At 73.5% G+C, this 46,752-nt stretch carries 39 protein-coding genes; 24 read left to right on the top strand and 15 right to left on the bottom strand.

Annotated elements, in window-relative coordinates:
* The coding region (locus Q7T67_RS10365; RefSeq protein ID WP_304788763.1) for a hypothetical protein at positions 1–344 on the bottom strand (344 nt) is incomplete at its 3' end.
* Between the two features lie 357 nt (positions 345–701).
* Between Q7T67_RS10365 and Q7T67_RS10360 the strand changes: the two genes are divergently transcribed.
* The 5 genes from Q7T67_RS10360 (at position 702) to Q7T67_RS10340 (ending at position 6,658) form a co-directional block, all read left to right on the top strand.
* Positions 702–1,679 carry a Gfo/Idh/MocA family protein gene (locus tag Q7T67_RS10360; RefSeq protein ID WP_304788761.1) on the top strand — a complete coding sequence of 326 codons (978 nt, stop codon included), beginning with the start codon at positions 702–704 and terminating at the stop codon, positions 1,677–1,679.
* 63 nt (positions 1,680–1,742) lie between these two features.
* The gene (locus Q7T67_RS10355; RefSeq protein WP_304788759.1) at positions 1,743–3,365 is read left to right on the top strand and encodes an oligosaccharide flippase family protein; all 1,623 of its coding nucleotides are present in this window, start codon (positions 1,743–1,745) and stop codon (positions 3,363–3,365) included.
* 128 nt (positions 3,366–3,493) lie between these two features.
* On the top strand, positions 3,494–4,450 hold the full coding sequence (locus Q7T67_RS10350) for a hypothetical protein (RefSeq protein ID WP_304788757.1): 957 nt from the start codon (positions 3,494–3,496) through the stop codon (positions 4,448–4,450).
* Between the two features lie 8 nt (positions 4,451–4,458).
* Positions 4,459–5,304 carry a hypothetical protein gene (locus Q7T67_RS10345; protein WP_304788756.1) on the top strand — a complete coding sequence of 282 codons (846 nt, stop codon included), beginning with the start codon at positions 4,459–4,461 and terminating at the stop codon, positions 5,302–5,304.
* A 10-nt stretch (positions 5,305–5,314) separates the two neighbouring features.
* Positions 5,315–6,658 carry a hypothetical protein gene (locus tag Q7T67_RS10340; RefSeq protein ID WP_304788754.1) on the top strand — a complete coding sequence of 448 codons (1,344 nt, stop codon included), beginning with the start codon at positions 5,315–5,317 and terminating at the stop codon, positions 6,656–6,658.
* Positions 6,659–6,695: 37 nt separating this feature from the next.
* Here the strand turns inward: Q7T67_RS10340 and Q7T67_RS10335 are convergent, their stop codons facing one another.
* Both Q7T67_RS10335 and Q7T67_RS10330 read right to left on the bottom strand, forming a co-directional pair.
* Positions 6,696–7,562, bottom strand: coding sequence for a glycosyltransferase family A protein (locus Q7T67_RS10335; RefSeq protein ID WP_304788752.1), 867 nt, complete (start codon positions 7,560–7,562; stop codon positions 6,696–6,698).
* Complete coding sequence (locus tag Q7T67_RS10330) at positions 7,559–8,461, bottom strand: glycosyltransferase family A protein (protein WP_304788750.1); 903 nt, start codon at positions 8,459–8,461, stop codon at positions 7,559–7,561. Before Q7T67_RS10330 ends, Q7T67_RS10335 begins: the two co-directional genes overlap by 4 nt.
* 118 nt (positions 8,462–8,579) lie before the next feature.
* Here Q7T67_RS10330 and Q7T67_RS10325 point away from each other — a divergent pair, with 118 nt between their 5' ends.
* From Q7T67_RS10325 to Q7T67_RS10295, 7 genes are read left to right on the top strand one after another with little or no spacing between them, the layout of a single operon-like run.
* A complete protein-coding gene (locus Q7T67_RS10325) occupies positions 8,580–10,052 on the top strand; it encodes a bifunctional UDP-2,4-diacetamido-2,4,6-trideoxy-beta-L-altropyranose hydrolase/GNAT family N-acetyltransferase (RefSeq protein WP_304788749.1) in 1,473 nt (490 codons plus the stop codon).
* 51 nt (positions 10,053–10,103) lie between these two features.
* Positions 10,104–11,087 carry a UDP-N-acetylglucosamine 4,6-dehydratase (inverting) gene (gene pseB, locus Q7T67_RS10320; RefSeq protein ID WP_304788748.1) on the top strand — a complete coding sequence of 328 codons (984 nt, stop codon included), beginning with the start codon at positions 10,104–10,106 and terminating at the stop codon, positions 11,085–11,087.
* Positions 11,084–12,235 carry a UDP-4-amino-4,6-dideoxy-N-acetyl-beta-L-altrosamine transaminase gene (gene pseC / locus Q7T67_RS10315; protein ID WP_304788745.1) on the top strand — a complete coding sequence of 384 codons (1,152 nt, stop codon included), beginning with the start codon at positions 11,084–11,086 and terminating at the stop codon, positions 12,233–12,235. Before pseB ends, pseC begins: the two co-directional genes overlap by 4 nt.
* Positions 12,232–13,536 carry an aminotransferase class III-fold pyridoxal phosphate-dependent enzyme gene (locus Q7T67_RS10310; protein ID WP_304788742.1) on the top strand — a complete coding sequence of 435 codons (1,305 nt, stop codon included), beginning with the start codon at positions 12,232–12,234 and terminating at the stop codon, positions 13,534–13,536. The genes pseC and Q7T67_RS10310 overlap by 4 nt, the downstream gene beginning before the upstream one ends.
* Positions 13,537–13,588: 52 nt before the next feature.
* Positions 13,589–14,641, top strand: coding sequence for an N-acetylneuraminate synthase family protein (locus tag Q7T67_RS10305; protein ID WP_304788741.1), 1,053 nt, complete (start codon positions 13,589–13,591; stop codon positions 14,639–14,641).
* Positions 14,642–14,646: 5 nt separating this feature from the next.
* Positions 14,647–15,783 (top strand): acyltransferase, encoded by a 1,137-nt coding sequence (locus Q7T67_RS10300; RefSeq protein WP_304788738.1) that lies wholly within the window; start codon positions 14,647–14,649, stop codon positions 15,781–15,783.
* The gene (locus Q7T67_RS10295) at positions 15,780–17,015 is read left to right on the top strand and encodes an acyltransferase (protein WP_304788735.1); all 1,236 of its coding nucleotides are present in this window, start codon (positions 15,780–15,782) and stop codon (positions 17,013–17,015) included. Before Q7T67_RS10300 ends, Q7T67_RS10295 begins: the two co-directional genes overlap by 4 nt.
* A 19-nt stretch (positions 17,016–17,034) precedes the next feature.
* On the opposite strand, the gene Q7T67_RS10290 is transcribed toward Q7T67_RS10295, so the two are convergent.
* Positions 17,035–18,090, bottom strand: a complete 1,056-nt coding sequence (locus Q7T67_RS10290; RefSeq protein ID WP_304788733.1) for a glycosyltransferase family 2 protein — start codon at positions 18,088–18,090, stop codon at positions 17,035–17,037.
* A 58-nt stretch (positions 18,091–18,148) separates the two neighbouring features.
* Here Q7T67_RS10290 and Q7T67_RS10285 point away from each other — a divergent pair, with 58 nt between their 5' ends.
* Positions 18,149–19,792 carry a hypothetical protein gene (locus Q7T67_RS10285; RefSeq protein WP_304788731.1) on the top strand — a complete coding sequence of 548 codons (1,644 nt, stop codon included), beginning with the start codon at positions 18,149–18,151 and terminating at the stop codon, positions 19,790–19,792.
* Entirely contained in the window at positions 19,789–20,514 is a 726-nt protein-coding gene (locus Q7T67_RS10280) for a cytidylyltransferase domain-containing protein (RefSeq protein ID WP_304788729.1), read from the top strand. Before Q7T67_RS10285 ends, Q7T67_RS10280 begins: the two co-directional genes overlap by 4 nt.
* A gap of 100 nt (positions 20,515–20,614) precedes the next feature.
* Here the strand turns inward: Q7T67_RS10280 and Q7T67_RS10275 are convergent, their stop codons facing one another.
* From Q7T67_RS10275 to Q7T67_RS10255, 5 genes are all read right to left on the bottom strand, one after another.
* Complete coding sequence (locus Q7T67_RS10275) at positions 20,615–21,445, bottom strand: bifunctional 2-polyprenyl-6-hydroxyphenol methylase/3-demethylubiquinol 3-O-methyltransferase UbiG (RefSeq protein ID WP_304788727.1); 831 nt, start codon at positions 21,443–21,445, stop codon at positions 20,615–20,617.
* Between the two features lie 50 nt (positions 21,446–21,495).
* Positions 21,496–21,909, bottom strand: coding sequence for a DUF2304 domain-containing protein (locus Q7T67_RS10270; protein WP_304788725.1), 414 nt, complete (start codon positions 21,907–21,909; stop codon positions 21,496–21,498).
* Entirely contained in the window at positions 21,909–22,667 is a 759-nt protein-coding gene (locus Q7T67_RS10265) for a glycosyltransferase family 2 protein (RefSeq protein ID WP_304788723.1), read from the bottom strand. Before Q7T67_RS10265 ends, Q7T67_RS10270 begins: the two co-directional genes overlap by 1 nt.
* Positions 22,668–22,811: 144 nt before the next feature.
* Complete coding sequence (locus tag Q7T67_RS10260) at positions 22,812–23,642, bottom strand: hypothetical protein (protein WP_304788721.1); 831 nt, start codon at positions 23,640–23,642, stop codon at positions 22,812–22,814.
* Positions 23,635–25,203, bottom strand: coding sequence for a DUF2142 domain-containing protein (locus Q7T67_RS10255; protein ID WP_304788719.1), 1,569 nt, complete (start codon positions 25,201–25,203; stop codon positions 23,635–23,637). The genes Q7T67_RS10260 and Q7T67_RS10255 overlap by 8 nt, the downstream gene beginning before the upstream one ends.
* Before the next feature lie 113 nt (positions 25,204–25,316).
* Between Q7T67_RS10255 and Q7T67_RS10250 the strand changes: the two genes are divergently transcribed.
* The 5 genes from Q7T67_RS10250 to Q7T67_RS10230 all read left to right on the top strand — a co-directional run bounded on the left by Q7T67_RS10250 (position 25,317) and on the right by Q7T67_RS10230 (position 33,229).
* Positions 25,317–26,630 carry an ABC transporter ATP-binding protein gene (locus Q7T67_RS10250; RefSeq protein ID WP_304788717.1) on the top strand — a complete coding sequence of 438 codons (1,314 nt, stop codon included), beginning with the start codon at positions 25,317–25,319 and terminating at the stop codon, positions 26,628–26,630.
* Positions 26,627–27,547, top strand: coding sequence for an ABC transporter permease (locus Q7T67_RS10245; protein WP_304788715.1), 921 nt, complete (start codon positions 26,627–26,629; stop codon positions 27,545–27,547). The genes Q7T67_RS10250 and Q7T67_RS10245 overlap by 4 nt, the downstream gene beginning before the upstream one ends.
* A 103-nt stretch (positions 27,548–27,650) precedes the next feature.
* Positions 27,651–28,646, top strand: coding sequence for a class I SAM-dependent methyltransferase (locus Q7T67_RS10240; RefSeq protein ID WP_304788713.1), 996 nt, complete (start codon positions 27,651–27,653; stop codon positions 28,644–28,646).
* Positions 28,643–30,526, top strand: a complete 1,884-nt coding sequence (locus tag Q7T67_RS10235; protein ID WP_304788711.1) for a hypothetical protein — start codon at positions 28,643–28,645, stop codon at positions 30,524–30,526. Before Q7T67_RS10240 ends, Q7T67_RS10235 begins: the two co-directional genes overlap by 4 nt.
* A gap of 48 nt (positions 30,527–30,574) precedes the next feature.
* A complete protein-coding gene (locus tag Q7T67_RS10230; RefSeq protein WP_304788710.1) occupies positions 30,575–33,229 on the top strand; it encodes an HAD family hydrolase in 2,655 nt (884 codons plus the stop codon).
* Between the two features lie 59 nt (positions 33,230–33,288).
* Here Q7T67_RS10230 and Q7T67_RS10225 read toward each other — a convergent pair whose 3' ends face one another.
* The 3 genes from Q7T67_RS10225 to Q7T67_RS10215 all read right to left on the bottom strand — a co-directional run bounded on the left by Q7T67_RS10225 (position 33,289) and on the right by Q7T67_RS10215 (position 36,965).
* Positions 33,289–34,779 carry a DUF2142 domain-containing protein gene (locus Q7T67_RS10225; RefSeq protein ID WP_304788709.1) on the bottom strand — a complete coding sequence of 497 codons (1,491 nt, stop codon included), beginning with the start codon at positions 34,777–34,779 and terminating at the stop codon, positions 33,289–33,291.
* On the bottom strand, positions 34,773–35,585 hold the full coding sequence (locus Q7T67_RS10220) for a hypothetical protein (protein WP_304788708.1): 813 nt from the start codon (positions 35,583–35,585) through the stop codon (positions 34,773–34,775). Before Q7T67_RS10220 ends, Q7T67_RS10225 begins: the two co-directional genes overlap by 7 nt.
* Positions 35,586–35,663: 78 nt before the next feature.
* The gene (locus Q7T67_RS10215) at positions 35,664–36,965 is read right to left on the bottom strand and encodes a glycosyltransferase family 39 protein (RefSeq protein WP_304788706.1); all 1,302 of its coding nucleotides are present in this window, start codon (positions 36,963–36,965) and stop codon (positions 35,664–35,666) included.
* Positions 36,966–37,074: 109 nt separating this feature from the next.
* Between Q7T67_RS10215 and Q7T67_RS10210 the strand changes: the two genes are divergently transcribed.
* On the top strand, positions 37,075–38,049 hold the full coding sequence (locus tag Q7T67_RS10210; protein WP_304788704.1) for a glycosyltransferase family 2 protein: 975 nt from the start codon (positions 37,075–37,077) through the stop codon (positions 38,047–38,049).
* A 96-nt stretch (positions 38,050–38,145) separates the two neighbouring features.
* Positions 38,146–40,164, top strand: coding sequence for a glycosyltransferase (locus tag Q7T67_RS10205; protein ID WP_304788701.1), 2,019 nt, complete (start codon positions 38,146–38,148; stop codon positions 40,162–40,164).
* A gap of 40 nt (positions 40,165–40,204) precedes the next feature.
* On the opposite strand, the gene Q7T67_RS10200 is transcribed toward Q7T67_RS10205, so the two are convergent.
* Entirely contained in the window at positions 40,205–42,337 is a 2,133-nt protein-coding gene (locus tag Q7T67_RS10200; protein WP_304788699.1) for a DUF2142 domain-containing protein, read from the bottom strand.
* A gap of 19 nt (positions 42,338–42,356) precedes the next feature.
* The gene (locus Q7T67_RS10195) at positions 42,357–43,547 is read right to left on the bottom strand and encodes a glycosyltransferase family 2 protein (protein ID WP_304788697.1); all 1,191 of its coding nucleotides are present in this window, start codon (positions 43,545–43,547) and stop codon (positions 42,357–42,359) included.
* A gap of 165 nt (positions 43,548–43,712) precedes the next feature.
* Here Q7T67_RS10195 and Q7T67_RS10190 point away from each other — a divergent pair, with 165 nt between their 5' ends.
* Entirely contained in the window at positions 43,713–43,859 is a 147-nt protein-coding gene (locus Q7T67_RS10190; protein WP_304788695.1) for a hypothetical protein, read from the top strand.
* Here Q7T67_RS10190 and Q7T67_RS10185 read toward each other — a convergent pair.
* Positions 43,856–44,176, bottom strand: a complete 321-nt coding sequence (locus tag Q7T67_RS10185; protein WP_304788693.1) for a DUF192 domain-containing protein — start codon at positions 44,174–44,176, stop codon at positions 43,856–43,858. The two genes, Q7T67_RS10190 and Q7T67_RS10185, sit on opposite strands and share 4 nt — an antisense overlap.
* A 195-nt stretch (positions 44,177–44,371) precedes the next feature.
* Between Q7T67_RS10185 and Q7T67_RS10180 the strand changes: the two genes are divergently transcribed.
* A complete protein-coding gene (locus Q7T67_RS10180) occupies positions 44,372–44,653 on the top strand; it encodes a hypothetical protein (protein ID WP_304788691.1) in 282 nt (93 codons plus the stop codon).
* A 15-nt stretch (positions 44,654–44,668) separates the two neighbouring features.
* Positions 44,669–46,492 (top strand): glutamine--fructose-6-phosphate transaminase (isomerizing), encoded by a 1,824-nt coding sequence (gene glmS, locus Q7T67_RS10175; RefSeq protein WP_304788689.1) that lies wholly within the window; start codon positions 44,669–44,671, stop codon positions 46,490–46,492.
* Positions 46,493–46,752 lie beyond the last annotated feature (260 nt).

Below are 46,752 nucleotides of genomic sequence, written 5' to 3'. Positions count from 1 at the left end.
GCCGGGGCCGGCGAGCCGGTCGTCGGCGCCTGCAGCGAGGCCTGCGCCTGTGCACTGTCCGGCTTGAGGTCGACGTGCATGCGGCGCAGGGTCGTGAGCGACTCGACGACCTCGCTGCGGGTGGCGGAACGGGCCTCGCCGCCCTCGCGCACGCCGTCCTCAGCGATGTTGCGGCCGGGCTCGCCGCCGACCTTCACGACGCGGTCGTAGACCGTATCGTACGCGGTGACGAGTCCTGCGGAGAGGTCCTTCGCGCCGGTCGGCGCGGCGGAGGCCAGGCTGGGGAGCCCGGCGAAGGCGGCCGAGGCGGCCGCGACTGCGATGAGACGGTTCTTCGTGCCCATGTGATGATCACCTCGCGGTGGACGGATGCGTGGCGCGCCACGTCGCGCTCCGGAGCTCTCCGAAGCGGCGAGGACGCGGGCACCGCCGGTCGGGCGGTGCGCGGCAGGCGTCGGGGGCCGGAACCTCTCCGGCGGGCCGCGTGGCGTCCTGATCACCACACCCCTCGAGCGCCGTCGTTCACGCTAGGGCACGCCGGGCGGGGTCTTTTGTGGGGGTCCTCACGGGGCGGGTTGAGGCACCTCGGCCGTGTCCGGGGCCTTCGGCTGCGACGCTCCGGGGGTGTCGTCCGCACCACGCACCGACCTCTCCTCCCGCGGTCCTGGCCGTCCGCACCCCGCCCCGAGCGGCGGCGGGCGATGAGCACTTCGACCCCTCTCCGCGTCGCGGTCCTCGGTCAGGGCTCGATCGGGAGCCGCCACGCCGGCCTCGCCCTCGCCGAGGGATGCGAGGTCGTCGCCTGGGACCCGACGGGCCACCACGCGCCGGGCACGGAGAGCGCCGAGACCCCCGAGCTCGCGCTGCAGGGGGCCGACGCCTCGGTGATCGCGAGCCCGTCGATCGCGCACCCCGCCCAGGCGCGACTCGCGCTCGAGCACGGCTGCCACGTCCTCGTCGAGAAGCCCGTCGCCGTCGCCGCCGAGGAGGGGGAGGGCCTCGCGGAGCTCGCGGCCGACCGTGGTCTCGTCGCCGCGGTCGCGATGAACCTGCGCTTCCACGACGGTCCTCGCACGATCCGCGGGCTGCTCGACGCCGGCGAGATCGGCCGCCCCGTCACCGCGTCCGCCACCTGCGGATCCTGGCTTCCGGGGTGGCGCCCCGCGAGCGACTACCGGCGCTCCTACTCGGCGCGTCGCGAGCTCGGCGGCGGCGTGGCCCTCGACGCGATCCACGAGATCGACTACGTGACGTGGATCTTGGGGCCGGCGGCGGACGTCGACGCCCGGCTGGCCCGTCTCTCGGACCTCGAGCTCGACGTCGAGGACGTCGCGCTGTTCACGCTCGGGCACCGCAGCGGCGTGGTCAGCACGATCACCCTCGACTACGTGGACCGCGACTACCGCCGCGGGATGCGGGTCGTCGGGACCGAGGGCACGCTCTCGTGGGCCTGGGAGGCCGCCGAGGTCCGGGTGACGACCGACGCGGGCACCCGCGTGGTCCCCGCCCCCTCGCCGGCAGCGGAGACCTACGCCCGTCAGATGCGGCACTTCCTCGCCGCCGCGGCCGGCGGGCCGGTCGAGCCGCTGTGCGGTCTCGACGCGGGTCGCGACGCGGTCCGGGTGGTCGATGCCGCCCGCGTCGCGTCGACGGACGGACGGCGGGTGGCGGTGGGCTGAGCACCGCGGGGTCGCCGGCGGGGTCGGGCGGGCGACGGGACCCGGAGGGCTAAGGTGCCCGGCGTGGCTCGGACGACCTCCGCCAGCACCCTGGTGCGCAACACCCTGGCCAACGGTGCCGGCGCCTCGGTCGGGATGGCCATCGGCATCCTGATCACGCCGTTCACGATCACGCAGCTGGGCCTCAGCGCCTACGGGGTGTGGAGTCTCGCCCTGACGCTGTCCTTCGCGGGCGGGTACGCGGCGATGTCGGATCTCGGGATCGAAGCGGCGACGGTCCGCTACGTCGCCGAGGCCGAAGGAGACGACGATCTCGCCGGGATCAATCGCACCGTCGCGACGACGCTCGTGTTCTTCGCGATCGTCGGCGGCCTGCTCGCGATCGGGATGGTCGCACTGGCGTCCAGCCTGAGTTCGCTCTTCGACGCGCCGCCGGGCCTGGTCCACGCCTCGACGATCGCCTTCGCGCTCATCGGCGGCCAGCTCGTGATCGAGATGCCGTCGCGGGCGCTGACCGCCGTGCTCGAAGGAACGCAGAACTTCGTCGCGTATCAGGCGGTCGAGCTCTCGAAGGCCCTCTCCTTCGCGGTGCTGACCATCATCGTCCTCCTGACCGATCATGGGATCATCGGCCTCGGCGTCTCGTACGTGGCGACGTCGCTCGGGGCGTTCTTCGCGTACTGGTTCCTCGCCCACCGTGCTGTGACGGGGCTCCGAGTCTGGCCGGGGAACGCCTCGCGTTCGGAGCTCCGGCGGCTCCTTAGCTACGGCTCCAGCGTGTTCGTGTTTCGACTCACCGGGACCGCGTACCGACAGATGGACCGCCTGATCCTCGGTGTCGCGACCGAACCCCGACTCGTTGCGATCTACGAGATCGCCAACAAGGTCCATCTGGCGGCCGCGCTCGTCCAGTCGATGTCGGTGTCTGCGCTGGTGCCCGCAGTCGCGAAGGCTCGGAACGACCTGGCGCTGTTGCGAGACATGTTGCTCCGGGGGACCTCGTACTCCGTCGCGGCGTCCCTGCCGTTCACCACGGCTGCGATCGTCTTCGCCGGCCCACTCCTCCGCGACTGGATCGGTCCCGAGGCCAACGGCGCGATCACGTCGGCCCAACTGTTCCTCGTCTACCTCACGTTCGCCGTCTTCCACATGGTCTCTACGACGATGCTGGTCGCGCTGGGCAACGTCCGCCCGATCCTCCTGACGAACATCGGGATGCTGACCGTCAACGTCGCCGTGTCGCTCGTGCTGGTCGGCCCCCTCGAGGTCGAGGGCGTCCTGCTCGGCACGCTCGTCGCGACCATCGTCGGGTGGGTTCCGCTGCTCGTCATCGCACTCCGCCGGTTCGAAGTCGACGCGACCGACTGGGTGCGGCGGATCGTGGTTCCCCAGATCCTGCCCACCGGCTCGCAGGTGGCCGTCCTCTTCGTCGGGCTGTGGCTCCTCGACGACGTCGGCAGCCTCATCCTCGACGGCCTGTGGATCCTGCTCTCGGTGGGGACGTACCTCGCGATCTTCGTGCGCCTCAGCCTTCCCGAGCCTGAGCGCCGTGCGCTCGCCTCCACGCTTCGCCGAGCGATTCGTCGCGGAGCTCCCCACGATCCGCCGACGACGCCCCCTCCGGGCGACTCGGCAGCGCAGGCCAATCCCACGGCGGCGGCCGGACCGGACATCACCCCGCGCTGACCGGCTCCGACAGCCTCGCTGCGAGGGTGCCGGCCGGCCCGCAAGCCCGCCGCCCTGTCGCCCGCGGGTGCCGCGCTACGCTGCGTCGGTCCTTGCAGGCGACCCCCCGGGGGATCCCGGCACCACCCATGGCCCCACCGAAGAGCATCTCCGCGTTCGATCCCCGCTTCCTGCGGCCGTGCATCTTCCCGGTGATGCGGCGCATGGGCTACGGCACCGCGGTGTCGGTCAACAACGGCGTCGCGTCCGGTCCCCACGCTGCGGAGATGGTGCTCTCGCTCAGCGTCTTCGACGCGGCGGGCACGCTGATCGGCACGCTCGAGGACCTGGCCCGGCTGGCTCCGGGGGCGATCACGAAGATCGACACCCGACCGCTGATCGAGCAGCTCGGTGCCCCCGACGACCAGGATCTGCTGGGCGTCCTGCACCTCGTCCCCGTCGACCTCGTCGGCGTCGCGACGACCGACGTCGACACGGCCGTCCTGATGGAGCACATCCGGGTCTCCGACGACTTCATCGAGTTCCGCCAGGAGCCCCGGGGCGTCATCACCGGCGTGGCGTACCAGACCGGCCCGCTGAACGACAAGCGTCTCTTGTCGACCCGCAGCACCGTCGTGCAGGCGCCCAAGGTCATCGTCTCCGAGGGCGTCGACACGCTCTTCACGCTGCTGAACGTGTCGACGTCGTTCGACTACGCCGACCCGGTCACCCTGGACTTCTGGATCATCCTGCCCGACGGCACGCGGGTGACGCGCTCGCAGATCACGGTCCCCGCCTGGACCTACCGGCAGATCAGCGTCACCGAGGTGCTGGAGCAGGACGGCACGCTGGACCGCGTCCGCAACGCCGGCGGGCTCGGGCTGCTGATCGGGTACTCGAAGGACGGCACGGTGGTCCCGGTGTCCCTCACGCGCAACACCGCCAGCGGCGGCATCGCGTGCGACCACACGCTGCCGCCCGTCTTCTACCTCTCCACGTGGGGTGGGCAGAAGCGGCTCGAGGCCAACGCGCGGCTCGAGCAGGAGCTGTTCGACGGCGACGCCTTCACGTCGGCGCGGCTGGCCACGGCGGGGGCGCGGTCCTGATGGTCGGCATGCGCCAGCGGATCGTCGAGGGCACGCACGAGCGGGCCGTCCAGGCCGGGCGCGTGCCGCGGCGACCCTACGCCCACTACTTCATCGAGACCGAGGGCCTGCGCTCCCGCGTGCACCTGCAGAACTTCTACTCGACGTTCTGGCCCGGGGCGGACGCCACGGCCACGGCGCACGTCAGCGCGTTCGACCAGTCCGGACGGGCCCTCGGGACCACCGACGTCGAGCTGCCGGCGTTCGGGTCGATGTTCCTCGAGGTCGCCAACATCCTCGAGCGGCTCGGCGCGTCGACGACGACCGAGGGCCTCGTCGCCGTCGACCTGGAGCCCGCTCCCGCGCTGCGGGCGCGCATGGCGGATCTGCCGTCGCCGGAGAGCGTCGGCATCAACACCCCGTTCTGGATGGCGTACCGCGACGCCTCCGAGAACTACATGTACGTCCACTCGATCGAGGTCCTGGGCGGCGTCGTCGAGGGGACCACCGCGCCCCTGGCGTGGCACCTGCGCCGCGCTCCGGCGCAGCGCGAGCCGTGGCGGTCCTGGCGCCTGCTGGACGCCGACCTGCTCGACGAGGTCCAGGTCGTCGCCGTCAACCACGGCACCGAGCCCGGAGAGACCGGCGTCGGGATCTTCGACGCCGACGGTCCGCTGCTCTGGGAGGAGCGTGTGACGCTCGCCCCGCGCGAGCTGCGCCGCGTGCGCGTCCCGCAGACGGCGATCGAGCAGTGGCGCGAGGCCGGCCCCGGCCGCCAGGTCCGGATCGGCCTCGATCCGCTGCTGACGACCAACGGCAAGCCCTACGTAATCATGCGGTACGCGGGCGGTCCGCCGTCGCTGCACCACGGCTGAGGGCTGAGCGGTGCCCGACGCGCCGGTGCCCCTGCGCCTCCTCGCCCTCGACCATTTCTTCGACCAGGACCTCGCGGCGCTGCGCGCGGCGCTGGGCCCCGGCGAGTCGCTGCGCGTCCTCGACTACCGCGCGCTGCGCGAGGAGGCGATGCGGGTCTTCCCCGAGGCGGTCGCGTCGGGGCTCGAGGCGTTCGCCGCCGACGAGCATGCCGGCGCCCGCGAAGGTTGGGCGGGCGTCGTGCGGGAGATCCTCGAGGACGAGTTCACGCGCGAGCCCTTCGACGCGCTCGTGCTCCCCTCGGACATCTTCTTCTACGTCCGTGCCGCCCGCGAGGCGTGCCACGCGCTCGGCGTCCCGTTCTTCGTCGTCCAGAAGGAGACGACGATCTCGCCGAACACCATGCGCGAGCACGCCGCGCACGTGCAGCGCTACGCGCCGCCCATCGCCGACCACATGACGGTCTGCAGCGAGCACCACAAGGAGTTCTGGCTGAACGCCGGCGCCGCCGCCACCACCATCACGGTGACGGGCCAGCCGCGGTTCGACCTCTTCGCCCACCCAGAGCGGTGGCCGGCGCGGGCCCCCGACGCGGCGCCCACGGTCCTGTTCCTCTCCTACATGGTGGACGCGTACCATCCGACCGACGGCCAGGGCGAGCCCGCATGGGAACGCCTGCACCGGCAGACCGAGGAGGGGCTCCGGACCCTCGCCGACGACGGCTGGCGGGTCCTGGTCAAGCCGCACCCGCAGCAGGACGTCTCCGGGATGCGGGCCCGCCTGGCGCAGACCTTCGGCGACCACCTGGGTCGGACGGTGGTGCTCGTCGACGGCGCGGCGGACGTCCGCCCGCTGATCTTCGGCGCCGACGCGGTCGTCGGATTCCAGAGCACCGCCATGCTCGAGGCGATGCTCGCCGGCGGCCCGGTTGCCTACACGGCCTGGGATCCCGAGGCGCGCAAGCTCGCGGGCGAGCTGCTCCCGTTCGCCGAGTGGCCGGAGCTCCTCGACGTGGTCGACGACCCCGCCCGGCTGGCTCCACTGATCGACTCCCGCCGGGGCTGGCGGGCCGATCCGGCGACCGCCGAGGGCCGTCGCCGGGTCTCGGAAATCTACCTCGGGCCGCTGGACGGCGGGGCGGCCCGGCGCGCGCTGGACGTCGTCGGGCAGCACGCCCGGGCGGCAGCCGCAGCGAGGAACCCTGAGGCGCAGGAGCTCCGGCGGGCGCTCGCGGCGCGCCGCCGTCCGCTGCGGCCCGGCCGACGCCTGCGTGCCGCCCGACGCTCCGCGGGGCGTGCGCTGCTTCAGCACCGGCAGCGCCGGGCCGCGCGGGCCTGGACCCCGCCGTCGACCTAGCGGCCGGCGACTGCGGCCACCGTCGACGCCGAGAGCGTTAGTCGGCGGCGTCGCTTCGGCGGCGACGCGCGGGCCGGAAGACGAGGGCGTAGAGCCGCGCCTCCACCGCCGCAGGGATCGGCCGCGGCCCCCAGTAGACCCGGTGCACGAGGCGCCCGACCGCACCCAGGTTGGACTCCCTCGCCAGCTCGCGGCGGCGGGCGTAGACGGCGGCGTGCTTCCGGCGCAGGCGGCGGTACCAGTGGCGGTACGCCTTCCGCGCGGCGGTGTTGACCGTCGCGCCGTGGCGGCGGTACTCGAGGGTCACGGCGTCGACGCGGCGGCCGCGCCAGCCGGCCGAGAGCGCGTGCAGCCAGTGCTCCCAGTCCTCGTAGCCGCGGAACTCGGGGTCGAAGCCGCCGGTCGCCGCGAAGACCTCGCGGCGCATCAGCGCGGTCATGCCGATCGTGTGGCGGTAGAGCAGCGCGTAGGGGTCGTAGCCGGGCATCACCATCTCGCCCTCCCAGGTGCCGAAGAAGCGCATCCGCCCGTACGCGAAGCCCAGGGCGGGGTCGGCGTCCAGCGGCGCGCGCATCGTCGTCAGCGCGTCGGCGGGCAGGCGGTCGTCGGCGTCGAGCGCCAGCAGGTACGCCGTGTCGGCCAGGCGCATCCCCGCGTTGCGGGCCCCCGCGGCGCCGGTGTTGGCCTGTCGCACGATCCGCAGGTGCGCGTCTCCGCGGGCCTCGAGGCGGTCGACGACCTCGAGGGTGTGCGGATCGGTCGAGCCGTCGTCGACGACGATCACCCGCGGCGGACCGCCGTCCTGGGAGAGCGCGCTGTTAACGGCCTCCTCGAGGGTCTCGCCGTAGTCGTGGTTGGCGATGACGACGGCGATGTCGTCGTTGCCGGACGGGGTGCCCGTCATCGCGACCGCAGCACCCTCAGCCAGTCGCCCCAGTGCGACGGGCGGGTCAGCGCGACGGCGATCAGCACCGGTGCCGCTCGGACCGCCGCCTTCAGGTCGCGGTCGAACCACGCCTTCGCAGCGGCCTCCATCGCCCGATTGTAGCGGACCTCGCGCTTCGCGATCCGGCGGGCGGCGGGCGGCAGGTTGCCGCGGCCCAGCGCGCGCACGTAGGTCTTCTGGTTGTTGACGCCCTGGCTGGCGATGTTCGACGAGACCGAGCCCGAGGAGTGGTGGTAGGTCGCCAGGACCTGCCGGCTGAGCACCGCGCGCCGGCCGGTCTCGAGGATCCGCACCCAGAAGTCGTGGTCCTCGGTGCCGAACAGCTCCGGCGCGAACCAGCCGAGCTCCTCGCCCACCGGGCGCGGGACGACGGTGGCGACGTAGACGCAGTTGCGGCGCAGCACGCGCTCGAGCGTCATCGGCTCGACCTCCTCGCGGAACTGCGCCAGGTACGTCTGGCCCGGCGGGACGCCGTCGCCTGCGACGCGCGCGTCGCAGGCGAGCAGCCCCACGTCGGCGCGGCCCGCGGCGACCTCCTCGTCGAAGCGGGCGACCTGGACGGCGAGGAACACGGGCGCGAGCTCATCGTCGGCGTCCAGGAACGCCATCAGCTCGCCGCGCGCGTCGCGGATCGCCCGGTTGCGCGCGGCCGCGGGACCCTGGGCCGCGTCGTGGCGGACGACCGTGACGCGGTCCCCGAGCGTCGCCCGGGCGACGTCGGCCGTGTCGTCGGAGGAACCGTCGTCGCAGAGCACGACCTCCCAGTCCTCGAACGTCTGGGCCGCGACCGACCGCAGCGCGCGACCGATCGTGGCGGCGGAGTCCTTCGCCGGGACGATGACGCTGACGCGGGGCACGGCCGGGAGCCTAGAGCGTCGCGCGCGGCCGACCGGGCGCCGGTGGGCGACCGCCGCCCGGCGGCGACGAGCGCGCCCTGCCCGCCCGCGGCGGCCGGCGATCCCTACCGTTGCGCGCATGTTGATCGCGCTGCGCTGCGACGGGGGCGACGTGCTCGGGGCCGGGCACGTCGGTCGCTGCCTGCCCGTCGCCCATGCCCTGGCGCGGGCCGGCCACGAGCCGGTGATGGTCGGTGACCACGACGGCGTGGCGCTGCGCCTGCTCGAGCACGCCGGCGTCGCCCGCCGCCCGCCTGCGCGCGACGAGCCGTGCGGGATCCCCGCGGACGTCGAAGCCGCGCTCGTCGACGTCTACGGCCAGGGCGACGGGCAGCGCCGCGCCGCCGCCGCGCTCCGGCCGCTCGTCGTCGTCCGCGACGCGCTGGACCCCACCCCGCCCCCACCGGGCGCCGCCTACCTCGACTACCACCTCGACGCCGTCCCTCCGGCCAGCGCCGGGATCGCCCTCTGCGGCCCGGACTACGCCCCGCTGGACCCCCGGGTCGCCGCGGCCCGGCAGGGGCCCCACGACGGCGGCCTGCTCGTGGCGCTGGGCGGCTCGACGGTCGGCACTACGGCGCTGGAGCCGCTGCTCGGCGCGCTCCTGGACGCCGGCCACGAGCGGCTCCTCGTCGCGGGCGCCCTCGTCCCCGAGCCGCGTCCGGGCGTGGAGCACGTGGGACCGCTGCCGGGACTGCAGGACGTGCTCGGCGAGGTCTCGGGCATCTGTTGCGGCGCGAGCGTCACCGCGTACGAGGCGAGCGCGGCGGGCACCGCCGCGCTGCTCGTCGTCCTCGTCGACAACCAGGAGCGCGTCGGTCGCGTGTTCGCACCCCTGACGCCGGTGCTGGACGTGCGGGGAGAGCCGCGGCGACACTCGAGCCCGGCGGTCGCGCCCGCGGCGGGACCGCTCGGCGTCGGAGGCCCGGGCCCGCGGGCGGCCGTCGCCGACGGGTTCGCCGCGGCCCGGGACGCGGCCGGCGGGCTCGCCGGCTCGTCGCTGCCGTCCCGTGGTCCCGCGCTGGTCGACGGCCACGGTGCCGCCCGGGTGCGGGACGCCCTGCTGGCGCTCGTCGCGGGGGACCATCCCCCGGAGCCCCTCCGCCAACGCCCGGCCACGACGGCCGACGCCGATCTGCTGCGTCGCTGGCGCAACGATCCGGGTGTGCGCGCCGTCAGCGTCTCGTCGGACCCGATCGCAGCCGACGAGCACGCGGGCTGGCTCCGCCGGGTGCTCGCGGATCCCGATCGCACGCTCCTCGTCGTCGAGCGGGGCGGCGTGCCCGTGGCCACCGTGCGCTTCGACCGGGATGCGGGGTCCGCCGAGGCCGAGATCTCGGTCACGGTCGACCCTGCCGCGCGGGCGACCGGCCTCGGTCGGCGGATCCTGCGCGAGAGCACCGAGCGCGAGCTCTCCAGTCGCCCCGCGCTCCGTCGCGTGACCGCCCTGGTCCACGCCGACAACGCGGCGTCGCTGCGGGCGTTCGGCGCGGCCGGGTACCGGCCGGCGGGCACCCATGGCGCATGGCGCACGCTCGAAGCCGTTCGATAGGGTCACGGGTCGGTTTGGGTGCATTCCCGACCCCTCCCCAGCCGCACGCCCATGGACCTCAACGGCAAGACCATCCTCGTGACGGGCGGGACCGGATCCTTCGGCTCCCGCTTCATTGATCGGCTCCTCGCCGACCACGATCCCAAGGCCGTGCGGGTCTACAGCCGCGACGAGCTCAAGCAGTCGGAGATGCAGCGACGCATCGGCGACGACCCACGCCTGCGCTACCTGATCGGCGACATCCGCGATCTCGCCCGCCTCGAGCGCGCGACCAAGGGCGTCGACGTCCTGATCCACGCCGCCGCGATGAAGCAGGTCCCGGCCTGCGAGTACAACCCCTTCGAGGCCGTCCAGACCAACGTCCTGGGCGCCGAGAACGTCGTCAGCGCCGCGCTGACCAACGAGGTCCCGACGGTGCTCGCGCTGTCGACCGACAAGGCCGTCAACCCGGTCAACCTGTACGGCGCGACGAAGCTGTGCATGGAGAAGATCGTCGTCCAGGGCAACGCCTACGCCGGCGACGTCGCGTCCCGCTTCGCGTGCGTCCGCTACGGCAACGTCGTCGGCTCGCGCGGCTCCGTCGTGCCGCTCTTCAAGGCCCAGGCCAAGACCGGCACGCTGACGATCACCGACGACCGCATGACCCGCTTCTGGATCACGCTGGACCAGGCCGTCGACTTCGTCCTCGCCGCGCTGGACTCGATGGGCGGCGGCGAGATCTTCGTGCCGAAGATCCCGTCGATGACCGTCACCGACATCGCCGACGCGCTCGCGCCGGACGCCAAGATCGAGATCACCGGCATCCGCCCCGGCGAGAAGCTCCACGAGGTCATGCTGACCGAGGACGAGTCGCGGCACTCCGTCGAGCAGGACGAGCGCTTCGTAATCCTGCCGGAGTACGCGTCGTGGCCGACGGTCACGCACGAGGGCACGACGCCCGAGATCGGCTACCGCTACTCGTCCGACAACAACACCGTGTGGCTCGGCGTCGAGGACCTCCGCGAGTGGGCGGACGACGTCACCGCCGCCGTATGACCCGCGGGGCCCCGCTCCCCTACGCCCGCCAGGACATCGACGAGGCCGACGTCGCCGCGGTCGTCGAGGCGCTGCGGGACCCGTTCATCACCCAGGGCCCGCGCGTCGAATCGTTCGAGCGCGCCGTCGCCGCGCGAACCGGTGCGAAGCACTGCGTCGCGTTCAGCTCCGGCACCGCCGCGCTGCACGCCGCGATCTTCGCCGCCGACGTCGGCCCCGGCGACGAGGTGATCTCGTCGCCGATCACGTTCGCGGCGTCCACCAACGCCGCGCTCTACCAGGGCGCCACGCCGCGCTTCGTCGACATCGACCCGGCCACGTGGAACCTCGACACCGCCGCGGCCGCCGCCGCGGTCAACGAGCGCACGAAGGCGATCGTCCCGGTCAGCTTCACCGGCCTGCCCGTCGACCTCGCCCCGCTCGACGGCGTGCGCGACCGCGTCGTCGTCATCGAGGACGCCGCCCACGCCCTGGGCGCGCACCGCCACGGCGGGCCCGTCGGCGGGCCCGGCGGCGCGGATATCACGTGCTTCTCGCTGCACCCCGCCAAGACGATCACCGCCGGCGAGGGCGGCTTGGCGACGACCGAGGACGACGAGCTCGCCCGGAGGCTGCGCATCTTCCGCACCCACGGCATCACGAAGCAGGACATCCACCCGTCCGCGGACGAGGGTGCCTGGTACTACGAGATGCAGGAGCTGGGCTTCAACTACCGCATCACCGACGTGATGTGCGCGCTCGGCGAGAGCCAGCTCACCCGCCTGGACGAGTTCGTCGACCGCCGCAACGCGCTGGCCGCCCGCTATCGCGAGCTGCTCGCCGACGAGCCGCGGATCACCCTGCCGCCCGAGGCACCCGAGGACTCCCGCCACGGCCGGCACCTCTTCGTCGTCCACGTCGAAGGCGGCGGCGCTGCGCGCCGCGCCACGTTCGAGGGCCTGCAGGAGCGCGGCGTCGGCTGCCAGGTGCACTACGTGCCGGTCTACCGCCTGCCCTACTACCGCGACCGGCTCGGCGTCCCGCAGGAGGACTGCCCGCACGCCGAGGCCTACTACTGGGGTGCGATCTCGCTGCCCCTGTTCCCGCTGATGACCGACGATGACGTGCTTCGCGTCGTCCTCGACCTGAAGGACAGCCTCCCCGCATGACCGACGACGTCCGCCTGCCCGAGTCCGCACGACTGCGAGAGCGGGCGGCGTCGCTGGTCCCGGCGTGGACCCACACGCTGTCGAAGAACCCGACCCAGTGGATGCAGGGCATCGCGCCGGCCTTCCTGGCCCGCGGTGCCGGCGCGCACGTCTGGGACGTCGACGGCAACCGCTACGTGGACCTGCCGATGGCCCTCGGGCCGATCATCCTCGGCCACGCGCACCCGGTCGTCACCGAGGCGATCACGAAGCAGCTGCAGGACGGCATCACGTTCACCCTGCCCCACCCGATCGAGCTCGAGGTCGCCGAGCTCGTCCTGGACCGCGTCCCCGGGGTCGAGCGCATCCGCTTCGGCAAGACCGGCTCCGACGCCACGAGCGCGGCCGTCCGCCTGGCGCGCGCCGTCACGGGGCGGGATCACGTCCTGGCCGCCGGCTACCACGGCTGGCACGACTGGTTCATCGCCACGACGACCCGCGACCTGGGCGTCCCGGCGGCGGTCAAGGAGCTCTCCGGCACGTTCCCCTACGGCGACCTCGAAGGGCTGCGCGAGCGCCTCGAGGCGCGCCGCGGACTCGTCGCCGCGGTCGTGCTCGAGCCCAGCGGCGCGGAGGTCCCCGCCGACGGCTACCTGCAGGGCGTGATCGACCTGGCGCACGAGCACGGCGCCCTCGTGGTCTTCGACGAGGTCATCACCGGCTTCCGCCTGGGCCGGGGCGGCGCACAGGAGCGCTACGGCGTCCAGGCCGACCTCGTCGCGTTCGGCAAGGCGCTGGGCAACGGCATGCCGATCAGCGCGCTCGCGGGCCGCGCCGAGCACATGGACGTCCTCAACGACGTCTTCTTCTCGGGCACCCACGGCGGCGAGATCCTCTCCCTCGCGGCCGCCCGGGCGACGCTGGGTGTCCTCGACGCCGACGCCTACGCGCGGCTCTACAGCGCCGGGGCGTGGCTGCGGGCCCGCGTCGAGGTGTCCGTCGCGACGCACGACCTCAGTCACCTGGTGTCCGTCTCCGGCGAGGATCCCCGCACGCTCGTGCTCGTGAGCGAGCCAGACGGGGCCGACGGTCTCTGGGCCAAGAGCCTGGTCCAGCAGGAGATGGCCCGCCGCGGCGTGCTCTACAACGGCAACAACTTCATCTGCCTCGCGCACAGCGACGAGGACCTCGAGCAGGTCGCCGACGCCTACGACGCGGGCTTCTCGGCCCTCGCCCGCGGGCTGTCGTCGGGCGGCGCGGCGGGCGTCCTGGCCCTGCTGGAGGCTGACGCCCTCTCACCTGCGTTCCGGGCCGTCCGGTGACTCGTCGCCACTCGGGCTGCCATCCCGCTTCCCCCACCTCCGGAGCCCTCCGATGAACACCTTCGCCGAGACCTTCGAGATCGGCGGCACCCCCGTCGGCGGCGGCGCGCCGTGCTACGTGATCGCCGAGGCGGGCGCCAACCACGACCGCGACCTCGACGTCGCACGCGAGCTGATCGACGTCGCCACCGAAGCGGGCGCGAACGCGGTCAAGTTCCAGACCTACACGGGCCAGGACCTCTACTCCAGCCGCACCCCGGCGTTCGACTACCTCGACGACGACCGCACGCCGCAGCAGCTGCTCGACGACATCGCCCTGCCGCGCGAGTGGCAGCCGCTCCTGGCGGAGCACGCCCGCGAGCGGGGGATCGACTTCTTCTCCAGCCCGTTCGACCGCGCCGCCGTGGACCAGCTGAAGGCCCTCGGCGTCCCGGCGATGAAGATCGCGTCGTTCGAGATCGTCGACCTGGGCCTGATCGAGCACGCCGCCGGCGCCGGGGTGCCGATCATCCTCTCGACCGGGATGGCCACCTACGGCGAGATCGAGGAGGCGCTCGCCGCCGTGGCCCGCGCGGGCAACCCGCACGTCGCGCTCCTGCGCTGCGCGTCGGTCTACCCCTCGCCGCCGGAGATCATGAACCTCCGCGCGATGCCGACCCTGCGTCAGGCGTTCGGCGTCCCGGCCGGGCTCAGCGACCACACCACCGGGATCGCGACGGCGACCGGCGCGGCGGCGCTGCAGATGGACGTCCTCGAGAAGCACTTCACCCTCTCCCGCGATCGCCCAGGCCCCGACCACCCGTTCGCGATCGAGCCGGACGAGCTGAAGGCCCTGGTGGCGAACGTGCGCGAGGTCGAGACCGCCCTCGGCAACGGCCGCATGGAGGGCCCGTCCGCCCTCGAGGCCAGCGAGATGCACGGCAACGCGCGCCGCTCCGTCATCGCCGCGGTCGAGATCCCGAAGGGCACTGAGATCACCGAGGCGATGCTCACCGTCAAGCGCCCCGGCTTCGGCATCAAGCCGCGCGACCTGCAGCTCGTCGTCGGCCGCGTCGCCCGCGTGGACATCCCGTTCGACGAGATCGTCACCTGGGAGATGGTGTAGCCGCGATGCTCGAGGCGCTCCGCGGCCGGTTGCGTCCCGGCGGAGCGGGAACCGTGCTGTCGGCTCTCCGCCCAGCCCCCGGGCGACGTCCGGAGCTGGACGGCCTGCGGGGCATCGCGGTCGCCTTGGTGGTCATTGCGCACGCCTGGAACGGGGTGTCGCCCTACAACCGGCCGTTCTACGCGGGTGCGCCGTCCGTGCTGCCCGGAGGGGGCGAGATGGGCGTGCAGCTCTTCTTCGTGCTCTCGGGCTTCCTCATCACGGGGATCCTCGTGCGTGGGTGGTCCGACCGCGGCGTCCGAGGGCTGCCGACCTTCTACGCGCGCAGGGCCCTCCGTCTGCTCCCGGCCCTCCTCAGCGTCTGCTTCGTCTACGGCGTCGCGATCCTGCTGACCAAGGACGGTCCCGGTCTCGAGCGGCACCTCGCGGCCAACTCGATCTGGGCGGCGGTGACCTACACGTCGAACTTCCCGCTGTTTCCGAATGACAACTTCCTCGGTCACACCTGGACGCTGGCCGTGGAGGAGCAGTTCTACCTCGTCTGGCCGGCGCTCCTCTACGTCGCGCTGCGCCTCGGTGGCCGGCGCCACGGCATCAAGCTCGCAGGTGCGGTCGCGGTCGCAACAATCGTGGCCACCGTGCTGGCCCGTCACGCACCGGGGGTATCGGCCGAGACCATCGTGACGCGACTTCGGTGGGACGCACTCGGCGTCGGGGCGCTCCTGGCGCTGTTCCCGATCGCGATCAACCGCTGGGTCGGGATCGCCGGGCTCGCGATCGTGCTCTACGTGTCCTACGAGGGCGGAGTGGTCGACCCTGACGTCTACCTCGTGACGGCCCTGGCCTCCGCAGCCGTGATCGGCGCGTCGGCACGCCTACCCTGGCTGGCGTGGCGCCCGCTGCAGTTCCTCGGCCTGATCAGCTACGGCCTCTACCTATGGCACATGGTCGTCCTGCGACTCGGGTGGCCCGGACCCGTGTCGGTGCTGGTGGCCGTCGTCGTCTCGGTCGCGTCGTACGTGCTGCTCGAGCTGCCGATCATGCGTCGGGGGGCCGCGATGCTCGCGCGTCGCGCCGACGGGCGACGGCGGGCAGATCCGGGCCCAGGGCCCATCGCCGCCGGCGGACGGACCGACGCGTGAGGTCCTTCCTGGGTCGCCTCCTCCACCCCGACGGGCGTCTCGACGAGGCGGCCAAGCACGGGCGCAGCGCCAACAACTTCGACCTGCTGCGGCTGTTCGGCGCGCTCGCGGTCCTCTTCGCGCACTCGTTCGCGCTCACAGTCACCCGGCAACCACAGCCGCTCAACCTCGACTGGGGCGCGTTCGGGGTCCTCGTCTTCTTCTCGATCAGCGGCTTCCTGATCGCGCGAAGCTGGGCCTACGAGCCGCGGCTGCTGCCGTTCCTGTTCAAGCGGGCGCTCCGGCTGTGGCCGGCGCTGCTCGCATCGCTAGTGGTCTGCGCGCTGGTGCTCGGCCCGCTCGTCACCGTCCTGCCGTTCCGCGCGTACGTCGACGACCCGGGGACGAAGGCGTTCGTCCTCCAGAACGCCCTGCTGCAGACCACCTACGGCCTGCCGGGTGTGTTCGGCGACGTCGTCTACCCCGGCGCGGTCAACGGGTCGCTCTGGACCCTGCCGCTCGAGTTCAAGGCCTACTGCTTCATCGCCGTCCTCGGGCTGCTCGGGTTGCTTCGGCCGCGGTTCCGCCTGCTGATGGTCCCGGTGGCCGTGCTGATCGCGGCCCTGCTGCTCAAGGACGTGCGCGACGCTGTCCCCGGCGCCAACCACGGGATCGCCATGCTCGTCGACATCCAGGCCACGCCCGCCGCCGCGTACCAGGCGTCGCTGGGCGGGTACGCGACGCAGCTGAAGCCGTTCGCCGCGTTCGCGATCGGGGCGGGACTCTTCGCCGCCGCCCGGTGGGTGCCGATGCGCTGGACCTTCGGGGCGATCCTCGCGACCGCCTGGCTCTGCTGCATCTTCCTCGGGTCGCCCGAGGTCATCGAGACGTCGACCGCCTGGGCGATCCCGTACCTGGTGCTGCTGCTCGCCTACCGGACCCACCATCTGATCCGCTGGCCTGCCCGCCTGGGCGACTACTCCTACGGGCTCTACGTGTGGGCGTTCCCGGTCCAGCAGACGGTGTCGAAGGTGATCGAGCCGACGAGCGGATGGGCGATGTTCGCGATCTCGCTGCCGGCCACGGCGGTGCTGGCCGTGCTCTCTTGGCACCTGATCGAAGCCCCGGCCCTGACCCTCAAGAACCGCCTGAACCCCCCGCTGGCCGCCCCTCCGTCCGTCCTCACCCACCCCGACGACCGCGCGGAGCTCGACCCCGCCGCCCAGCCGCACCCCGGCGCAGCCCGCGGCTGAGCGCCGCACGCCCCTCCGCTCAGAGGCGGCCGGTGCCCTTCCCGACGAACCGCAGCACGACCCAGCGGTAGAGCCGGAGCGCCGGTGCGGTCAGCCGCGCGGCGGCCGGCGGGAACACGGGCGAGTCCAGGGCGGGGTGCATCAGCCGCAGGTACGTCGCATCGCCCACCACCCGGGTGGCCTGCACGTACGCCCGGCGTTCGCGCAGGGCCCGGCGCGAGCGCCACAGCTCGCCGTACGCAGCGCGCTTCGGCCGGATCCACCCGCCCTGGACCGCCCCCGCGACGATCGCCAGCTCGATCGCGAGGAGCAGCGGCGCGAGCAGGAGGAGCGTCCGCGCCTCGAAGTGCGCCAGGACGCACCACAGGCGGTTGCGCTCCAGCCACCGCCACTTGTAGTCGCCCTTCTCGAAGACGTAGTCGTGCTCGACGACGGCCATCGGAACGAGGAGCACCCTCCACCCGGCCAGCCACGCGCGCCAGGCGAAGTCGACGTCGTCGTAGTACATGAAGAAGCCGGGGGTGAAGCCTCCGAGCGCCTCGAACGCCTCGCGTCGGACGAGGATCGCGGCGCCCGAGGCAGAGGCCACCTCCCGGGGCGGTCCGTCCTCCGGGGCCTCGCCCCAGCGCCCGGCCCAGGCAATCCCGGAGAGGTGCACCGGGTTGTCGCCCGCGTTGACCTCGCGGCCGCCCGGGAGCAGCACCTGGGCGCCCGCGAGTGCTGCGGTCGGGTCGTCGTCGAGGCAGACCGCGAGTTGCTCCAGGCAGTCCGGTGCCGCCGCCGCGTCCGTGTTCAGGAAGAAGATCCGCTCGCCCGTCGCCGCCGCGACCCCTGCGCGGCAGGCCTCGACGTACCCGGCGTTCTGCCCCAGCCCCACGATGGTCGCCGCCGGCTCGAGCGCCCGGACCCGGGCGGCCCAGTCGTCGCCCTCGCGCTGGTCGACGTAGACGATCTCGGGCACCCCGGCGCTCTGGGCGCGCAGCGACGCGAACGCCCGGCGGAGGTCGTCGAGGTCCTCGCGGTAGCCGACGAGGACGGCGCTGACGGACGGGGCGGGGCGAGCGGCGGGAGGCATGGCGGGGCGGCGGCGTGACGGTCCGGGACGGGTCCATCGCACTAAGCTCTGCCGCCAGATGCTGCCACCCTCCGTGCGCAGCCGCCTCTCGGCGGCCGGCAACGCCTACGTCTTCGAGCATCCCGACCTCGTGGACCGTGCCGCGGCACGTCTTCGGCGGCCGCTGGACCGCGCGTTCCTGCGGCGCGTCACCGCGTTCGCGGACCTCGAGCGGCTCGGCGACGTCGTCCGACGCGAGGCGCCCCCGGCGACGGGCCCGCACGTGCTCCTCGTCGCCCTGCGGGGCTGGCCCGACCACAACGCGTTCGAGGCGGTCGTCGCGGCGGCGCTGCGGATGCGCGGTGCGCGGGTCACCCTACTGACCTGCGGAGGCGGCCTCCCGCTGTGCGAGATGGGCTGGGGCCGGAGGGCCTGGCCGCGCCCGTGCGACCGCTGCGCCCCGCACACCGCCGGCGTCGCCGAGCGGCTCGGGCTCGAGCACGAGCGGCTGGCCGACCTGCTCCCCTGGGGCGGCGACGGCCGCCGCGCCCCCTCGCCCACCGAGGTCTCCGCGGACGCCGTCGAGATCTCCCGCGCCTGGATCCTGCGCACGAGCGTTCCCGGGGACGCCCCGGACGGCGCAGCGGTCGGCACCGATCTCCAAGCCGGCGTCGACGGGGTGGCCGGGGTGGCCGAGGAGCTGCTGGACCGCCTGCGCCCCGACGTCCTGTTCACCGTCAACGGCCTCTTCTCCGCTGAGCACGCGCTCCGGGAGGCCGCGAAGGCCCGCGGGATCCGCTGCCCGACGTACGAGATTTCCCCGCGGGCGGGCGCCCTGGCGTTCTCACAGGAGGCGCCCGCGCCGGAGTACGACACCGACCACGCGTGGTCGGTGTGCCGGGACCGTCCGCTCGAGCCCGAGCAGCGGGCCGCCGTCACGGGGCTGCTCGACGACCGCGCCAGCGGCCGGGGCGCGCACGAGTCGTATTTCACGTCGGTCGAGGACGATCACGAACGCCTGCGGGCGGCCGTCGGGATCCCTCCTGGCGCCCGGCTCGCCAGCCTGTTCACGAACTTGACCTGGGACTCCGCCGCGCTCGGCCGCGACGTGGGGTTCGCGGGGATGATGGACTTCATCGAGCGGGCGGTCCGCGGCGTCGCCGCCATCGACGGGATGCACCTCGTGATCCGCATCCACCCCGCCGAGACCCGCTGGCGGACCCGCGAGACGGTCGAGGCGGCACTCCTCGAGCGTCTGGGCGGCGTCCTGCCGGCAACGGCGCACGTCATCGGCCCGGACCAGCCGCTCGGCTCCTACGCCCTGCTCGACGCCTCGGACCTCGTCCTCGGCTACACGACCACGATCGGGCTCGAGGCCGCCACCGCGGGCTTCCCGGTGCTCGTCGGCGGGGACGTCCACTACCGCGGTCGCGGCTTCACCTACGACGTCGAGGGACCCGACGACCTGACCCGTCTGCTCGCCGACCCCCCCGGACGACTCAACGACGAGCAGCGCGAGCTGGCCCTGCGGTACGCCTTCACGTTCTTCTACCGCGGCTTCGTGCCCTTGCGGTCCGTCACGGTGCAGGCGGGCAAGGTCAGCGCGATCGACGCGACGCCGGAGCGGCTGCGACCGGGCGGCGACGCCCACCTGGACTGGGTCGCCGACCGCCTGCTCGACGGCGAGGACCTGCTGCTGCCCGACGAGCTCGCGCTGGCGTGAGCGGCTCCGCCCTCGCCGTCGTTCAGGCCCGCGCGTCGTCCTCGCGGCTGCCGGGCAAGGTCCTCGCCGACGTCCACGGCGAGCCGATGCTCGCCCTCATGCTGCGCCGGCTCGAGGCCGCCCGGAGCCTGGGCGGGGTCGTGCTCGCGACGAGCGACGAGCGGTCGGACGACCCCGTCGCGGCACTCGGGGCCGAGCTCGGGGTCGCGGTCCACCGTGGGCCCCTCGACGACGTCCTGGCCCGCTTCGTCGGGGCACTCGCGGACCGCTCCGACGACGACGTGGCGGTGCGGCTGACGGGCGACTGCCCCCTGATCGACCCCGCGGCCGTCGACGCCGTCGTTGCGCTCCTCCGGGACGACCCCGACGTCGCCTACGTTCAGAACGTCCTGCCGCGCTCCGTTCCCGACGGCAGCGACGCGGAGGCCTTCCGGGTCGGGGCGCTGCGCGCACTCGCGGCCGCTGGCCCGACCGCCGAGGAGCGCGAGCACGTGACCCTCGGCCTGCGCAACGACCCCGGCCGCTGGCCCGCCGCTGCGGTACCGATCACCGACGCGACGCTCGGGCCCCTTCGGTGGACCGTCGACACCGCGGAAGACATGGCGTTCGTCCGCGAGGTCGTGGGTCGCCTCGGCCCGCGGCGCCACGAAGCCGACACCGCCGAGATCCGCCGGGCCGTCACCCGCGCGCCGAGCCTCGCCGAGGACGGCCTGCGCGGCTGACCCGGGTCCGGGCTGCGTGCGGCGCCTGCGGGCCGCCGGCCCGGGGGCGAGCGTCCCGGTCGGCCGCCGCACCGTGACGGACCCGGCCGGGCCGGTGGGCTCAGTCGGCCCGGACCGCGGTGACGACGAGCAGCTCGCCGTCGTCGTACGGGGCGCCGTCCCAGCCCGCGAACGTCTCGACCTCGCCGAAGCCCGCGTCGTGCAGCAGCGCGACGAGGTCGTCGGTCGCGTACAGGCGCAGGGCCTCGCGGCGGCCCTCGTCGATCTCGCCCGTTGTCCGGTGCACGAAGGTCTTGCGGTGCGTCAGGACTCCGGTCTCCCCGTCCAGGTGCAGGTCGCTGAGGTAGAAGCGCCACGGATCGCCGTCCGGGAGCTCCGACCACAGCCGCGCGCGGCCGTCCTCCGCGTCGTCGAGGAGCTGACGCCACGACGGGTGCGGGTAGAGCTCGAGCACAAGCCGCCCGCCCGGCTTCAGACCGTCGCGCAGGCGGTCGAGCAGGGCTCGAGCCGACCCGGGGGCGACGGCGTCGAAGTACGCGAGCGCGCCGGTAATGACGATGGCCGCGTCCCACTCCCCCGCCCCGCCGAGGTCCATCGTCAGCGCGTCCCCGGCCGCGAAGCGCAGGCCCGCCGCACCGTCGTCCGTCGCCCACTGCTCGGCGAAGGCGATCCGCGACCGCGCGAGGTCCACCCCGAGCGCCGATGCCAGCAGGCCGCGACGGGCCAGGTCGATCAGCAGCCGGCCGTTGCCGGTGCCGATCTCGAGGACCGTGGCGTCCGGGGGCAGCAGGGCCGCGACGACGTCGCCCTGCGCGACGTGCCGCTCGAGCGCCGAGCGACGGTAGGCGTCGAGCGCGCCGTCGTCGGCGAAGGTCGTCTCAAGCCCCTCGTACGCCGCCGCGATGCCGTCCATGCCCTCGTGCTCAGCCATCGGCCCATCTTCGCGGAACCGACCGGGACGCCGTCCCGCGGGCCCGCGGCTCAGCGGGCGTCGGCGGTCTCGTGCGCGTCGTCGCGACGCCCCGCCCGCTCGAGCAGCTCGTCGCGCTCGGTCTCGAGCCGACCGACCCGTTCGCGCAGCCGCGCGACCTCCTGGGCCAGCACCTTCGACTGGTCGGAGAGCTTCGACAGCACCAGCGAGAAGTGCAGCAGCAGCATCAGGACGAACCCGAACGCGACCGCGAAGAGCGCCGACGGGCCGTAGACGATGCCGGTCGCCCTCGAGATCGTCTCGAGCGCGTCGCCCCAGACCGACAGCGCCAGCAGCACGACCGTCGAGAACAGCCAGAGAAGGGCGTAGCGCTCCATCAGCCGACGACGGCGGACGAGCTCGAAGACGATGCCGAAGAGCCCGAGCGTCACGAAGATCGAGACGATCTGGAGCCGCGTGCCCATCAGAGGTTGCGCTCCGCCGCGACCGGAGCGGCGCCGCCCGGGACGGGCGTCGGCCGTGCGCGCATCAGCCCGATGAAGACGGCGAGCAGCACCTTGACCATGTAGAGGCCGGAATGCATCGTGCCGATTGAGGAGGTGCCGCCCTGGCGCTCGCGCATGATTACCGGGATCTCGGCGCTGCGCAGCTCGTGGGCGTGCATCAGGACGATCGCCTCGACCTCGGGGTAGTCGTGGGGGTAGTCCCGGGCGAAGAGGTCGATGGCGCGGTGGTCGGTCATCCGCAGTCCCGACGTCGGGTCGGTGACCGGCTGCCCGACGATCCGCGACAGCACCGCCGAGAACAGGCGGATGCCCGCGCGGCGGGACGCCGAGGAGCGGAACCCGTCGTGCCCGGCCCCGTCGACGAAGCGCGACCCGACGACCATGTTGAGGTTCGGGTCGGCGCGCAGCGCCGCGAGCAGGTCGGTCACGAAGGCCGCGTCGTGCTGACCGTCGCCGTCGATCTGCACGGCATAGTCGTAGCCGTTCTCGCGGGCGTACTGGTACCCCGCCTGGACGGCCCCGCCGATGCCCAGGTTGAACGGCATCTGCAGCACGCGGGCCCCGGCGTCGCGAGCACGGTCCCCCGTGCCGTCGGTCGAGCCGTCGTCGATGACCACGAGGTCGATGTCCGGCTGCGTCTCGCGCACGTGGCGGACCGTGCCCGCGATCGCCTCCGCCTCGTTGTAGGCGGGCACGATGGCGAGGACGCGGAACATGGCGCAGGTTGGCGGGGCGGTCGACATGGCGTGGTGGGACCGGCGTGGTGGGACCGGCGTACACACGCGTCGCGGACCGTCCAGCAGCCTATCGCCAACCCGGCGGCCTCGCGGAGCCTTCCCGACCGGTGCCGGTCGTCCCCGTCAGCGCGGGTCGGGCACGGGGCCGCCGGTGCCGTCGTCCCGGGGGGCATCCGACCGCGAGGGGCCGTCGGTGCCTGCCGTGGCGGCCCGCGCGTCGTCGTCCACCGTCGGGGGTTCCGGCCGGGGCCCCGGGGTCGTCGCCAGCCGGTCATCGGTGTCGCCCGCCGCGACGATGGCGCGCCACAGGAGCAGCGGTGCGGCGACGACCAGCAGCAGCGCCATCACCCCGTAGAAGACGGGCGTCACGATCCCCGGGCGCAGCACCGTGGCCCGCCGCACCATGTCGGAGGCCATCTCGAGATACGTGCGCCGACCGGACTCGGCGAGCGGGAAGAAGACGCCCCAGTCACCGTCGAGCTCTCGACGACCGTCGAGCGCGACGCTGTAGTCGACGGTGTTGTCGCCCACGAGGGAGAGGCTCCGGCGGCCCAGGTTCCGGGCGCAGACCGCGACCGACCGCTCGGGGGTGACCGCCGCCTCGAGGGGTGCGGTCACGAATCCACCGAGGGCGATCTCGTAGCCGCCGGGAACGCGGGCCCGTTGCAGCACCCGGCGGGTGCGGAGGTCGCGGACGGAGACCTCGAGGGCGGGCCCCGGTCGCCCCGCGGTGTCGACCGCCAGCCCGACCTGGCTCACCGCGCGGTCGATGTCGACGGGGGACTGGCACGCCTCGTTGCCTGCCGGCAGCAGGCCGATCGACTTCTTGGCGAGGACGCCGAAGCGGACCGGCTGGTCCTCGCGGCCCTTGCTGCCGCGGTCGACGAGCACCAGGGCGCCGCTGACGAGGACCACCAGCATGGCGACCCCGACGGCGATCGACGACCTACGCATAGTACCTCGTGGCCGTCAGCGCCAGAGCGGCGATCTGCAGCACCACCAGGAACGCCAGCCAGCCTCCGGCGGCTCCCGGGCGCAGGCGCCGCGGGAAGGCCATGGCGGCCGCTCCGACGGCGAGTGCGCCGATGCCGGCGACCGGGAACAGGTAGCGCCCCTGGGCGAACGGCAGGTTGCCGTCGGTGCCGTTGATGAAGTCCTGCAGGTGCACGCCGCCGAAGACGCCGAGCGCCGCGATCGCCAGCACGACCATTGCCGCCGCGAACGGCGCGCTGCGCTCGCGCTCGCGCCCTTTCCAGCCGATCCGCCCCGCCCGGGCGGCGGCCACGCCGATCAGGACCGTGATCGCGAGGAACAGGTGCATCGCCCAGCGCGGGAACCACACGTTCACCCACCCGAAGGCCCCCCACGACGACCCGATCCAGAGGTTCAGGACGGGCCGTTCGGAAACCACCGGGTACTGGAACACCATGTCGTCCATGAAGGCCAGCTTCGGCAGGTAGAACTGCCACAGGTAGGAGCCGAACTCGCGGAGGTTCGGCCGGGTGTCGGCGATCACCTGCAGCTGGGGCGGGAAGACCTTCAGGGCGCCGCCGACGAAAACGACGGCCAGCGCACCCACCACCAGCGCCGCGACCAGGCCGAGCAGCCGGGGCACGCTGGCCCCGACCCGCGATCGCACCACCGGCAGGCCGTAGAGGATCGCGAAGGCCGCCGCGGGAGCGAGCGCAGCACCGGAGACCTTCGTCGCCGTCGCCGCCCCCACGAGGACGAGCAGCGCGAGCGCCGGTCTCCACGTCGTGCCGTGCAGCGCGACGCGGACCGCCAGCCACAGGACGAGCAGCGACAGCGCCGTCAGCATCGCGTCCGGGTTCACCCCGCCCGAGAGGAAGGAGATCATCGGCCACAGGCCGATCGTCGCGGCGGCGGCGAGCTGCGGCAGGCGGCGACGCCGGAAGACCTCGCCGGCCAGCAGCCACGCACCGATCGTCCCGACCAGCGCCCAGAGCCCGGAGACCCAGCGCATCGCGTAGAGGCGGTCGATCGCGGTGCCCGACGACGCGAGCCGGTACGGGATGGTCTCGATCGCGTAGTAGAGCGGCGGGTAGCCCGTGGCGCCGGTCCGTCGGCCCCCGTCCTTGCGGCTGCCCCGGTCGGCGATCGCGTCGTAGCGGCGCTGGGCCTCCGAGCTCCACGGCGGCTTCGCGTACGTGTTGAAGGCGACGGGGTAGCCGTTGCTCTGGGCCATCGCGTCGCGCGACTGGCGGGAGATCTCGCCGTACTGCCCACTGGCGGGGATGCCGGCGATGCGCGCCGCGGGGTCCTCGGCGTCTCCCCGCGTCGGCTTGCCGCCCTGCTCGACCAGCGTCTCCGCGTAGCCGAAGTGCTGCGGCTCGTCCGGGACCTGCCAGGCGGGGGTGGCGAAGGCCCACGTGCTCGTCGTGACGAAAACGACGAAGAGGAGGAGCAGCAGCGGCCGCGGGACGCTGATGCGACGCGCGGGGGTCGTCGGCTCGCCAGCTGCCGGACGACGCCGCGCCGGCAGGACGGAGCGCATCGGCCGCAACCATAGCTCCCGGATGCGCCCCCGTGCCGCCCAGGTGTACGCGGTGATCCGGGGACGCGCGGGGTGGACGGAGCCGATCAGCCTCTACGCTGTCGAGTCGGCCCATGACGAACCAGGCACCCCCAGCCATCCTCGTCGACGGCATCTCGAAGACCTTCGAGATCCCGACCGAGGGTGCCCACACGCTCAAGGAGCGCGCGCTGCACCCGCTCCGCCGCGGTCAGGTCCGCCGGATGCGCTCGCTGCGCAACGTCTCGTTCCACGTCGAGCGCGGCGAGTTCTTCGGCGTCGTCGGTCGCAACGGGTCGGGCAAGTCGACGATGCTCAAGACCCTGGCGGGCATCTACGGGATCGACGAGGGCGCGATCCACGTCGACGGGCGCATGTCGACGTTCATCGAGCTCGGGGTCGGCTTCAACCCCGACCTCGCCGCGTACGACAACGTCATGCTGAACGCGCAGATGCTCGGGCTCGGCCGCTCCGAGGCCCGTGCAAGGTTCGACAAGATCCTCGAGTTCGCCGAGCTGGGCGACTTCGCCGACCTGAAGATCAAGAACTACAGCTCGGGCATGCTCGTCCGGCTGGCGTTCGCGGTGATGATCCAGGTCGACGCCGAGATCCTGCTGATCGACGAGGTCCTCGCCGTCGGCGACGCCGCGTTCCAGCAGAAGTGCTTCGACGAGTTCGAGCGGATCCGCGACAGCGGCGCCACGGTCATCCTCGTCACCCACGACATGAGCGCCGTCAAGCGCTTCTGCGACCGGGCGCTGCTGCTCGAGCGCGGCACCGTCGTGGCGATCGGCGACCCCGAGGAGATCGGGGACCAGTACCTCGACATGAACTTCTCGGCCGACGCCCGCGCCGAGGTGGCCGCCGAGATCGCCGCGGACCCCGACGACGAGGAGACGTCGGCGGACCGCACGACGATCTCGCTCGCCGGCTCGGTCAACCACGACGTCGACCGCCACGGCAACCAGAAGGCGGAGATCGTCGACTCGTGGGTCGAGGACGAGAACGGCGACCGCGTCGAGGTCCTGACCTTCGGGTCGTCCTGCACGTTCGCGATGCGCGTGGCGTTCCACGAGACCGTCGAGAACCCGCTCTTCGGCATGAGCGTCCTGACCGACCAGGGCGTCACCGTCTTCGAGCCCAACAACCTCGACCTGCCGCCCGCCGGGCGCTTCGAGGCCGGCTCGGTCCACGAGTCGCGGATCACCTTCGAGTCCTACCTCGCCCCCGGGCGCTACGTCCTAACGCCGTCGGTGTGCAAGGACGAGTCGGGCCTGGAGTGGTTCGACCGTCGCCCGCGGATGCACAAGCTGCTCGTGACCGGGCACGTCAAGACGCTCGGCACGATGCACCCCCCCTTCCGGCTCGAGCTCACCGCTGCGACCGACGACCCGGCGGTGTCCACGTGAGCGCTCCCCAGACGACGGTCCCCGACGGCTTCAACGCCAAGCCGGTGGCCCGCGACTTCAGCGAGATCGACCGCTCGACGCTGAAGCCGCCGATCAAGGGCCCGTCGGCGCTGGGCACCGACTTCCGGCGCATGATGGGCCTGGCGTGGACGATGGCCACGGCCGAGTTCAAGCTCCGCTTCTACGGCTCGTTCCTCGGGTACTTCTGGCAGCTGGCCCGGCCGATGCTGCTCTTCGGCGTCCTGATGGTCGTCTTCACGGTCGTCGTCCGGCTGGGCAACGACGTCGAGCTCTACGGCCCGACGCTGCTCCTGGGCATCGTGCTGTTCACGTTCCTGGGCGACGCGACGGGCGGTGCGGTGTCGGCGATGGTCGACCGCGAGAACCTCGTCCGCAAGATCGACTTCCCGCGCATGGCGGTGCCGATCTCGGTCGTCATCCTCGCGTCGTTCAACCTGGTCCTCAACCTCATCCCGGTGCTGATCTTCCTGATCGCGTCCGGGGCCGAGATCCGCTGGACGTGGCTCGAGCTGCCGTTCCTGCTGCTCCTGCTCGGCGTCCTCTGCCTGGCGATCGCGATGATCTTGTCGGCGCTCTACGTGCGGTTCCGCGACGTGCGGCCGATCTGGGAGGTCGTGCTGCAGGCGATGTTCTACGCCTCGGGCGTGCTCGTCCCGGTCCAGGCGATCCAGGCGAAGTTCGGCGACACGATCGAGCGGATCCTGATGTTCAACCCGTTCTCGGCGATCCTGCAGCAGTCGCGCCACGCGATGATCGCCCCGAGCCACCCCAGCGCCCTGGACTCCGCCGGCGCCTGGTGGGTGCTGCTGATCCCCACGGCGATCACGCTCGCGCTGCTCTTCGGGGGCTTCTGGTACTTCAACCGCGAGGCCCCGCGGATCGCCGAGCGGCTCTAGCCGGGCGCCGGGCGGCAGGCCGGAGTCCCTCGTCCTGGACGGGAGGCGGACCGGACCGACGTCCACCGGCCGAGCGGTCCGCCCCGCGGCTACCCTTCCGGCCATGTCCGACGAGCCCCACGGGGACCCCTCGCGCCTGGCGCGGCTCAACACCCGCGAGGAGCCGCACGTCGAGGCCGACGAGGCCGCCGCGATGCCGCTGCTCCTGCACTCCGTCGGGCTGTTCCGCGAGGTCCTGGGCGACCTGGCCGCCGTCGTGCGCCCCACGGGCATCGCCGAGATCGGCGGCGAGGGCGGTCTGCTGACGCAGGAGCTCATCGCCCAGGCCGAGGCGCTCGACGCCTCGGTGACCTGCATCGACCCGGCGCCCTCCGCGGTCCTCGAGGGCCTGGCCGGGACCACCCGGCTGGAACTCGTGCGCGCCTACTCCCCCGACGCGATCACCGAGCTGCCCGACTGCCAGTTCGTCGTGGTCGACGGGGACCACTCCTACGCCGTCGTGCGGGCCGAGACCGAGCGCCTGCTCGAGCGCGCGACCGCCGCCGGCGAGCACGCTCTGCTCGTCTTCCACGACGTCTGCTTCCCCTGCGGCCGTCGCGACTACTACTACGGCCCCGACGGCCTCGATCCCGCCGACGTCCATCCCCACGCCTTCGACACCGGGATGTCCGTCTTCGGCCACGACCCCGTCGTCGGCCGCGGCATGCGCAGCCGCGGCACCATGGGCATCGCCGACCACGCCGGCGGCGAGCGCAACGGCGTCCTGACGGCCGTCGAGGACGCGATCGTCGACCGCGACGACCTGCACCTGCGGGTCATCCCCGCGATCTTCGGCCTGGGCTTCGTCTACTCCCGTGACGCCCCGTGGGCCGCGGAGGCCGACCGCATCCTCGAACCCTTGGACCGCTCCCCCCTGATCGCCCGTCTGGAGCGCAACCGCCTGGCGCTGTACGCGAAGGTGCTCGAGCTGCAGGACGAGCTGGCCACGCAGGCGCTGGACCGCGACCGGGAGCGGGCCGTCTGGGAGGCCAGGCTGGCGCGGGCGAGCGGTGCGGACCTCGCCGCCAGGCTGGCGGCGCTCGACGGAGGCGGCCGATGAGTGCCGCGAGCGGTGCCGGTGCCGCCGGGACGGCCGCGCAGGCGGGCACCGACGTCCGTCGGCCGGACACCGTCCCGGCCGAGCTCGTCGCGGCCTGGGAGCTGCTCGAGCGAGGTGTCGTCGGCGCCGTCGTCGCCGACGTCGAGGGCGGAGCCACGTGGCCCACAGTCGACGAGGCCCAGCGACACCGGGAGCTCGGGCGCCGCCTGGAGTCCGCCGGGCACCTCCACCCGTCGCTCACCCCGGAGTCCTTCGCCGTGCTGCGGGAGCGGGCCGCCGAGCGGGCCGGCTCGGGGGCGCCGCTGGCCGCGATCTGGGCGCTCGTCCCGGAGTGGTGCCACCCCGGCGCGACCCGTCACGGCGTCGCGGACCTCGAGCTGGACCTCATCGCCGGGACGACGGTGCCCGACCCCGACGTCGCCCTGTTCCTGGAGGCGGCCGCGGCCGCCCGGCTGCCGATCTCCGCGATCTCGGCAGGACCGCTCTCCGCGGACCAGCTCCGGCGCCGCTTGGAGCACCCCGCGCTCGACGCCGTCACGTGGCGGGCGGTCCGGGCCGGCACGGACGACGACGGCGACGCCGCGGGTCAGGCCCTCGCAGCCGCGGGGAGCGCGCCCCGACCGATCCTGCTCCTCACCGCCCGGACCACCACGATCGACCACGAGTCCCTGCACGTCGTACGGCTCGGCGCCGGTCCGCGGGACGCGACGGCGCTCGAGCGTCTCGTGGCCCGCGTCGCGATCTCCGGTGAGGCCGGGGCGACCCCCGGCGCCGTGCGAGACGCGTGGGTCGCCGGCGCCGCCGAGCTCGGCCCAGTGCTCGTCGGCTTCGCGGAGTGGTCCGTCCGGCACGCCGCCGGGCACGCGGGCGCGCCGATCGTCGTCGCCGCCGATCGGGGTGGTCTCCTTCCCGAGCTCGTCGCCGAGATCGTCCGGGCCCTCGGACTCCCGGTGCCCGTCCGGGTCCTACCCGTGACGCCGGCACTCGTGGCCGCCGCGGCGGGGGGCGGCGCCGCGGTCGGCACCGCGCTGACGCTCGCGCTGGGGCGCGACGGCCGCCTCGCAGAGGTCGCCGAGATCCTCGGCCTGCCGGCCGGACACGACGACGTCGCGTCGCTCGCGACGGCGCTCGCCGCGGACCCGGCCCTGCAGGAGCGCGCGGCCGCCCGCGCCGCGGAGCTCTCCGCCGAGCTGGACGCCGGCATCGCCGCCCCGGCCGAGCACCCGGGCGTGCCTCTCGTCCTGTGCCACGTGGGCGGACCGGGCCGCCTGCAGGCGCAGCTCGCCCGGGCCCTCGCCGCCGCGGGCACGCCGCGTCACGTGGTCGGTCTGCACCTCGCGGGCGACGCGACCGCGGCCGACGCCATCCTCGGGCCGGCCGGCGGCGAGGTCCTGGGCTACCTCGCCAACCTCGGGACCCCGGCGGACGCGCACGCGGCCGCGACGTCGTGGCGGTCCCGCATCGAGGAGCTGGCCGGCGCGCCGGACCGCTCGAGGACTTCGCTCGCCGGGTCCGCGTCCGCATCAGCGGACGATCTGCGCGGGCTCCGAGTCGAGGCCGCGCGCCGGGGCGTCCTGGCGTTCCTCCGCCAGCACCTGCGCCTGCTCGCCGTGGCCGGCGACCCCGCGGCGCTCGTGTTCTCCGGTCCCGGGCTGGCGCTGCGACTCGCAGCGTCTTCGACGACGCCCTCCGTCGTGCCGGCGGCGCGACCCGCGGACGCCCTCGACCCGCCCGCCTGGATCGCACGGGTCATCGATCCGCTCGAGCGCGCTCTGACGGCGGCCCGCGGCGAGCTGGCGACCCGCGACGCAGTGGTCGGCAGCCGCGCCTACCGCCTCGTCCTGCGCCTGCGGGCAGTCGTGCGGCACCTCCGCGCCTGACCGCCGCCGTGCGGCATCCGCGGGGGCGGTCGCCTACGGTGGTCGGTGATGGGCGACGAACCGAGCACCACGCGCACCCCCGCGACCCGGCCGGCGGCGATCCCCACCGGCCTGCACCGGGCGTTCGACCTCCTCGAGAGCGGGGCGGCACGGGCGCTCTTCACCGACGTCTTCGACACGGTCCTCTGGCGCCGCGTGCCGGAGCCGGAGGACGTCTTCGTCCGTCTCGGGCACCGGCTGCGCGACGCCGACCACCTCCACGAGTCCCTGGCACCAGGCCCCTTCGCGATCCTCCGCCGCAAGGCGGAGCACGAGTCCCGGATGCTCCTGGGCGAGGCCATCGAGTCGCCCGAGATCCGCCTGCACGAGATCTACGACCGGATCCCCGAGTGGGTCCACCCCGGCCTGACGCGGGACGAGGTCGTGGCCCTCGAGGTCGCGCTGGAGCGCGAGATCACGGTGCCCGACCTCGACGTCGCCGAGGCGCTGCGGTACGCCAACGCGATCGGCGTCCCGGTCCTCGCGGTCTCCGACACCTACCTGTCCGCCGACCAGCTCGCGACGCTCCTGGACCAGCCAGGGCTCGACGGCGTGGTCTGGCACGCGATCGTCACGTCCTCCGACCATCGCGTGAATAAGGCCGGCACGCTCTTCGACCGCGCCCTGGAGCACGTCGACGCCGACCCGGAGTCCGTCGTCCACCTCGGCGACAACCCGCTCGCGGACATCGCCCCGGCGAAGAAGCGTGGGATCACGGGGATCCTGCTCGAGCGCCGCGACCCGCAGCTCGCGGCGATCATCGAGCAGGAGGAGCGCTTCGCGCACCCCTGCCCGCGGCCGATGACCGACAAGCCGGCGTCGCACCCCCACCCGGTCGCGCTCGGCGACTCGGTGCTGGCCCAGCTTCGCGCGAAGGCCGCCCGGCACGCCGACCTGGCCGACGTCCCGTCGGCGCTCCAGCCGTTCTGGCGCTACGGCGCCCAGGTGCTCGGGCCGGCGTTCACGGGCTTCGCCGAGTGGACGGCCCGGGAGGCCGCCGTCGTCGGCACCGGACGGCTCATGTGTCTCATGCGCGAGGGCTCGTTCCTGGGCGAGCTCGTCGACCGTGCTGCACGCGCCAACGACCTGCCGCTCGACACGCGGATGCTCAACCTCAACCGGCATCTCTCGACGATCGCCGCGATCGGCAGCGCGGACCGGTCCGACTTCCTGACGCTGCTCGAGCGGCGTTCGGCCGCGCCGCTGGGCCTGCTGCTGGAGACGCTCGGCATCGACCCCGTCCGGGTCCCGAGCCTGCGGCCGCACCTTGGGTTCCCGTCCTCGGACGCGACGGCTCGCGACGCCCTGATCCGCGCGCTGGAGGACCCGGCGCTGCAGGCGACGGTCTCCGAGCGGGCGGCCGTGCTCCGGGCGCGCGCCGTCGAGGCGATCAACCGCGACGCCCCGAACGGGCCGCTGCTCGTGTGCGACCTCGGCTGGGGCGCCTCGATCCAGCGGCGGATCGTGGCGCTCCTGAAGCAGGCGGGCGTCGAGCGCCACGTCATCGGCTTCTACATGGTCACCCACGAGGGGGCCAGCACCACGGTCGCGTCCGGCGCCGAGGTCCGCGGGTTCCTCGCGAACATGGGCGCGCCCGAGGCGGCGTGCCGGGCGATCGTCCGCTCGCCGGAGATCCTCGAGCAGGTCTGCATGCCCGATCACGGCAGCCAGATCGACCTGACCGCCGACCTCGAGCCGGTCTTCGCCCCGAACCCGCTGCCCGCCCGGCAGACGGCCGAGGCGGGGGCGGTGCGCGCCGGCATCCTCGCCTTCCAGCGCGAGTACCACCGCTACCGCGGCGTCGTCGAGGGCCTCGACGACCTGGCCGACCTGGGCGAGGCCCTGATCCCGCAGATCGCCCGCTCCGTGGCGGCGCCGACCGCCGACGAGGCGACGCGGTTCGGCGCGTGGGTCCACGACGAGAACCAGGGCTCGTCGGGCAACGAGGCGCTGGCCAACCCCGAGGCGGCGGCGACGATCCGCTACGTCGTCCCCGAGGGGCTCAGCCAGCTGCCGATGCAGAGCGTCTACTGGCCCTACGGCGTCGCCCGTACCGCCGACCCGGCCATCGCCGACGCGGCGATGCTCCACGAGACCGGCGAGATCCCCCTCGGCGTCCTCTCCACCCCGCTCGAGAGCGGGCGCATCACGATCGCCGGCGAGGGCGTCAACGTCGGCGACCCCTACGTCGGCGAGCCGCGGCGCAACGTCCGCGGGCTGACCCACGTCGGCACCAACGTGCAAGGCCGACACATCGCCAAGCTGCACCTGAAGCTCGGCACGGAGCCGGTGATCGCCCGGATTGACCGCCTCGAGCTGCGGCTCCACCTCCGCGACCGCGACGCGCCCGTGGTGGTCCGCCTCGAGGAGCACGCCCGGTCCGGCCAGATCGAGTTGCTCCACGCCACGACCCTCGGCGACGGCGTGTTCGCCACCCACCACGGCGATGCGACGCTGTCCTGGGCGACGGGCCACGTCACGAACGAGGAGATCTACCGCGTCGACGTCGAGCTCCTGCTCGCCGTCCTCCCGTGGTCCCCCCCTCCCGTCGGCGATCCGCGCTCCCCCGCCCGCATGGCCTCGTCCGAGGCGGTCCGGGGCGCGATGGAGCAGTCGCTGAGCTGGCGGGTCACCAAGGGCCTGCGGGCCGCGCGGCGCGGCTGACGCCACCGGGGCCGGCCCTCCGGGGCCCCCGGTCTCCTGGCCCCGGCCCGACGGTCCGCTCAGAGGAAGTAGCGGTCGAAGGTCAGGCCCCAGGAGGCCACGACCTGCACGAGCATCAGCGCGACGGCACCGACGGCGACGGGGCGGCGCCACCGCGCGGGCAGGCCGGTCAGGGCGAGCGCCACGAGCAGCCCGTAGAAGCCGATCATCGGGAACAGGTAGCGGACCTGCTCGAAGCCCTGACCGGTCTCGTCGCGGAACTGCTGGCCCCGGATGTTGATCATCACGGCGTAGCCGACGAACGAGCCAACGAGCCCGATCAGCGCGGCCCAGTGCCGTCGGGCGGTGGACCGCAGGCGCCACAGACCGGCGAGGGCCGCGACGAGGGCGACGGCCAAGATCCCCAGGAGCCGCTGGGACTGACCGGTGGAGAAGCCGTACTGGAACCAGCCGAAGCGGCCCATGAACGGCTGGAGGTAGACCTGCCAGACCGGGTTGTCCGGATAGCCTCGGAATTGAACGTCCATCCCCGGGAGCCGCGGCAGGTAGAACTGCCAGACGTACGAGAGGACGTCGCGGACCTTGCCCAGGCCGCTCGGCGCGCCCGACCCGGGCGTCGTCGCGGCCGCGTTCTCGGCCCCGGCGAGCAACCCTTGCGGCTGCCGCAGCTGGGCGACGACCCACTGGGGCAGGTACGCGAGGACGACGATCACGACCACCGCGAGGGCGAGCCGACGGGCGTCGATCCTGATCCGTCGGCGCTGCCCGATCAAGAGCCACGCGGTGCACCAGGCGGCCGCCGCGAGCAGGCCGTAGGCAGAGACCTTCGAGAGCATCCCGATCGACGCGCCGGCCCCGATGATCAGCGCCGAGCGCAGGTCGAGACCGCGGCGGAAGGCACGGGCCGCCCCGTAGAGCAGGATCGTCCCGCCGAGCGTCACCGCGAGGTCGTTGTTGACGGTCCCGGCGAGCCAGCCGTAGACCGGCTGCAGCGCCACGGCCAGCGCCCCGACCACGACCGCCACGGGGCGCCGCGGGAGCAGCTCCCGGAGGAAGAGCAGCACGAAGAGGACCGCGAGGGCTCCGATGAGCGCCGTTGTCAGCCGCATCGCCATCATCCGGCCCTCGACGGTGGCGCCCGTCGCCTTCGCGGCCAGGTACGGCACCGCGGTCACGTAGTTGTAGAGCGGTGGGTTGCCCGCTTGATATCCCGCGGCCTGGGGCGCGTCGCGGTTGGCCTCCGGGGCGTCGAACCGCTTCATGACCCGGTCCTGCGCGTTGCTGTCGTCGCGGTCCCACGACGGCAGCCCGGTGATCGACCAGGGGATGGTGATCAGCGTCTGGGTCGTGGAGATCGAGCTGAAGGCGCCGCTCCCGGCGGGCGTCGGCGGACGCCCGGTCTCGGCCACGCGCTCCGTATAGCCGTAGTGAACGATCTCGTCCGGGCCCTGGAAGAGCGGCGTCAGCACCGCCCACGACGCGGCGTGGACGAAGGCGACGAGGACGACGAGGAGCGTCGCGCGGCGCCACCAGCGGTCGGACCTCACCATCCGCCCCGCCGTCCGTCCGGACCGGCCAGTGGACCGGCGGCGCGAGGCACGTCCGTGCCGCCGGACGGCTCGGGGTCGGAGGGGGTCCGCGCGACCAGTACGAGCCCGGCCCCGCCGCCGAAGAGCACGAGGACGAGGCCGCCCAGGATGACGAGCGGCCCGACCCCGTCCGGCTTGAACGCCGTCGCGTGGTCCAGGCCGCGGCCGAGCAGCGACCCGGCGACGGCGTCCTGCCGGCCGATAAGGTCGAACCGGAGGGTCGGCCGCGCCTCGCGCTCGGGCTCGTTCGCCCCCTTGCCCGCGGTGAGCAGCGTGCGGCCGTTCCCGCCGGCGTCGAGGGACCGCGCCAGCTCCACCCGCTGCGCACCCACGTTGCGGACGCAGATCCGCCGCATGCTGGCGGGGAGGTCGCGGTCGAGCTCGACGAGGACGGGACCGCCGCCCTCGGGCGTCGACGCCGCTGCCGTCCCCCGGACGGACGCGCGCCGCCCGGTGACCGTCACGGAAAGTCGCGGAGCCGGGCGCACGGGGCGGCGGACGAACATCTCGACCCCGGTGGCCCCTTCCGGGAGCGCGAGGGCGTCGTCGCTCGTGGTGTCCGCGCACTCGCGGGCCCCCGGCTCAATCGCGGACCAGCTCGAGTTGCCGAGCAGGCGCGTGTTCGTCGCCAGCCGCTCGTCCCGACGATCCAGCAGGCTGCCGGCCAATGGGAGGACGCCCACGACGAGGACGACGACGGCGACGACGAGCGCGCGCCAGGGCAGCGTCCGGTCGCGCGAGCCGGGTGGGTCAGGCGTGGAGGACATGGACGGGTCGCGCCGTGGGACCGGGAGGCGATCCTGCGACGCGGGCAACTGTAGCCGCCCCGCCTCGGGCGCGGCCCCCTACGCCGGGCGCGACAGTCCCGGCGACCGGAGACGGTCCCTCAGGGCCGTGAGCGCCACGCCCGCGAGGATGGCCAGGAACGGGTCGGCGGGGATCCGGTAGCGCGGCGGGCCCAGCAGCGGCACGACGCTCAGCACGATCAGGACGGGGATCGCCCACAGCCACAGCGGACCGGGCCGTTCGTGCCGCCGCACGAGCAGCACGATCCCGGCGACGACCAGGGCGAGGAAGACCCAGAACGCCGCGGTGTACTCGCCCCACAGCGACTCGGGCACCCCGGTCTCGCGGAACGAGTTGCCGCTGCCCAGGTCGATGTCGGGCCACAGGTGGAACAGCTGCAGGGCGTGGACGCCGGTCGCGCCCACGACGAACCCCGGGTGGTCCTTGGCGAAGGCGATGCCCCGATCCCGGAGCTCGGCGTCGACCTGCGCCTCGTTCAGGTCCGGTCGGCCGAACAGCGGCTTCAGCGCGGGGACGTCCATCGGCAGCTGCCACGCCGCGTAGTACTTCCCGCCGGTGTCGGCATTGGAGTTGTAGGCACCCGCGATCGTGAACCCCGACTGCGTGCCCAGCGGGGCGAACGCCCCGAAGGCCTCCGCGTTGCGGACCGTCCACGGCGTCAGCGCGACGACGGTCCCGAGCAGCAGCACGACCGGGTCGGTCCACCGACGACGGGGGACCCACGCGGCGACCAGCAGCGGCAGCAACAGGATCCCGCCGTTGCTGCGCGTGAGCACCGCGACGCCGAGCAGCAGGCCGGCGGCCAGCACCCAGAGCGCGCTGCCCCCTGCGTCGCGGTGGCGGACCACCGCCCAGACGGCCCCGAGCACCAGCGGGACGAACAGCGACTCCGCCGTCAGCCCGCCGCCGACCCAGACGAGGCTCGGGAGCACCGCCGCGACGGCCGCCGTCCAGATCGCCAGCCGGACGTCCCAGAGGCGCCGCACGACGTCCCAGAGCAGCAGGACCCCCACGGTCCCCAGGAGCGCCGCGATCAGCCGCACGACCGTCCAGCGGACGCCGACGACCTCGTAGACGGCCGCGAGGAAGTAGGGGTAGCCCGGCGGGCGCAGCGCAGCCGGGCCGGCCGGGTCGGCGAACGTCGTGGGCGGGTAGGTCCCGAAGTACTCCAGGAACCGGCCGATCCGGTCGTAGTCCGCGGGGTCGCCGAAGGGCAAGTAGCCGGGCGTGGCGAGCACGACGACCACGCGCAGGGCCAGCGCCACGGCGAGGATCGCCCACGGCCACGCGGGCAGCACCCGGCGACGGGCGGAGGGCACTGGGGGCGCTGCCGCGGACACGCGGGGCAGTGTAGGAGCCCCGTACGCCGCACGCCGCAACGCGACTCCCGGGCCCGGCCGGGTCGCCGGGTCCGGGGCCCTCCTCCGGGAGCGCCCGTACGATGGCCCGGTGCGCTCCGTCTCCGTCGCCATCCCGGTGCTCAACGGGGGCTCCCGGCTGCAGGAGCTGTTCTTCGCGCTGGGCGAGCAGGACGGCCCCGAGCACGAGCTGGTCGTCTGCGACTCGGGCTCGGGCGACGGGTCCGACCTCGTCGCGGAGGCCGCCGGTGCCCGGCTGGTGCGCATCGAGCGCTCCGCCTTCGGACACGGCCGCACGCGCAACCTCCTGATGCGCGAGTCCTCGGGCGACGTCGTGGTCTTCCTCACCCAGGACGCCGTCCCCGCGGGGCGCTCGTGGCTGCGGACGATGGTCGAGGCGTTCGACCTGGCCGACGACGTGGCCCTGGCCTGTGGGCCGTACCGGCCGATCCCGGGGGCCAGCGTCGCGACGACGCGCGAGCTGAGCGAGATGTTCTCCGCGATGGCGGGCCCGGCGGGGACGCCCAGCATCTACCGGCAGCGCGACGTCCCCGACCCGCTGCGCCCGTCGCCCGCGACCTTCCACACCGACGCCAACGGCGCGCTCCTGCGCCGCGCCTGGGAGGACACGCCCTTCCGCGACGTCGCCTACGCGGAGGACCAGCTGCTGGCCGTGGACCTGCTGCGCGCGGGATGGGCTCGCGCGTTCGTGCCCGCGGCGGCTGTGGAGCACTCGCACGACTACCCCTTCGGCGAACGGTTCTCGCGGCTCTTCGACGAGTTCCGCGCCCTCCACGAGGTCTACGGGATGCGGTCCTCGGCCGCCCCGCGCGCCGTCCTGGGCGGCATCCGGCGGCAGACGGCGGCGGACCGCGCGTGGGTGCGGGCGCGCGGCGTCTCGGCGGGGTCCCTGGACCGCACGACGCTCGCCTCGTTCGTGCACCACACCGAGCGCGCCGTGGCCTCCGTGGCCGGCACCCGGGCGGATCGACTGCCCGCGCCCGTGCGGCGCTGGTGCTCGCGCGACGGCATCGCGACCGTCGAGCGGCTGGACCTCGAGGCGTAGTCCGGGGCCGGGGCGGCTGCGCCCCGGCGCCCGCGACCCCGGCCGGCGATCCCGTCGCCACCGCGCCGCGCCGCGATCCGGTTCACACTGGACGGCGTGGACCCGTCGTTGTACCTCCGCCACCTCCGCCGCCTGCTGACCGGCCTCCCGCGCCGGGCGGTCCTGACCGTGCAGCACCTCGGCTGGGCCGAGCTCGGCCGCCGCGTTGTCTCCGCCCCGGTCCGGCTGCTTCCCGGCAGTGCCGTCGGAGGCGTCGGCGACGCCAGCGGACCGGCCCGCGCCTGGTACAAGCGCCACGCGCGCCCCGTCGCGATCGTCATCCCGTCCTACGGCTCGCCGGACCTCGTCGCCGACGCGGTGAAGAGCATCCGGAAGACGACCGACCCCGCGAAGGTCCGGATCGTCGTGACCGACGACGGCTCCGCCCCCGAGCACGTCGCGGCCCTGAAGGCGCTGGCGGTCGAGCACGGCTTCGAGACCGTCCTCGGCGCGGAGCAGCGCGGCTTCGCGGCCAACTGCAACCGCGGCCTGGCGACGGTCCGGCGCGACGAGGACGCGGTCCTCCTCAACTCCGACGTGATCGCCCAGCGCGGCTGGCTCGCGGCGCTGCAGTACGCCGCCTACCGCCGCGACTTCGACCTGGTGGGGGCGCGTCTGCTCTATCCCGACACGTCGATCCAGCATGGCGGCGTGCTGCGCAACCACGACCAGCCGCAGTGGTTCGACCACCGGTTCCGCTTCAAGCCCGCGGACTTCCCGCCGGCGAACGTCGAAGGGCCGACGCTCGCGGCCACCGGGGCGGCGCTCTACATCACGCGCGGCACGCTCGACGAGATCGGCGAGCTCGACGAGGGCTTCGGCATGGCCTACGAGGACGTGGACTACTGCCTGCGGGCGTGGGCTCACGGCAAGCGGGTCGGCTACGCCCCGCAGTCCGTGCTCTTCCACCACGAGAGCAAGACCCGCGGCACCGTCCAGGGCGACCGCGAGCTCGCCTCGCAGCAGCGCTTCTGGGACCGCTGGGGCCAGGACCTCGACCACCGACCCGTGCGCGCCGAGGACGGCGGCCTGCGCGTGATCTACGTGACGCAGGACACCGGCATCGGCGGCGGTCACCGCGTGATCTTCACCCACCTGAACGGGCTGCTCGAGAAGGGCCACCACCCCGAGCTCTGGACCCTCGACGAGGACGGCGGACCCGACTGGTTCGATCTGCAGGTCCCCGTCCGGACGTTCGACTCCTACGCGGAGCTCGCTCACGAGCTGGGACCGATCGACGCCATCAAGGTCGCGACGTGGTGGGAGACGTCCTCCTGGGTCTGGGAGGCCTCGCTGTTGCACGGCATCCCGGTCTACCTCGTCCAGGACGTCGAGAGCTCGTACTACGCCTCCCCGAAGGACCACGCCAAGGTCCACGCGAGCTACCGACCCGAGTTCGCCTACCTCGCCGGGTCGATCTGGGTGGCGGACGAGCTGAAGAAGCTCGGCGTCGCGGACCCGCTGCCGTTCACCCCGGGCCTGGACGTCGACACCTACCGCACCCTGCCGGACGTCGCGCGGACCGAGGGGACGATCCTCTCCACGGCGCGCTCCAACCCGCTCAAGGACTTCCCCCTCACGCGCGCCGCGTACGAGCGCCTGCCGGAGCCAAAGCCACGCCTGACGCTCTTCGGGTCCGAGCCCGAGCTCGCCGAGGGCCTCGGCGACGCCGTCACGTTCCTGCGCTTCCCCTCCGACGAGGAGGTCAACGTGCTCCTCAACGAGACCTCCGTGCTCGTCCAGACCTCGAAGCACGAGGGCTTCTGCCTGCCGCCGCTGGAGGCCATGGCCGCCGGCGCGGCGGTCGTCTGCACCGACTCCAACGGCAACCGCGACTTCTGCGTCGACGGCGTGAACTGCCTCATGCCCGGCCGCGACCCCCAGGACGTGGCCGACGCCCTCCAGCGCCTCCTGACGGATCGCGACCTGCGCGAGCGCCTGATCGCCGCCGGACACGAGACCGCGGCGAGCTACGCCTGGCCGAGGAAGATCGACGCCCTCGAGGCGTTCTACGAGCGGCTGGCGGACGAGCGGGCGGACACCACGGCGACCCGGGCGGGCGCGGCTCGGGCCTAGCCGTCGTCAGGATCGACGCGACGACGGGCAGGACCGCGGCTCAGACGTAGAAGCGCCCGGCCGTCGCCAGGATCGAGGCGAGGACGTGCAGCACCGCGACTCCGACGAGCCCGACCGCGAACCACGGTCGGACGCGGTCCGGCGTGCCGCGGAGGGCGAGCAGGACCACCACGACGGCGACCGGCAGCGCGGGCAGCAGGTAGCGCGGCTGCGTGAAGCGGTCGCCGCCCGACACGAGCGCCGAGTAGTCGGCGCGCGCGATCGTGAGGAGCAGCCCGGCGAGCAGCAGCAGGAAGGCGGCGGCGATCGCTACCTGCCGCACCCACGCCGCGCGACCGGCGTCACGTGCGGGCAGGACCCCCCGCACGCCGCGCACCCCCAGGAAGGCGATCCCGATCCACAGGGGCGGCAGGACCTTCTCGACCCACGTCGGCAGTCCGACGTCGAGCCAGCCGTAGCGGCCGACGAACCCGTTCAGCCAAAACGTCCGTGGCCCGACGCCGGGAGCGAGGTCGTCGATGCCCGGCAGACGGGGCAGGTAGAGCTGCCAGGCCGACGAGAGGAACGAGACCGGGCCGGAGCCCGGGGCGACCGTCGCGTCCACCTCGGACCGCACGACCGCGGTGAGGACGCCGGGGACGATCGAGCGGTCGCTCGCGACGCACCACGCGATGTAGGCGAGCAGCGGCACGGCGAGGCCCGCCGCGAGCCCCGCGACCGCCCCGGTAGAGCCCGGCGGCCACCCGCGCCGCACCGCGATCGCGAGCGCGAGGAGCACGAGCACGGCGATCCCGGGGACGAGCGCCAGCGCCGTCAGCTTCACAAGGATCAGCGCCACGAGGAGCATCCCGAGTCGCAATCCGGTCCAGCGGTCCGGTTGGTCGACGAACGTCAGGGCCGCCCACATCGTCCAGACCGCGGCCGTGACGAGGGGGACGTCGGGCGTGACGCCCCCGGCGAGGAAGCCCAGGAGGGGCGCGAGGCCGGTGAGCAGCCCGACGGTGACGGCCCACTCGGGCCGCCGCGGCGCCAGGCGACGCGCGAGCGCCATGGCCCCGGCGGCCAGCGCCCCGAGCGCGAGGATCCCGACGAGACGGACCTGCCAGACCCGGTCCAGGACGTTCCCGGCCGCGACCTTCGCGACGGCCCCAGCGAGCAGGTAGTACCCCGGCGGCTGGCCCGTCGCGGACGTCCGGCCGTCGGGCACCGACGCGTCCGGGATCGCCGCCAGACCGGCACGGATGCGGGAGTCGTCCGCGGCGCTCCACGGCGGTCGCAGCGACGGGTGTCCCGGGAGGCCGTTGGCGCCGACGAGGATCATGGCCATCTCCTGATCCGGGGCGACCGGCACCCCGGCGGCCAGGCCGTTGGGGAGCGTGCCGTGGTCCGCGACGTAATCGGCATAATGGAAATGGCTCCACTCGTCGGGCACCTCGAACGGCGGCGTCACGATCGACCAGGCCGCGCCGTGCGCCAGCGCCACCCCGACGACGACCGCCCACGTCCCCCGGGACGGGAGCCGGCCGGGCGACCACGCCAGGACGACCAGGACGAGCGCCGCGCCGCTTGCGAGCGCCAGGAGGACGAGCGCGCCGGGCAGGCCGACCCAGCGCGCGGGGGCACTCGTGGCCCGGGTGGAGCGGTCGACGATCGCGCCGAGCACGCTCCAGACCGTCTCGGGCTCGGCGCCCGTGAGCCGCAGGGCGGGGACGTCGCCCTGGCCGAGGACCGCGACCGGCGGTCCGGCGACGTGCTCCAGGCAGACGCGGCGGGGCCGCCCGTCGGGGTCGACCGCACCAAGGCCGGGCCGGATCACGGTGGAGGCGCCCACGACGGCGGGCGCGCCACGGACGGCCGGCACGCCGAGCCCCGAGGTGAGCGTCCGGACCGTAGCCCCGGATCCGCCGGCTGCGACCGTGAACGCCGCGCGCGCGGCCCCGTCCGGCAACGGCCCGACGTCGGCGCAGGCCTGCGCCGGCGTTCCGATCGCGAGCGTCGCCACGGGCTCCTGCGCGAGGGTGGGCTGGACGTAGCGGTCGCGCCACCCCTGCCCGGAGCAGACGACGAGGACGAGGACGACGGCCGCGACAGCGAACCCGATCGCGAGGAGGGCGGCGGACTGACGGGGGCGGCCTATGCCCGTCGACGGACCGTGTGGGTGTTCGACGGCCATCCGGCCCGGCCGACGGACGTCAGCCGCCGGGGGTGGTGCGGCGCAGCCCGATGATCGAGAGCAGGAAGCTCGAGAAGAACACCTGCACCCCGATGACGATCGTCGTCACCGACGCGATGGCCAGGTTGATCTGGCTCAGCGCACCGAAGTCGTCGGCGGCCCAGCGGATGATGATGATCGCGGCGGCGATCACGCCGACCAGGATGACGGCACCGCCGATGGCGAGCCCGTGCTCCAGCCGGAACCGTGCACGCATCCGGTCGAACCACGGGTCGACGTCCCCCATGAAGTACATGCCGTAGGCGTGCGCGCAGAGGCCGAGCGACACGACCTGCGTCCCGATGATCGTCAGCAGCGCGCCGGCCATCAGGCTGTGGACGCTCCAGTCGCGGCCGAGGATGTTCACGCCCGACAGGACGGTCGCCATGATCAGCGCACCGACGACCGTGAGGAACAGGCCCGGGATGAGGAAGAGGTGCGTCGGCGAGTGCGCCAGCAGGAACCGCAGGTGCCGCCAGCCGTCGCGCCACGTGGAGAGCTTCGACTCACCACCGCGGGGGTGGTACTGGATGTCGAACTCGCGGATGTCGAGCTTGGCCTTGCTCGCCCGGATGACCATCTCGGACGCGAACTCCATGCCCGGCGTCCGCAGGTCCATCGCCGGCAGGGCGCTGCGCCGGACGGCGCGCATGCCGCAGTGGGCGTCGCGCACGCCGGTCTTGAAGAGCAGGTTGAGGAACCCCGACAGCAGCGGGTTGCCCACGTACTGGTGCAGCCACGGCATGGCGCCGGGCTGGATGTTCTTCATCCGGTTGCCCATGACGAGGTCGGCGCCGTCGTCGAGCTCGCGGACGAAGTTCGGGATCTCGTGGAAGTCGTACGTCAGGTCGGCGTCGCCCATGACGATGTACTTGCCCTTGGCGGCGGAGAAGCCGCCCATGTACGCCGCGCCGTAGCCGCGGGTCGGGACGTGGACCACGCGCGCTCCGGCCTGGGCGCCGAGCTCGGCGGAGCGGTCCGTCGAGTTGTTGTCCGCGACGACGACCTCGCCGGTGATGCCGGCGTCCGCGATCGCCTCGCGGGCCTGGGTCACCACCGCGACGATGTTCTCCTCCTCGTTCAGGCACGGGATCACGACCGACACGAGGAGGGGGTGATCGGGGTCCGTCGCTGGAGAGTGCGGGGTCTGCGGGGAGATCGTGGCGCTCATCGAGGTGGCTGCGAACGTGGGACGAACCGGCGGCACCGGCGCGCGCGACTGCCACGTCAGAGGCCTTCGACAGGCTAGAGCACGGTCCGTGGCGGGCGCGTAGGGCCCCCTGATTGCCCGCTGCCGGGGTGCAGCGGGCCGGACACGGCGCGTACGATCGCTGCCATGGCCCTCGCCTCCACGGCATCCGACATCGTCACCGGGGTCTGCATGACCGTGGTCCTCGGCATGGCCGGCCTGCTCGTCTTTCGCGCCACGCGCCAGCGTGCCGAGGACGTCGAGGAGGACGACCGCGGCGACCGGCCGGCCTAGACCTGGGTCGCAGGGCCGAGGCCCGACGTCAGCGCGGTCGCGAGGGCGTCCCCACGCCCCGCCTCGACCTCGACGACGCCGCCCCGCGCAGCGAGGCACGTCCGGATCCGCCCTCGCCCGACGGAGCGGTCGATGCGCGGGACTCCACCGCGCCCGTCCAGCCACACCAGGTCGAGCGCGAACCGCATGCCGACCGTGTGGACCGACCGGACCGGGAGCCACAGGCCCTGCCGGATCCCGAGACCGTCGCGGCCGAGGAGCCCGCGACCGCGCGCCACGGGCGAGACGGCCCCGGTGACCGTCCATCCGTCGGGCACCCGAGGAGGCGACGTGCGTCTGAAGAGCGTCACAACCCGACCGTGCCACGCAGCGTCGCGGCGAGCCGGGCGGCCTCGAGATCGCATCTGGCCCGACGCCCTTTCGGTGCAGATGCGCCTCTACTCCGGCTATCTGCCCGATAACGGGCAGGATCCGATTGCAATCTCCGTGCGAGTGCGTCACCATGCTCTCTCGTGACCGCCGCCCGGTCGTCGTCCTCGTTCGAGGAGCTGCGCACCCACCTCTCGCGCACCACGTCGCTCAGCCCGTCCGAGGCCGACCGCGTGATCGCCGAGGTGCTCGCGTACTTCGACGAGGACGTCCCCGGGTTCGTGCGTCGCAGGCACACCGAGCTGCAGTCCCGAGGGGTCCGCAACGACGACGCGTTCGAGCGGATCGCGGCGGAGCTGGGGACCAGGCGGTACAGCCCACAGGTGCTGTCCGTCAGGCAGTTGCGCAGGATCGTCTACACGTAGGAGGAATCCCCAGTCATGTGCGGCATCGTTGGCTACGTCGGCTCCCGCAACGGGGTCCCCATCGTCCTCGAAGGGCTCCAGCGCCTGGAGTACCGCGGCTACGACTCCGGCGGCATCGCCGTGGCCGGGGCCAGTGGGCTCAAGGTCCACAAGGCCAAGGGCCGGATCGCGGACCTGAAGGCCTCGCTCCCCAAGCGGATCAAGGGCTCCCCGACCATCGGCCACACCCGCTGGGCGACCCACGGCGCCCCGACGGACCAGAACGCGCACCCGCACGTCGACTTCAGCGAGCGCTTCGCCGTCGTCCACAACGGGATCATCGAGAACGCGCCGCACATCAAGGCCCGCCTGCAGGCCGACGGCATCGAGATCGTGTCCGAGACCGACACGGAGCTCGTCGCCCACCTGATCGGCCAGGCCGCGCAGGAGCACGACGACCCGGTCGAGGCCCTGCGCTCCGCGTTGCGCCACGTCGAGGGCGCCTACGGCCTCGCCGTCCTGGACGCCAAGCACCCCGACCGCGTGATCGTCGCCCGGCTGGGCAGCCCGATCGTCCTGGGCCTCGGCGACCGCGAGATGTACGTCGCGTCCGACGTCGGCGCGATCGTCCGCCACACCAAGCAGGTCGTGCACCTCGAGGACGGCGAGATCGCGCTGCTCGAGGCCGACGGCTTCACGACGTCGACGCTCGACGCCCGCCCCGTCCAGAAGATCTCCGAGAGCGTCGACTTCGACGCCGAGGACTTCGACATGGGCGAGCACCAGCACTTCCTCCGCAAGGAGATCGGCGAGCAGCCCGAGGCCGTCGAGCGGACGATCTCCGGCCGCCTCGACGAGCGCTTCTCGACGATCAAGCTCGGCGGCCTGAACCTGCACCCCAACGAGCTGCGGTCGTTCAAGCGCGTCTACATCCTCGGCTGCGGCTCGGCGTACTACTCCGGCGAGGTCGGCGCCCAGCTGATCGAGGAGCTCGCGCGCATCCCCGCCACCGCCGAGGCCGCGTCCGAGTTCCGGTACCGCAACCCCGTCATCGACCCCGACGGCCTCTACATCGCCGTCAGCCAGTCCGGCGAGACCGCCGACACGCTCGCCGCCGTCGAGGAGCTGACCCGCAAGGGCGCTCGCGTCCTGGGCGTCGTCAACCAGGTGGGCTCGGCCATCGCCCGCGCCACCGACGGCGGGATCTACATCCACGCCGGCCCCGAGGTCTCCGTCGCGTCGAGCAAGAGCTTCACGTCGACGTGCGTGGCGTTCGCGATGCTCGCCGTGCACCTGGGCCGCATCCGCGACCTCTCCCCCGCCGACGGCGACCGCCTGATCACCGCGCTGCGCGAGCTGCCGGCCAAGATCGCCGCGGTCCTCGAGCAGGAGGAGAAGATCATCGAGGCCGCCGGCTGGCTCTCGCAGTTCGAGAACGCGATGTTCATCGGCCGCGTGCGCGGCTGGCCGATCGCGCGGGAGGCGGCCCAGAAGATCAAGGAGGTCGCCTACATGCACGCAGAGGCGTACCAGGCGGCCGAGCTCAAGCACGGTCCGCTGGCCCTGATCGACGAGCAGATGCCCGTCGTCGCCGTCGTCCCGGACGACGAGCTGGGCGAGAAGCAGCGCTCGACGCTCCACGAGATCCGCGCGCGGTCCGGCCCGATCCTCGCGATCTCGCACACCGAGCTCCCGCAGGAGCTCGCCGAGCGGACGATCGTCATCCCGAGGACCGAGCCCGAGCTCGACCCGATCCTGCTGAACATCCCGCTGCAGCTGCTGGCCTACCACGCCGCCCTGGCGCTGGACCGCGACATCGACAAGCCGCGCAACCTCGCCAAGAGCGTCACGGTCGAGTAACGGGCGACGGGCGGTCACGGGGCGGCACCCGCCGCCCCGTGACCGCCCGCACGCATCGGCGATACCCGCCGGACACCGGTCCGTCACCGTGATGCCGGACCGGAGCGGCATCCTCGACTGGTGCGCTCCGTCCCCTCCCCCGTCGCCCCGCGCGACGGATCCGCCCGGCCGGTGCGCGCGTCGGACCCGACTCCCGTGCCCGCCCGGCCCGCGCCGACCGTCCGGGCCCGCCGCGCCACGGCTCCCGCCGAGCGCGTCGT

Origin of the sequence: Patulibacter sp., assembly GCF_030655195.1 — a bacterium.
Lineage (GTDB): Bacteria > Actinomycetota > Thermoleophilia > Solirubrobacterales > Solirubrobacteraceae > Patulibacter.
The sequence above is the reverse complement of the archived record's forward strand: the minus strand, read 5'-3'. Positions and strand labels throughout refer to the sequence as shown.

Excerpts from the sequence above, each read along its gene's own strand:
- Q7T67_RS10360 (WP_304788761.1), top strand. The coding sequence starts at position 702 with ATGAGCACTTCGACCCCTCTCCGCGTCGCGGTCCTCGGTCAGGGCTCG.
- Q7T67_RS10350 (WP_304788757.1), top strand. The coding sequence starts at position 3,494 with ATGGCCCCACCGAAGAGCATCTCCGCGTTCGATCCCCGCTTCCTGCGG.
- Q7T67_RS10345 (WP_304788756.1), top strand. The coding sequence starts at position 4,459 with ATGCGCCAGCGGATCGTCGAGGGCACGCACGAGCGGGCCGTCCAGGCC.
- Q7T67_RS10335 (WP_304788752.1), bottom strand. The coding sequence starts at position 7,562 with ATGACGGGCACCCCGTCCGGCAACGACGACATCGCCGTCGTCATCGCC.
- Q7T67_RS10325 (WP_304788749.1), top strand. The coding sequence starts at position 8,580 with ATGTTGATCGCGCTGCGCTGCGACGGGGGCGACGTGCTCGGGGCCGGG.
- pseB (WP_304788748.1), top strand. The coding sequence starts at position 10,104 with ATGGACCTCAACGGCAAGACCATCCTCGTGACGGGCGGGACCGGATCC.
- pseC (WP_304788745.1), top strand. The coding sequence starts at position 11,084 with ATGACCCGCGGGGCCCCGCTCCCCTACGCCCGCCAGGACATCGACGAG.
- Q7T67_RS10310 (WP_304788742.1), top strand. The coding sequence starts at position 12,232 with ATGACCGACGACGTCCGCCTGCCCGAGTCCGCACGACTGCGAGAGCGG.
- Q7T67_RS10305 (WP_304788741.1), top strand. The coding sequence starts at position 13,589 with ATGAACACCTTCGCCGAGACCTTCGAGATCGGCGGCACCCCCGTCGGC.
- Q7T67_RS10300 (WP_304788738.1), top strand. The coding sequence starts at position 14,647 with ATGCTCGAGGCGCTCCGCGGCCGGTTGCGTCCCGGCGGAGCGGGAACC.
- Q7T67_RS10290 (WP_304788733.1), bottom strand. The coding sequence starts at position 18,090 with ATGCCTCCCGCCGCTCGCCCCGCCCCGTCCGTCAGCGCCGTCCTCGTC.
- Q7T67_RS10285 (WP_304788731.1), top strand. The coding sequence starts at position 18,149 with ATGCTGCCACCCTCCGTGCGCAGCCGCCTCTCGGCGGCCGGCAACGCC.
- Q7T67_RS10275 (WP_304788727.1), bottom strand. The coding sequence starts at position 21,445 with ATGGCTGAGCACGAGGGCATGGACGGCATCGCGGCGGCGTACGAGGGG.
- Q7T67_RS10270 (WP_304788725.1), bottom strand. The coding sequence starts at position 21,909 with ATGGGCACGCGGCTCCAGATCGTCTCGATCTTCGTGACGCTCGGGCTC.
- Q7T67_RS10265 (WP_304788723.1), bottom strand. The coding sequence starts at position 22,667 with ATGTTCCGCGTCCTCGCCATCGTGCCCGCCTACAACGAGGCGGAGGCG.
- Q7T67_RS10260 (WP_304788721.1), bottom strand. The coding sequence starts at position 23,642 with ATGCGTAGGTCGTCGATCGCCGTCGGGGTCGCCATGCTGGTGGTCCTC.
- Q7T67_RS10255 (WP_304788719.1), bottom strand. The coding sequence starts at position 25,203 with ATGCGCTCCGTCCTGCCGGCGCGGCGTCGTCCGGCAGCTGGCGAGCCG.
- Q7T67_RS10250 (WP_304788717.1), top strand. The coding sequence starts at position 25,317 with ATGACGAACCAGGCACCCCCAGCCATCCTCGTCGACGGCATCTCGAAG.
- Q7T67_RS10240 (WP_304788713.1), top strand. The coding sequence starts at position 27,651 with ATGTCCGACGAGCCCCACGGGGACCCCTCGCGCCTGGCGCGGCTCAAC.
- Q7T67_RS10235 (WP_304788711.1), top strand. The coding sequence starts at position 28,643 with ATGAGTGCCGCGAGCGGTGCCGGTGCCGCCGGGACGGCCGCGCAGGCG.
- Q7T67_RS10230 (WP_304788710.1), top strand. The coding sequence starts at position 30,575 with ATGGGCGACGAACCGAGCACCACGCGCACCCCCGCGACCCGGCCGGCG.
- Q7T67_RS10225 (WP_304788709.1), bottom strand. The coding sequence starts at position 34,779 with ATGGTGAGGTCCGACCGCTGGTGGCGCCGCGCGACGCTCCTCGTCGTC.
- Q7T67_RS10220 (WP_304788708.1), bottom strand. The coding sequence starts at position 35,585 with ATGTCCTCCACGCCTGACCCACCCGGCTCGCGCGACCGGACGCTGCCC.
- Q7T67_RS10200 (WP_304788699.1), bottom strand. The coding sequence starts at position 42,337 with ATGGCCGTCGAACACCCACACGGTCCGTCGACGGGCATAGGCCGCCCC.
- Q7T67_RS10195 (WP_304788697.1), bottom strand. The coding sequence starts at position 43,547 with ATGAGCGCCACGATCTCCCCGCAGACCCCGCACTCTCCAGCGACGGAC.
- Q7T67_RS10190 (WP_304788695.1), top strand. The coding sequence starts at position 43,713 with ATGGCCCTCGCCTCCACGGCATCCGACATCGTCACCGGGGTCTGCATG.
- glmS (WP_304788689.1), top strand. The coding sequence starts at position 44,669 with ATGTGCGGCATCGTTGGCTACGTCGGCTCCCGCAACGGGGTCCCCATC.